This is a genomic window from Pelagibacterium lentulum, assembly GCF_003992625.1.
Lineage (GTDB): Bacteria > Pseudomonadota > Alphaproteobacteria > Rhizobiales > Devosiaceae > Pelagibacterium > Pelagibacterium lentulum.
On the sequence record NZ_RZMW01000016.1, the window covers coordinates 1 to 41,281 of the forward strand.

At 58.5% G+C, this 41,281-nt stretch carries 43 protein-coding genes and 1 pseudogene; 16 read left to right on the forward strand and 28 right to left on the reverse strand.

The window, feature by feature from the left end; genetic code table 11:
* Positions 1-81: 81 nt before the first annotated feature.
* A protein-coding gene (locus tag EO133_RS04915) for an IS3 family transposase (protein WP_371870951.1) occupies positions 82-1,181 on the forward strand; the annotation gives its coding sequence in 2 pieces (ribosomal slippage) (positions 82-343 and positions 343-1,181; 1,101 coding nt in all).
* On the opposite strand, the gene EO133_RS20810 is transcribed toward EO133_RS04915, so the two are convergent.
* On the reverse strand, positions 1,094-1,885 hold the full coding sequence (locus EO133_RS20810) for a PfkB family carbohydrate kinase (protein ID WP_428372640.1): 792 nt from the start codon (positions 1,883-1,885) through the stop codon (positions 1,094-1,096). The genes EO133_RS04915 and EO133_RS20810 overlap by 88 nt on opposite strands.
* On the opposite strand from EO133_RS20810, the gene EO133_RS20495 reads away from it, so the two are divergent.
* Positions 1,794-2,021: a hypothetical protein gene (locus tag EO133_RS20495; protein WP_248297986.1), complete on the forward strand. Its 228-nt coding sequence runs from the start codon at positions 1,794-1,796 to the stop codon at positions 2,019-2,021. The two genes, EO133_RS20810 and EO133_RS20495, sit on opposite strands and share 92 nt — an antisense overlap.
* Before the next feature lie 494 nt (positions 2,022-2,515).
* On the opposite strand, the gene EO133_RS04925 is transcribed toward EO133_RS20495, so the two are convergent.
* Positions 2,516-2,818 carry a DUF6481 family protein gene (locus tag EO133_RS04925; RefSeq protein ID WP_127071558.1) on the reverse strand — a complete coding sequence of 101 codons (303 nt, stop codon included), beginning with the start codon at positions 2,816-2,818 and terminating at the stop codon, positions 2,516-2,518.
* A gap of 160 nt (positions 2,819-2,978) precedes the next feature.
* Between EO133_RS04925 and EO133_RS04930 the strand changes: the two genes are divergently transcribed.
* Complete coding sequence (locus tag EO133_RS04930; RefSeq protein WP_127071559.1) at positions 2,979-3,548, forward strand: hypothetical protein; 570 nt, start codon at positions 2,979-2,981, stop codon at positions 3,546-3,548.
* Positions 3,549-3,793: 245 nt separating this feature from the next.
* On the opposite strand, the gene EO133_RS04935 is transcribed toward EO133_RS04930, so the two are convergent.
* The 5 genes from EO133_RS04935 to EO133_RS04955 form a co-directional block, all read right to left on the reverse strand.
* On the reverse strand, positions 3,794-4,129 hold the full coding sequence (locus EO133_RS04935; protein ID WP_127071560.1) for an EF-hand domain-containing protein: 336 nt from the start codon (positions 4,127-4,129) through the stop codon (positions 3,794-3,796).
* Between the two features lie 517 nt (positions 4,130-4,646).
* Positions 4,647-5,438: a hypothetical protein gene (locus EO133_RS04940; protein WP_127071561.1), complete on the reverse strand. Its 792-nt coding sequence runs from the start codon at positions 5,436-5,438 to the stop codon at positions 4,647-4,649.
* Positions 5,435-8,068: an OmpA family protein gene (locus EO133_RS04945; RefSeq protein WP_206513460.1), complete on the reverse strand. Its 2,634-nt coding sequence runs from the start codon at positions 8,066-8,068 to the stop codon at positions 5,435-5,437. Before EO133_RS04945 ends, EO133_RS04940 begins: the two co-directional genes overlap by 4 nt.
* Before the next feature lie 145 nt (positions 8,069-8,213).
* On the reverse strand, positions 8,214-9,173 hold the full coding sequence (locus tag EO133_RS04950) for an AraC family transcriptional regulator (RefSeq protein WP_127071563.1): 960 nt from the start codon (positions 9,171-9,173) through the stop codon (positions 8,214-8,216).
* 236 nt (positions 9,174-9,409) lie between these two features.
* Positions 9,410-9,727, reverse strand: a complete 318-nt coding sequence (locus EO133_RS04955; RefSeq protein WP_127071564.1) for a hypothetical protein — start codon at positions 9,725-9,727, stop codon at positions 9,410-9,412.
* Between the two features lie 239 nt (positions 9,728-9,966).
* Here EO133_RS04955 and EO133_RS04960 point away from each other — a divergent pair, with 239 nt between their 5' ends.
* Positions 9,967-10,269, forward strand: a complete 303-nt coding sequence (locus tag EO133_RS04960) for a hypothetical protein (RefSeq protein ID WP_127071565.1) — start codon at positions 9,967-9,969, stop codon at positions 10,267-10,269.
* Position 10,270: 1 nt separating this feature from the next.
* Positions 10,271-10,948 (forward strand): helix-turn-helix transcriptional regulator, encoded by a 678-nt coding sequence (locus EO133_RS04965; protein WP_127071566.1) that lies wholly within the window; start codon positions 10,271-10,273, stop codon positions 10,946-10,948.
* A gap of 55 nt (positions 10,949-11,003) precedes the next feature.
* Here EO133_RS04965 and EO133_RS04970 read toward each other — a convergent pair whose 3' ends face one another.
* From EO133_RS04970 to EO133_RS04995, 6 genes are all read right to left on the reverse strand, one after another.
* On the reverse strand, positions 11,004-13,214 hold the full coding sequence (locus EO133_RS04970) for a TRAP transporter permease (protein ID WP_127071567.1): 2,211 nt from the start codon (positions 13,212-13,214) through the stop codon (positions 11,004-11,006).
* Positions 13,215-13,338: 124 nt separating this feature from the next.
* Entirely contained in the window at positions 13,339-14,313 is a 975-nt protein-coding gene (locus EO133_RS04975) for a TAXI family TRAP transporter solute-binding subunit (protein ID WP_127071568.1), read from the reverse strand.
* A 211-nt stretch (positions 14,314-14,524) separates the two neighbouring features.
* Positions 14,525-15,892, reverse strand: coding sequence for a sigma-54-dependent transcriptional regulator (locus tag EO133_RS04980; RefSeq protein WP_127071569.1), 1,368 nt, complete (start codon positions 15,890-15,892; stop codon positions 14,525-14,527).
* A complete protein-coding gene (locus EO133_RS04985) occupies positions 15,889-17,778 on the reverse strand; it encodes a sensor histidine kinase (RefSeq protein WP_127071570.1) in 1,890 nt (629 codons plus the stop codon). Before EO133_RS04985 ends, EO133_RS04980 begins: the two co-directional genes overlap by 4 nt.
* 56 nt (positions 17,779-17,834) lie before the next feature.
* Positions 17,835-18,359: a gluconokinase gene (locus EO133_RS04990; RefSeq protein WP_206513461.1), complete on the reverse strand. Its 525-nt coding sequence runs from the start codon at positions 18,357-18,359 to the stop codon at positions 17,835-17,837.
* Entirely contained in the window at positions 18,334-19,104 is a 771-nt protein-coding gene (locus EO133_RS04995; protein WP_127071571.1) for an SDR family oxidoreductase, read from the reverse strand. Before EO133_RS04995 ends, EO133_RS04990 begins: the two co-directional genes overlap by 26 nt.
* Before the next feature lie 192 nt (positions 19,105-19,296).
* Between EO133_RS04995 and gndA the strand changes: the two genes are divergently transcribed.
* Positions 19,297-20,709 carry an NADP-dependent phosphogluconate dehydrogenase gene (gene gndA, locus EO133_RS05000; protein WP_127071572.1) on the forward strand — a complete coding sequence of 471 codons (1,413 nt, stop codon included), beginning with the start codon at positions 19,297-19,299 and terminating at the stop codon, positions 20,707-20,709.
* Here the strand turns inward: gndA and EO133_RS05005 are convergent, their stop codons facing one another.
* The 4 genes from EO133_RS05005 to EO133_RS05020 all read right to left on the reverse strand — a co-directional run bounded on the left by EO133_RS05005 (position 20,710) and on the right by EO133_RS05020 (position 24,292).
* On the reverse strand, positions 20,710-21,279 hold the full coding sequence (locus tag EO133_RS05005) for an NnrU family protein (protein ID WP_127071573.1): 570 nt from the start codon (positions 21,277-21,279) through the stop codon (positions 20,710-20,712). It abuts the gene before it with no gap.
* A 57-nt stretch (positions 21,280-21,336) separates the two neighbouring features.
* On the reverse strand, positions 21,337-22,734 hold the full coding sequence (locus EO133_RS05010) for a TCR/Tet family MFS transporter (protein WP_127071574.1): 1,398 nt from the start codon (positions 22,732-22,734) through the stop codon (positions 21,337-21,339).
* Between the two features lie 108 nt (positions 22,735-22,842).
* Complete coding sequence (locus tag EO133_RS05015) at positions 22,843-24,030, reverse strand: FAD-dependent monooxygenase (protein WP_127071575.1); 1,188 nt, start codon at positions 24,028-24,030, stop codon at positions 22,843-22,845.
* A gap of 16 nt (positions 24,031-24,046) precedes the next feature.
* Positions 24,047-24,292 (reverse strand): zinc-finger domain-containing protein, encoded by a 246-nt coding sequence (locus EO133_RS05020; RefSeq protein WP_127071576.1) that lies wholly within the window; start codon positions 24,290-24,292, stop codon positions 24,047-24,049.
* 148 nt (positions 24,293-24,440) lie between these two features.
* Between EO133_RS05020 and EO133_RS05025 the strand changes: the two genes are divergently transcribed.
* On the forward strand, positions 24,441-25,199 hold the full coding sequence (locus EO133_RS05025) for an alpha/beta fold hydrolase (RefSeq protein ID WP_127071577.1): 759 nt from the start codon (positions 24,441-24,443) through the stop codon (positions 25,197-25,199).
* Here the strand turns inward: EO133_RS05025 and EO133_RS05030 are convergent.
* Genes EO133_RS05030 through EO133_RS05040 form a run of 3 tightly spaced genes read right to left on the reverse strand, consistent with a single transcriptional unit; the run spans position 25,187 to position 28,947 of the window.
* Positions 25,187-26,878 carry an ABC transporter permease gene (locus tag EO133_RS05030; protein WP_244640871.1) on the reverse strand — a complete coding sequence of 564 codons (1,692 nt, stop codon included), beginning with the start codon at positions 26,876-26,878 and terminating at the stop codon, positions 25,187-25,189. The genes EO133_RS05025 and EO133_RS05030 overlap by 13 nt on opposite strands.
* A gap of 3 nt (positions 26,879-26,881) precedes the next feature.
* Positions 26,882-27,838 carry an ABC transporter substrate-binding protein gene (locus tag EO133_RS05035; protein WP_127071578.1) on the reverse strand — a complete coding sequence of 319 codons (957 nt, stop codon included), beginning with the start codon at positions 27,836-27,838 and terminating at the stop codon, positions 26,882-26,884.
* 23 nt (positions 27,839-27,861) lie between these two features.
* Complete coding sequence (locus tag EO133_RS05040; RefSeq protein WP_127071579.1) at positions 27,862-28,947, reverse strand: ABC transporter ATP-binding protein; 1,086 nt, start codon at positions 28,945-28,947, stop codon at positions 27,862-27,864.
* A gap of 198 nt (positions 28,948-29,145) precedes the next feature.
* Here EO133_RS05040 and cysE point away from each other — a divergent pair, with 198 nt between their 5' ends.
* Complete coding sequence (gene cysE, locus EO133_RS05045) at positions 29,146-29,973, forward strand: serine O-acetyltransferase (protein ID WP_371870944.1); 828 nt, start codon at positions 29,146-29,148, stop codon at positions 29,971-29,973.
* 148 nt (positions 29,974-30,121) lie between these two features.
* Entirely contained in the window at positions 30,122-30,340 is a 219-nt protein-coding gene (locus EO133_RS05050) for a DUF3126 family protein (RefSeq protein ID WP_127071581.1), read from the forward strand.
* A gap of 16 nt (positions 30,341-30,356) precedes the next feature.
* On the opposite strand, the gene EO133_RS05055 is transcribed toward EO133_RS05050, so the two are convergent.
* Positions 30,357-31,031 carry a hypothetical protein gene (locus EO133_RS05055; protein WP_127071582.1) on the reverse strand — a complete coding sequence of 225 codons (675 nt, stop codon included), beginning with the start codon at positions 31,029-31,031 and terminating at the stop codon, positions 30,357-30,359.
* Positions 31,032-31,227: 196 nt separating this feature from the next.
* Between EO133_RS05055 and EO133_RS05060 the strand changes: the two genes are divergently transcribed.
* Entirely contained in the window at positions 31,228-31,554 is a 327-nt protein-coding gene (locus EO133_RS05060; protein WP_127071583.1) for a DUF6949 family protein, read from the forward strand.
* Positions 31,555-31,832: 278 nt separating this feature from the next.
* On the opposite strand, the gene EO133_RS05065 is transcribed toward EO133_RS05060, so the two are convergent.
* The gene (locus EO133_RS05065; protein WP_127071584.1) at positions 31,833-32,465 is read right to left on the reverse strand and encodes a transglutaminase-like cysteine peptidase; all 633 of its coding nucleotides are present in this window, start codon (positions 32,463-32,465) and stop codon (positions 31,833-31,835) included.
* Between the two features lie 92 nt (positions 32,466-32,557).
* On the opposite strand from EO133_RS05065, the gene EO133_RS05070 reads away from it, so the two are divergent.
* Positions 32,558-33,109 carry a hypothetical protein gene (locus EO133_RS05070; protein ID WP_127071585.1) on the forward strand — a complete coding sequence of 184 codons (552 nt, stop codon included), beginning with the start codon at positions 32,558-32,560 and terminating at the stop codon, positions 33,107-33,109.
* Between the two features lie 6 nt (positions 33,110-33,115).
* On the opposite strand, the pseudogene EO133_RS05075 reads toward EO133_RS05070, so the two are convergent.
* From EO133_RS05075 to EO133_RS20500, 4 genes and pseudogenes are all read right to left on the reverse strand, one after another.
* A pseudogene (locus tag EO133_RS05075) lies at positions 33,116-33,574 on the reverse strand (cell wall hydrolase); the annotation flags it as partial.
* A 260-nt stretch (positions 33,575-33,834) separates the two neighbouring features.
* Positions 33,835-34,467: a PilZ domain-containing protein gene (locus EO133_RS05080; protein ID WP_127071587.1), complete on the reverse strand. Its 633-nt coding sequence runs from the start codon at positions 34,465-34,467 to the stop codon at positions 33,835-33,837.
* Positions 34,468-34,584: 117 nt separating this feature from the next.
* Positions 34,585-35,238 carry a PAS domain-containing protein gene (locus EO133_RS05085; protein ID WP_127071588.1) on the reverse strand — a complete coding sequence of 218 codons (654 nt, stop codon included), beginning with the start codon at positions 35,236-35,238 and terminating at the stop codon, positions 34,585-34,587.
* Positions 35,239-35,251: 13 nt separating this feature from the next.
* Entirely contained in the window at positions 35,252-35,665 is a 414-nt protein-coding gene (locus EO133_RS20500) for a hypothetical protein (protein WP_244640872.1), read from the reverse strand.
* A 21-nt stretch (positions 35,666-35,686) separates the two neighbouring features.
* On the opposite strand from EO133_RS20500, the gene EO133_RS20505 reads away from it, so the two are divergent.
* Positions 35,687-36,169 carry a rhomboid family intramembrane serine protease gene (locus tag EO133_RS20505; RefSeq protein ID WP_244640873.1) on the forward strand — a complete coding sequence of 161 codons (483 nt, stop codon included), beginning with the start codon at positions 35,687-35,689 and terminating at the stop codon, positions 36,167-36,169.
* Here EO133_RS20505 and hisI read toward each other — a convergent pair.
* Entirely contained in the window at positions 36,166-36,627 is a 462-nt protein-coding gene (hisI, locus tag EO133_RS05095) for a phosphoribosyl-AMP cyclohydrolase (RefSeq protein ID WP_127071590.1), read from the reverse strand. The genes EO133_RS20505 and hisI overlap by 4 nt on opposite strands.
* A gap of 47 nt (positions 36,628-36,674) precedes the next feature.
* A complete protein-coding gene (gene folE, locus EO133_RS05100; RefSeq protein ID WP_127071591.1) occupies positions 36,675-37,304 on the reverse strand; it encodes a GTP cyclohydrolase I FolE in 630 nt (209 codons plus the stop codon).
* Positions 37,305-37,497: 193 nt separating this feature from the next.
* On the opposite strand from folE, the gene EO133_RS05105 reads away from it, so the two are divergent.
* The 4 genes from EO133_RS05105 (at position 37,498) to thrS (ending at position 40,736) form a co-directional block, all read left to right on the forward strand.
* Positions 37,498-37,926: an iron-sulfur cluster assembly scaffold protein gene (locus EO133_RS05105; RefSeq protein ID WP_127071592.1), complete on the forward strand. Its 429-nt coding sequence runs from the start codon at positions 37,498-37,500 to the stop codon at positions 37,924-37,926.
* On the forward strand, positions 37,923-38,258 hold the full coding sequence (gene yidD / locus EO133_RS05110; RefSeq protein WP_127071593.1) for a membrane protein insertion efficiency factor YidD: 336 nt from the start codon (positions 37,923-37,925) through the stop codon (positions 38,256-38,258). The genes EO133_RS05105 and yidD overlap by 4 nt, the downstream gene beginning before the upstream one ends.
* Complete coding sequence (locus tag EO133_RS05115; RefSeq protein ID WP_206513462.1) at positions 38,236-38,649, forward strand: GFA family protein; 414 nt, start codon at positions 38,236-38,238, stop codon at positions 38,647-38,649. The genes yidD and EO133_RS05115 overlap by 23 nt, the downstream gene beginning before the upstream one ends.
* Before the next feature lie 116 nt (positions 38,650-38,765).
* Positions 38,766-40,736, forward strand: coding sequence for a threonine--tRNA ligase (gene thrS / locus EO133_RS05120; RefSeq protein WP_188681923.1), 1,971 nt, complete (start codon positions 38,766-38,768; stop codon positions 40,734-40,736).
* Positions 40,737-41,281 lie beyond the last annotated feature (545 nt).

Here is a 41,281-nt window from a genome sequence, read left to right on the forward strand (position 1 = left end):
TGACCTGCTGCCGTGAATTTGGACCATTCTGAACTGGAATTTTCCAATTATGATCCCGTGGTCGGGAGATGGAGAATGCTCATGAAGAAGTCCAAGTTTACCGAGGCCCAAATCGCCTTCGTGCTCAAGCAGGCCGAGGATGGCACGGCGGTCGGGGAAGTCTGTCGCAAGGCAGGCATTTCGGAAGCCACGTTTTACAACTGGCGCAAGCGGTATGCGGGGCTGATGCCATCGGAGATGAAACGGCTGCGTCAGCTCGAGGAAGAGAACGGCAAGCTCAAGCGGATCGTCGCCGATCTGAGCCTGGACAAGGCCATGCTTCAGGATGTGCTGTCAAAAAAGCTCTGACGCCTGCTCGCAAGCGCTCGCTTGTCGATGAGATCAGAGCGACCTGGAAGGTCTCGATCCGAAAGACCTGTGATGCCTTGAGAGTCGACAGGTCGCTCTACCACTACAAGTCCAGGCGCGGCGAGCAGGCTGATCTGCAGCTACGGATCAAGGAGATTTGCGAGACCCGTGTCCGCTATGGCTATCGTCGGGTTCACATCCTGTTGCGCCGGGAGGGCTGGGATGTGAACCCGAAGAGAATCTACAGGCTTTACAAAGAGATGGGGCTTCAGCTGCGCAACAAGACGCCCAAGCGGCGGGTTAGGGCAAAGCTGCGTGATGACCGGATGGCTGCCACGAGCACCAATCAAGTGTGGGCCATGGACTTTGTGCATGACCAGTTGGCCACCGGCCGCAAGATCCGTATCCTGACTATCGTGGACACCTTCTCACGCTACGCACCAGCCGTGGACCCTCGGTTCAGCTACAGGGGCGAGGATGTGGTTATGACACTCGAAAAGGTCTGCAGGGAAATAGGATATCCGAGGACGATCCGGGTCGACCAAGGCTCGGAGTTCATCTCCCGCGACCTTGATCTCTGGGCGTATCAGAAGGACGTCGTGCTCGACTTCTCCCGCCCTGGAAAGCCAACCGACAACGCCTTTATCGAGTCGTTCAATGGCAAGTTCCGAGCCGAATGCCTGAACGCTCACTGGTTCATGAGCCTTGACGACGCCCGCTCGAAAATGGAGGATTGGCGTAGAGACTACAACGAAGTCCGCCCGCACAGCGCAATCGGGAACAAACCCCCGATATCGCTTATGAACGCATCAGGGGCAGCCGGCCCACCCTGATCGTTTATCCCCGGAAATTCCCAATCCGGGTGGTCCAAAGTCGGGGAGCACGTCAAGGCGTTCGCGTCCCTAACAAGCGATGGTCTGCAATTGGGGTCAAGGGAAACGACGGCCTGGGCACAATAGGCTTTGGCAAGCAGCGAACATTGTTCAAAGCCAATAGGATCGATTAACGCAATCGAACCGATGTGGACCGCTGTCGGAATGATACCGTCGAAGCGCTCCTTGCACATCCGCCATCGCCGCATCGCACTTTGCTCGTCAAAAAACGCGTATTCAGAACGTCCGTCGGTTAGTTTGGCAAAGGCAAGCGTGGAGCCAAAGTCGAGGCGATCTGCATAATCTGTCTGGACGTTTGAGGCGTGCAAGTGAGCGATTATTGCATCGCCGAACATATCGGACGAGATACCGCCGACAAAAGCGACTTCATTGCCCAGGCGGCCAAGCGCTATGGCGAAATTGAGAACAGATCCACCGGGAAACGACTCGAAGACAGAGCGCCCTCTTTCTTGGCGGGCAACCAGATCGATCAGGGCGTCCCCACACGCTAGAATCACCGTTCGTTCCTCCTTCGCCTCCAGCACAACAGATGCTACATATGGTAAATTAAAAATGCAAATGTTCGACATGAGTGCGTGGATCGCGCAGCTCATCAATGAGCAAGCGCCAGTACAGTTGCAGCTTTGCTGCCAAAGACTGGGCATCGAAGTGGATTGCTTGATGTCGCCTGAGCGCAGCATCCGCCGCCTGAACCGGATCGTCGATTGGCACAGCAACCCATTGGGCATCTCGGCCAAGGTGATAGCGGAACGGCACGTCGCAGAGCCGAGGCCGACCTGATGGCTGCCGTTGATGGGCTAGCCATATTCTTTAAGCTCGATCCATCTGACAAAACACGTACCCATTTCTGGGATGATAGCAGCCGGGCTGTTAGCCTTCGAGAGCGCGGCGCCTATTTAAGCGGATCGACGATCGTCAGGCCGAAATAAAGTAAGGCGCGACCGGAAGATCACGCGATGCGGGTAGAAGTGCCTTATACTGCCGAAGAGCTCGCTCTTCGGGAGGAGATGAGGCGGGCGCACACGACATAGGTCGGTCTTATCACCAAGAAGGCGATGGCTGAAAAGAAGGCACGGCGACCCACCCATCGCTCCGTACCGAGAACCAAGTGATGCCCGCATTGGCCCCCTTGTGCAGGGGACTAAATTACTCTGTGTTCTCGTTATATCGGTGCTTTGCGCTATTATCAAAGGCTCGGCTTCGCGGGGCCTTCTTGGTTTGATCGACATCTTCCAGACGACGCGCCACGCTCGACTACCGCACACGCATCAACCCTACTTCTTCCGGGCTTTGCGCGCAGCATAACGACGGTCTCGTTCGGCTTTCTTTTCTTCATCGGTTGAAGCCTGCAGTCGCTCGTTGGCTGCTTGGATCTGTGCGGCTTCGTCCTTAGCGGCTTTCTCAGCCTGAATGCGTTCAGCTTTCTGAGTTGCCCTCGCTGCGCGCTCCGCGCGCTCTGCCACCCTCTGGGGGTCATCAAACTTCGGGCGAGCCTTGAATTTTTCCAGCATCGCTTGTTTTGCTTCAAGCGAGGATTTCTGGCGTTCGGCAAAGTCACTGCCTTTGAGCGATTTCATCGATAGTTTCCTTGGATTGAATTGCGCTGGTGCGCTCTACGCAGCATATCGTTGTCTGCCAGCCGATGCCGTTTTGGATGTGCGGGGCGGGGCAACGCATTCTCTAGACCGCCATAGACGGTCTGGGCAAGAGGGTAACCAACTGCCGCAAGGAATCGTGGTGAGCTGGTTCCCGCCCGATTTCGCCGACGTTGTAACACCAGGACATCAGAGTCCGGCTCTGACCAGCCATAACCCCTGGCTCTGGGCCTATAATTCGGACGTGCATCCTGACGGCTGCCCGGTCGATAACATGTGGGCGCTTACCGAACCGGAATGGGCGGGTAAGGTTGCTTTCCCCGATCCGCAGTTGCGTAACGAAACCATGTTCTGGTTCAATCAAATGGAAACCAACAGCGACGAGCAGATGGCGCAGGCCCATGAGGCGTATTTCGGCGCGCCGCTTGAAACCGAAGAAGCCAGTGCCACAGCCGAGTGGGTTAAGCGCTTTGCCGGCAATAACCCGACCATCGCACGTGGGGATTCCGATGTTGTCCCGATTGTTGGCGCTTCGACCGAAGAGGATTCACGGATCGGCTTTCTTTCGACGGCGATCTTCCCTCATGCCGAGCGCGATGGCTACAACATGGCGGTATGCGACGGGATGCAGCCTTTCGTTGGGCAACTGGCGCCGCGTGTTGCTGTCATTGCCGCAGGCACGCAGCACCGATCTTTCGGAAAAATGCGGTAGCTTTAGCCCGACGCGGGCATCCAGACGGTTGTTTTTGATCAAGAACGGATCTGGTTTTAGAGCATTGTAACAAATGTTCCCTGTTATATCAGTAGGTTGGCAATGAGTACCTTTGACTTACACATACACAACCGGGTATCCTCGTGCGGGTTCGAGTCCCGCCGCCCGCACCAGTTGATAAAAGAATGGCTACCGCGCCAGGGAGGATGAGCGCGGTAGCCGTTTTGCTTGGGAGATGAAGCCGGTCACATCAATGGATCAGCCGGCTCATCGAGCAGCGGATCGACCGGCGCCTCCGTCATCGGATCAGCGGGTGCAGGTTCTGCCGGTGCCGGGGCGGGCTCGGTTGGCGGCTGGAACAGAATGTTGAATTCCTGTTCGGACAGGCCGCCGCTGCCATCCTGATCCAGCAGGTCGAAATCTTCCTGTGTGATTTCAGGCAAGACGACCTGAAGCTCCTCAAAGCTGATCTGGCCGTCCATATTGGTGTCGAGCGCGTTGAAATCGACTGCTTGAGCCATCGCGCTGCCAGCAAAGCCAAGACCCACGAGAGTCGCGACGGAAAGTATTGTCTTTTTCACGGGAGTAACTCCATTTCTGTTCACTCAGTGGACGCTGGCAATAGGCCAGCATCGTTCCAGGCTTGGCTCATCGCAAAGCCGTGAACAGAGCGTGAGGGGCGGCTGTGGCGAAGGCAGGCCCCTCAAAAGGTATTGGAGGGGAGATTTATTGACGATTCTGTGTTCTTGAACCCAAATGTGGTGGGTTCCACCACAATGGTATTTTTTTGACTGCGGGTGAGTTGGAGGCTAAAGCGAGCTATGCGGCGAGCGTCTGGCTTGCCGGTTTCTCTCCGGGCGATTCAAGTTGCATGGTGCCGGAAGGAATATACCGCGCCATCTCATGGAGGGTCAGCCGAACCCCAAGCACTGTGGCGGGCCAGCTTTGGCGTAATCCACACGCCGCTTAGCCGGTCGTTACTTGTATCCCCCCAACGAAACCGTCGGTGTTCAGCTATCACGAGATAGGCCGAGCCTGCATTGAAGGTTGCGGACTTCTACATTCAGCATGTCGACGCAGTTACCGGGTGCCAGCCCGTCAAGGGCCCACGCGCCGGATTTCGTATCGGATCCTTACGCGGCAATCGAGCATGCCATAGCCGGCAAGAACCGCCGCGGTGCCATCGGGCGCCTCGACACGGCTGCGCAGCGCAAGTAGGCCGGTCGCCCGGTCCTGCGTGGCAAGGTTCATCGACAGCGCCAGCGAAACATCCACGCACGTGCCATCTTCGCAACTGCGATCGCGGATATTGTCCGATAGCCAGCGATTGGGACCGAGTTGACGCCATTGATAGACCGACATGGCTCCGATCTCGGGTTGCGGCAGCTTTTCGGCAAGTCGTCCGGGATGGAACCGTCCTTGCCAGGCGACCGGGGTACTGAGCGTTTCGATCCGGTTCGCCGCCAGCATTTGCGTCATCATCGCGGGACATCCTGCGGCTGTCTCGCCGAGCGTTCGCCACTGCCATGTGCCATCGAGAGGCACAATCTCCTCGACGGGGCGCGGGGCCGGTTCACACTCGCCCCGGCCGCCATAGGCGGCATTGATACCGGCGCGCGGCTCACCGGAGCGATAGACTTGGCCGGTCCCCCGATCGATCACGACCGTCTGCGCCCGGACATCGCCAGCCCATCCATCGGGAATACTCACCGTGCCGTCGCCATCGGTAAAACCCTCGACCCAGGCAATGTCTTCCGGAGCCTGGCCATCGTAGCATTCGCAGCCCTGGCCGGGGGCGCAAACGGCAGTGATCTGGCCCGTGAGGTTCTGCGCGGATGCCGATGCCACCGTGAGAAAGGTTAGGCCGGAAAGAAGGAGCAAACGGATCATGGACGGGTCTCCAGATGGGGCAGGAACAGGATCAGGGCTTCATCCGCGCTGAGATCTCCAAGTGGAACGCCGCCCAGCACCTGCATCTGGGCCGATGAGGGAGCACCCGATTGCGCACCTGATCGTCCAGCGTTGGCACCCACGCCCATGATTTGCCCTAATGCCTCGATCATCGCGCGATCTTCGGGCGCGGCATTGCCCAGCAATTCACCCATCACCTGGCGGCTCATCTGCATCGCTGCCTCCATGCCATCGGGCTCGCCATGCATCCAGGGTTCGCCCTGCCAATCTTCGCCCGGCCCGGCGACGCGGCTCAAGATGGCTTCGCCGGATCCTGCGCCAGGCTGTCCGCTAAGATGCAGAACGCCCTTATAGGCATCGCCGCCATAGGATTCGGCGCCGTAAACCAGTGTCCGGCCATCGCCCGAATCGAGGACGAGATTGACCCGATCGCCGGCGAGGTTCGCTGCCGCGTTCCCGGATGCCGAGGCCATTGGAGCAAAATCGGGCGAAAGATGGAAATTGCCGTCGGCGCGTGGATCATCTGCATCCTGGATCAACTCGACCACGGCGATGCTGCGGTCATTGTCCGGCGTTCCCGGCGCAAAAACGCGCATCACCCAGACACCCTGAAGCATGCCGGGCTCGGCCAGATCGCCATCCTCGCCCATGCCCTCGGTCTCGACCGCGGCGGCGAGTGTGCCGAGCGACCCGACCAGCGCGAAACTGGCCAGTTGGTCGGTCTCGGCATCTGCCTCGAATACGCAGACGGTATCGGTTCCGGCAGGCAGGCAGAGCGTATCGATTGCCTGACGCGGATTGACGCTGGCGACGATAACGCTATCGCTCAGGCGTACGAGATTGAAACTTGGCCGCTCCGCCACGACCCCGCCCGCAGTGCGATAGTGCAAGGCGGCGATCGTGCCGTAACCCGGCATCAGGTTGAAGACCAGATCGCTTGTAGTGTCCCGGATCGTGCATGGTTCAAAGCCGCTCCCCTCGCACCGATGTACGATGTCAGAGGTCTCAACGCTTGCCGCGGCCGGTGCGCGAACGACCAGCGGCTCCGTTGCCAGAACGACCCGTCCGCGTACGGGATCTTCCGCGACATATCGCAGAACATATTCCCCCGTTTCCGCTGGCGCGGTCAAATCCACCGCATCGCCCGTGGCCCAGGCCCAGCCCCAGCCGCCCGACATGTCGGCGTCGTTGCCGGGTGTGATCATGTCGATCCAGTCGCCCGACAGCAGCGGCCCGGTGAAGGCGACGGAAAAGAGCTCGCCCGGCGCAACCACCATGGAAAAGGACAGGCTGGCTCGTGCGCTCGCCATTGACTGCGGTTGCGCTCCTTGCGACACGAGCATGCCCGCGCTTACACCAAAAGGCATCTCGACAATGCTGTGCCGGCCTGCTGTCGGGTGATCGATCACATAGCGCAGCACATAGTCGCCCGGTTCCGGGACCCAGATCTGCCCGCTGCGCCCGTCGGTCATGTCAGACACGTACAGGTGGGATTGCGATTTTCGCCAGTCGAAAGCGTAATCGTCAAGTTCGGTAATCTCTAAAAAGGTCGGATAGGCATCGCCGCGCACGGCACCGTCGATAGCGATATCCATCCACGCCTCCGGCGCGTGGCTTTCGGGCGCGGTGATGCGGACTGCGGCGCGCAGCGCCGCGATCTCGGCCATATCGGCCAGAATCTGCTCGGCAACCGCCGCACTCTCGGGCGTCAGCAGGCGCGCGTCGGTTTTGAGGCCGGACGCCGCAAAAATCCGGCCCTCGTAATAGGTATTGTCCCGCCGTAGGTTCACTTCCGTGCCGTAGCCGATCAGGACACACCTTGCGGTCTCGACGAAATCGGAGCCTGCGGGCTCGAAGCTGAAACCGGCGCATTGCCCCTCGGCCAGGCACAGCGCCTGGCACGTCTGCGGCTGTGTTCCTGGCGGCATAGTGATGCGATCGCCAACCCAGCCCTCGCTCCCACCCTGAGCCGTTGCCATCAGATAGGAGAAGGGCAGAAACTCCTGTCCGCCGCTGCCTGTCCAATCGGCAATGGCCGGCGGTTGCGGGGCGCCCTCGGCCGTGACCATCGTGCCGGGGGTCAGCGTATCGGGGCAAGGATCGACACCCTCCGGTCCGCCAAAGCCCAGCATATCGGGCGTGACCTGTCCCACAAGCTCGACCCGGCGGTTCTGCGCGCGTCCCGCATCGGTCCCATTATCGGCTAGGGGGCGGTCAAAGCTGTAGCCTTGTGCAGTAAGCTGGCTGGCTGTAACCCCTGCGGAAACCAGCCAGTCGCGCACAGCCAGCGCACGCGCTTCCGACAGACTCTGATTATAGGCATGGCTGCCGACGTTATCGGTATGACCCTCGATCCCCCAGGATCCGCCAAGTGTTAGGATGGCATCGCGCGCTGCGATCAGCGCGGGGAGACTATCGGGGCGCAGAGACGCGCGGTTGAAATCGAAATTGACCCCCGACAGCGCAACGCGCCCCTCTTCGGCAAGAGTTTGCACTAGCGCCTGACAGGACCGCGCGTCGCCCTGCGCCGCAGCCGGAACAATAAACCCACCGAGGCCCATAAGGGTGGCGAGCAAAGCCCCACCGATTTTCGTCGTAATGTTTGTCATGTAACCCCTCATCTCGGAACATGTACTTCATGCTCCAGATCGCCAGCAGTGCGAGCAGCGCGGCCAAGCGCATAAAATTAGGCCGAGATCCTCTCGCTCGTCTTGGGGCAGACGGCACTGTGATGCGGGGAGAACGGTGGTCCGTTCAGCCTGTGAAGGCGCGGGCGCGAACGTCCGAAGGCGTCGCGCCGAAAGCGCTCTTGAAGCGCGCGTTGAACCAGGACAGATCGCCAAAGCCTGCCTGCATGGCAATTTGCGAGATCGTCATTGTCCGGTATGTCGGATCGGCAAGCTGGCGATAGGCCATGAGCAAACGGCGACTGGCCACATAGTCGCGAAACGACATACCGTCACTCTCGAACAGGGATCGCAGGTAGCGCGGGCTGACGCCTTGGCGAGCCGCAACCAGATCCGGTGTGAGGTCTGGCGAAGTCAACAGACGTTCGATGTCGGCCTTGACGGCTTTTAATCGCGCCGCGCGAACGCCGCGGCCCGCCGCCAGTTCGGCCGCCTCTCGTGTGGCGCCGAGCGCCATAAGCGCCAGGTCTTGCACATGGGCCGCGCATTGCATGGCGTCCTCGGGCGCAAGGTGCGGCAATTCCTCGTGCAGGCTGCGCGCATAATTGAGAAACAGCCGCCATTGCGGCGTCAACGCTGTGACATCGCGCAGTGCGGTGTTCAGCCCGGCTGTCGCCGAGGCGAGGAAGGATCGCGGAATAGAGACATAGAATACATTCGCCTGCTCGGAGCGGAACTCGGCCACACCTGGAACCTCATTGGGATCGACATAGACCTGACCTGGCGCGCATTCGACATCGTGCCCGCCGTCCTGCCTGATCGAAAACCCGCCCGAAACGGGAATATGTAGCAAAATGTTGTCGCCCGTTTCCGCCGCCAACTGGTTCGTGCGGTCTGTGGTGCAGGCGGAATGCACGGTATCCGCCATGATGATGCCCGGCAGCAGGCCGATCACTGTTTCCGAGCGGTAGTTCTGAGCATCAGCCGGGGTGATGTGGAGCTTGCAGATATTGGCGGCTATGGCTTGAAATTCCTCGACGCGCCGCGCGGCCTCCAAGTCCTGCGATCGAATCGAGAATACCGTCATGTGCCCCCCGGCTGCGGCAATATATATGCTGCGAATGAATACTTCGCTTCAGAAGAGTATTATGTGCAACGAATACAACTTTTTGTCGAGCAAAGCGTGGCGCCGTCAAGCAGGCTGACGCCTTCGGCCCCCGATTTGTTGTTGAGAGAAGGAGCGGAGTTGCGTCTTTTCGTCGTCTACTTGGGTTTGAACTGCGCAACTGACTGACCAGACCTGCGGTCAGGCACCAAAGAAACCTATGCGGCGCGTGTCCGGCCTGCCGGTTTCTCTCCTGGTTCTTCAAGAAGGGAGAGTGAGCACATTGGTTGCGCCAGCATCTCGCGAAGCAGATTAAGCCCGCGAGTCCAATGGGCGAGGGCAATCGGATCGGAAGGTTGAACATTGCCGCGACGCGCGTGGGAGATCAGCGTTGAAGCCTCGGCAATCGGCAATGCCATGACATTGCAATAGAGCGCGGCGGCATCGGGGTGGGGTGCATGCGCGGTCTCGACATGTTCATCCTGAAATGCCCAGACGAGCATTATGGCCAGCTCATTGCGGGACAATTTGTGCATTGTTTCGGCTCAGCCTTCCGGTTCCGCGACAAATCGAGCCAAAAAACCAGACACAGGTTCTGTGTTCTCCAGCCGTTGCTGCTTATTTTGACCAGCAGAGGTGAAAGTGGCGTGATCGCGATAGATGGCATTTTAGGCAATTCACGAAATTTCGCTTGTAGGAAACACAACTGACAGAATGGTGTCAGTTGTAGTAAGCTATTGCAGCCTTGTTTATCACCAACAAGGAGAGTTGAATCATGCAATCCAAGGTCATTGAGCTGGTGTCGTTTAGCCTCAAGCCCAGTGCAGACCCCGGCGCCTTTCTCAGCGACAATGCGGCTGTTGAAGCCTTTTGTCGTGGGCAGGAGGGCTTTGTTTCCAGGCGCTTGTCGCGAGACGACAATGGCGGTTGGGTCGACTGTGTGGAATGGGAGAGTATGGAGGCAGCGCAGGCTGCCGCCAAGGCCATTGGAAAGGCCGAAGGCGTCGGGCCGTGGCTCGCCGCCATCGATATGGACGGCCTTGCCATGCGGCACCTGACCGTTCAGGCGGCGCTGTAACATGCGTCGTGCCGACCGCCTTTTTGAGTTGCTGCAATTGCTCAGGGGCGGTCGGCTGCGCACGGGCGAGGCGCTTGCTCGTGCGCTCGAGGTTTCCGTGCGGACCGTTTATCGCGACATTGCGGATCTGCAAGCGCAGGGCGTGCCCATCGATGGCGAACGGGGCGTGGGATATTTGCTCCGCGACGAATATTTTCTGCCGCCGCTGTCGTTGACACAGCAGGAGGTCGAAGCTCTCAATCTCGGCGTTCGGATGGTGCGCGCAAATGCCGATGAGGCTCTTGCGCAAGCGGCTGACGAACTGCTGATCAAAATCGAGGCTGTTCTGCGCCGCGCAACAGTTCAGCCGTTGCGGGGTATCGGTATCTTTGCCACGGCCGACAGCCGCAAGGGCCGTGCTGCACTTGCGCAATTGCGCTTGGCCGTTGCGGACAAATGCCGGATCGCGCTCGCCTATTGCGATGCAAAAGGCGAGCGGACCGAACGGGTCGTGCGCCCCTTGGGTGTGGAATTTTGGGGGCATGTTTGGACGCTCACAAGCTGGTGCGAAATGCGCGCCGATTTCAGGGTGTTTCGATGCGACCGGATCGAGCGTATCGAGGTGGGGTCGCCATTTCAGGATGAACCGGGCAAAACCCTTTCAGACTTCATTGCGAAGCTGCAAAGCAAGGATCGCTAGGCCATGCCGAGAAAAAGGGCCACACAATCGTGCGGCCCTTTCGTGTTCGATCTGGCTAATCGGCGCCTTTGGCCAGCGTTCGCGGTGACAGGCCGCGTTTCTGGTAGGCAAAGACTGCGCCGCCAACGCCCAGGCCTATGAGGTCGGAGAGCCAGCCCCCCTGGATCATTGCGAGTGCGGAAATCAGCAGCACGCCGCGCAGAATGTTGTTCAGTTGGCCGAAGAAGTAGCCCTGAACGGCAGAGGACAAGAGGTAAATGCCGATAAGGGCCGTGATGAAGACATGCAGGATTTCATGCCATTCGCCCTGCATCAGCAATGCATGCGAATAAAAGAACATGAAGGGCACGATAAACGCCGCAAGTCCCAGCTTGAATGCCTCGACCGAGGTGCGCATGGGATCTGACCCGGCCAGTGCCGCCCCGGCATAGGCGGCCAGCGCCACCGGCGGGGTAATGGCCGACATCACCGCGTAATAGAACACGAAGAAGTGCGCAACCAGAACCGGAATCCCCAACTGCACCAGACCGGGCGCTACCACAGCGGCAGCTACCGCATAGGCTGCGGTGGTGGGCATTCCCATCCCGAGGATGATCGAGATACACATGGCAAAGAACAGCGCCAGGATCTGGTTCTGCTCGGCAATGCCCAGAAGCAGGGTGGAGAACCGCGCACCCACGCCGGTCAGGGCAATAACCCCGACAATGATCCCTGCCGCCGCACACACAGCCACGAGCTGGATGCTCATTTTGGCGGCCAGTTCGAGTGCTTTGAGAATGGTTTTAGGGCCCATCTTGTAGGGCGTCAGCCATGAGACGACCGCGGCGGAAGCCATCGCCCAGGTGCCTGCACGGATCACCGAATAGCCGGCGAACAGGAAATAGAGCAGGATGATGATGGGCAGGAACAGATAGATCTGTTTGGCCAGCACGGCGAACTTGGGCAGTTCTTCGGACTTGAGGCCCTGCATCCCCAATTTCTTGGCCTGAAGATCGACCATGAAATAGACCGACACGAAATAAAGAACCGCCGGAATGATCGCGGCAATCACGATTTCGGTATAGGGAACGCCGGTGACTTCCGCCATGATAAACGCACCGGCGCCCATGATCGGAGGCAGGATTTGCCCACCCGAGGAGGCAGTGGCCTCAATCGCACCGGCACTGCGGGCGGGATAGCCGACTTTTTTCATCAGTGGGATAGTCAGGGAGCCGGTGGAGACCACATTGCCTGCCGAGGTGCCGTTTATCATGCCCATCAGCCCGGATGCGAACACGGCGACCTTGGCCGGGCCACCCCGTGCGCGTCCCGCAGCAGCGAAGGCAAAATTGACGAAATAGTCGCCGACCCGGCTTGCCTGTAGGAAGGCCGCGAAGGTGATGAACAGGATGATGTAGGTCGAGGAGACCGCAATTGGCGCCCCCAGAATGCCCTGATCGGTGAAGATGTAGGTGAAGAAGCGCTCGAGCGAATAGCCCCGGTGGTTGAGAAAGCCCGGCAGGAACGGCCCCAGGAACGAATAGGCGACGAATACCCCGGCGATGATGACCAGTGCCAGACCAGCCACGCGACGGGTCAGTTCAAGGATCAGCAGAACACCGACAAGCGACGCATAAAAGTCGGCTTGAGTGGCCAGCGCTGTGCCCATGCGCATCCGCATTGGCGGAACCACACCCGGCATGAGGCTGAACAGGATGTATGCAATCATCGCGACAGCCGCGAAACCGAGCAGCCAATCGGCGAAGTAAACCCGGTCGGCCCGGCGGTCGCCGAAGAGCCAGCACGCGATCACCGCGGCTGCCGAGCCGACGATCAGGGCAGGGCCAAAGGTCTCGAAAACAAAAGAAGGCGGAGCGAAAGTCCCCGTTGTCCAGTGGGTAATCCACGCAAAGGCGACCATAGCCAGCCCCCAGCCGACACCAAGCAGGGCAACGGCCAGAAGCAATAGTTCTACCGGTCTTGATTTGGCGGACTGCTGTTGGCCCGTTTCCTCGCCTTCGGGGGGCAGGTTGAGGGCGGAATAGATCAAGAAGCCGATAAACAATCCGCCTGCGATGTGGATCAGTCTGTAGGTCCATGTTTCCAGCGGATACAGGTTCATGATCCCGATATGAAAGGCCGTGTAGGCGATGCACAGCGCCGCGACGGTCCAGTTGAGCTTGCCGCCGAAGCTCCGTTGGTTGGTGGCCAACGGTTCGTCCGTCGTACTCTGAGCAATCATTGGACCGGCATCATTGGCCGGTTTGGTGGTCTGATCTTGCGACATTGAGAACTTCCTCCGCGATCAGGCGCCACTTGGCGTCTGTCCTGGTTCCGTTGGCTGGAACTTAAAAATGCGCTTGCGCGGGAGCGCAGACGGGCGCGTGGCCCGTCTGCAAAGGATGATAGGATCAGCCGCGCAGTTCTTCTGGTATGTTGATGCCGATTTCATCGAAGTAACGCACTGCGCCCGGATGGTAGGGCAGGAACGTATTCTTGTCGGCATTGGCCGGAATGGTTTCTGCCGCAGCGCCGTGGATTTGTACCATGCGTTCGGTGTTGCCCATCACCAGCTTGGTGATTTCGTAAGCGAGGCTTTCAGGCATATCGGCATGGGCAATAGCAAAGTTCCACAGTGCAACGGTCGCCTGCACTTCGATAACGTCCTGATAAGTGCCGGCCGGGACGTCGAATGCGGCCAGTTCGGGACGGGCTTGCAGGATCGCGCCGCGTTCTTCTTCGGAGAAGGCGAAGATGTTGACGTCGTTTTCCGCTGCGATCTGGGCGAAGGCTGCAATAGGCAGGCCAGCCGAGAAGGCAAAGACATCGATCAGGCCGTCCTTGACCTGGCTAACAGCGTCATTGGCGCCAGAATAGCTTACATCGGGGGATACGCCGAGGGTTTCAAAGAAGCGCGGCCAGTATGTCGCCGAAGTGCCGCCTGCAGGGCCAACCGATACGCGCTTGCCATCAAGATCGGCAACTGACTCGATCCCGGAGGATGCCAGCGCTACGGCCTGGAAGGGGGTCTGATACATAGGGAACAGCGCGCGAAGATTTGCGTGCTCAAGACCCGGAGCCAGTTCGGATTCCCCGATCCATGCGTCGTAGGCAGGGCCCATCGTTACCAGTCCGATCTGGTGATCGCCGGTTTCCACAAGCGTTGCGTTCTGAACGGGGCCGCCGGTGACTTCGCCCGAGGCGTTGACGCCGAGTTCCTCGGTGATCAAGCCGCCAAGGCCCGTGCCGTAGATGAAGTAGGTGCCGCCCTGGCTTGCCGTGCCGATGGTCAGGCTCGAAGGCCAGCCGTCACGATCCTGAGCGAAAGCGGGTGCTGCGACAAGCGCAGACGCAGCCGCGAGAGCGGCGAGAGTGGTAAAACGCATTGCGTTCCTCCCTGGAGTTTCCTTTTGGGTTCTTCACCCACCCGGCGCAGCAATCTTCCTCCGCAGCGCCGGATGTGGCGCGCACTCAAGGCCTCCAAGAGGGCCAGCGCAATCGGGATGTAGCGAGAAAGGGAGGTTTTTTAACGATGGCCGGTGTGTGATGGGTGGATTCGGTAACATTGGCGCTTGTGTGCGGGTGGACTTCCACACATCATTCCGCCGAATTGTCAGCCGCTGCCCCGAACTTCAGTCGGTCGATGCCGTATTTCTGCATCTTTTCGTAAAGCGACTTGCGCGACAGGCCCAGCGATTCATAGACGGGCTTGAGGCTGCCGCCGTGGGCCATCAGCGCATTTTCAATCGTGTTGCGCTCGAAATCCGCCACGCGGTCGGCCAGCCGCTTTGCTTCGCCGGAGGCAGCCTGATAGCCGCTCTCATGTCCGGGCAGGCCCAGATCGAGTGCGTAGCGATCCGCTGCATTGCGCAACTCACGCACATTACCCGGCCACTCGCGTTCAGCGATAGCGGCAATCACATGGGGAGGCACGGCAACCGGCTCACGGCGATAGCGTGAGGCCGCTTCGGTGAGCAATTGCATGAAGAGGATTGGAATATCCTCTCTGCGTGCGGACAGTGGCGGTATTTCGAGCGTAATGACATTGAGGCGATAGAGCAGGTCTGCCCGAAACGCGCCGACCGCAACTTCCGATTCCAGTTTGGTCTTGCTCGTTGCCATGAAACGCACATCAAGCTGAAGCGGATCGTTGCTTCCAAGCCGGGTGATCGTGCGTTCCTGAATGACGCGGAGCAGTTTGCCCTGCACGTCGAGCGGCATTGAGCCGATTTCATCAAGAAGAATTGTGCCGCCTTGTGCCAGCTCGAATTTGCCAAAACGCGCTCGCATTGCGCCGGGAAAGGCGCCAACTTCATGGCCGAACAATTCGCTTTCGATAAGATTGGCGGGCAGGGCCGCGCAATTGATAGCAATGAAAGGCTTGCTGGCGCGTGGGCTCAGATCGTGCAGCGCGCGGGCAGTGACTTCCTTGCCGGAGCCCGTGGCCCCGATGATGAGCACATCGGCGTCGGTGGGACCAATAGTCCGCACCTTGCGGCGCAGATCGATCATGGCGTTCGACCGGCCGAGCAGGCGTTGTTCCATGTCATCGCTCTGGCCCGCCGCAGCGCGCAGCACCCGGTTTTCAAGTACCAGTTTGCGGTAATCGAGGGCACGCGTGGCGATCTCTGCAAGCTGGGAGGCTGCGTAAGGTTTTTCGATGAAATCATAAGCGCCTTCGCGCATGGCGCGCACCGCGAGTTGTACGTCGCCATGGCCGGTCACAAGGATTACGGGAATGTCGCGGTCCAGTTCATGGATGCGGTTCATCAGGCTCAGTCCATCGATCCCCGGCATCCGGATATCGGTTATGACGATGCCCTTGAAACCAAAGCCGGCAAGCTCAAGCACACGCTCGGGATTGGCAAAGTCCTGCACCTCAAAACCGGCAAGGTCCAAGGCTTGCGCGGTGGAATTGCGCAAATCTTCCTCATCGTCGACAAGCAGGATTTTTCCAGCGCTCATTGGGCAGGCTCAGCAAGGCTTTCAAAGGTTTGTGGGATCGCTGCCGCTCTGAGCGTCATTGTGAAGATCGCGCCGCCTTCGGCATGATTTTCGACGTGCAGGTCGCCGCCAAAGTCCTTGACGATATTGTAGGAAATGGAAAGCCCTAACCCCAGCCCTTTGCCGACGCCCTTGGTGGTGAAGAACGGATCGAATATGCGCTCGGCGAGAGTCGCGGGCACTCCGGGGCCATGATCGCGCACCGCAATCGTTACGGTGTCGCCATCGCTGCTGGCGGTAAGCGTCACGCGGCGATCCGCCTGTTCGGCAACGGTGTCGACCGCATTGGTCAAAATATTGACCAGCACCTGTTGAAGCCGCACAGGGCCGCAATGGATGAAGATTGGCTTAGGTCCAAGATCAATCTCCAGTGCCACGCGGGATGATCTTATATGCCAGTCGACAATTTCGAGCGTGTCGTTCACCACGTCTTCGAGGTTGACGATTGCCAGCTTCTGGTTCGGCTTACGGGCGAAATTGCGCAAATGGCGAGAGATCGAGGCCATGCGATCGATCAGTGCGGTAATGCGCGAGACATTGTTGCTGGCTTCCGGCACCCGCCCGCGTTCGATGAGCACAAGGGCGTTGTCCGCGTAATTGCGCGCGGCGGCCAAGGGCTGATTGAACTCATGGGAGAGTGCTGCCGACATCTGTCCGAGTGCTGCCAGCTTGCCAGCCTGAACCAGATCGTTCTGGGTCTGGCGCAACGCGGCTTCTGTGGCACGGCGTTCGGCAACCTCGGCCTCGAGTTGCTTGTTCACCGTTGCCAGTTCGGCAGTACGCTCTTTGACGCGGCGCTCCAGTTGATCGCGCGCCTCATGCTGCATCTGCATACGCTCGCGCAAGCGTGCCTGGCGCTGCAGATAAATCGCTGCTGCCATTGTTGCGAGCCCCACGACGAGCAGTAATACAACGATCGTCGTGACAGCCTGCGCACGCGCGGAGGCGGTGTCGAGCAGCACCTTCACCGTCCAGTCTGCTTCCGGCATCGGTTCGGTGAGCATGAGATATTCGCGTGTTTCGCCAGTCTGCATTTCCACTTCCATCAATTCGTGATGGTCTTGGAAATGCGTGCGCGTTACCGGCAGGTCGCGCAATTCCGCATCGGCGTAGCGGCGGGTTTCCGCCGTGCGGGCCAAACGCTCTTCGGTCAGCGGCAAAATGCCTGAGAACAGCCAATCGGGCTGGCCGGTCATGAAGATTATGCCTTCGGGATCGGTCACGATGATTTCGTAATCGCCGCCGCGCCATGTATCCTCGATCGCGTCCACATCGACCTTGAGCACCACGACGGCCTCGACAACGCCGTCGATCCAGACGGGAGCGCCGAAATAATAGCCGCGCTTGAGTGATGTGGTGCCCAGCGCAAAGAAGCGCCCTTCGCCGCCCGCCAAGGCGTTGGAAAAATAGGGGCGGTAGCTGAAGTTGCCGCCGACAAAGGACGTGTCGGTATCGAAATTGGATGCCACAATCGTGTTGCCATCGGGCATCATTACGTAAAGGTCAGAGGACTCAAGGAGTTCATTGACTTCCTTGAGATAGTGATTCATCTCGTCCACAAGGTCAGGATCGTCGGGGTTGGCAACCAGCAGCTTGATGTCGTCATAGTCGGCAAGAAGCTGAGGCAGGCGTTCGAAGCGCGCCATTTGCCCCCGCAGTGCTGCAACTGCCAGGCGCAGCGTATTCTGGCCGCGCGCTTCGGCCTCATTGAAATAGATGCGCGTGAAATAGGTGCCGCCAAGTGTGCCGATGGCCACCATGACAGCGCAGGCGATGGCAGCCAGCCACAACCATTGCGGGTTGAAGCGGGATCTTTCGCCAATCGTGTGGGCTGCATTCAGGCTCATGGCGATAACTTAGTCTGATCGAAGCGAAAGTGGAATTGGCAAATCGGATGGGTTTGTCACTCTATGCTTGCGCTGATTTCTCCAACGAGTTCATCAATCGATTTTGCCACATCGAATGTCAGGCCCAATTCATCGGCTTCAAACATTTCCAGGGTTGCGAACTGACTGTCGAGCAGGGCAGCGGGCATGAAGTGACCGGGGCGGTTTGCCTGGCGTTCGGCGATCACGGCCTTGTCGCCATGGAGCAACACGAACAGGACCGGTTCGTCCGCTTTTTCGGTAATGAAGTCCCGATAGGCCCGCTTGAGGGCCGAGCAGGCGCAAAAGACCCGGCCATTGTCATTGGCAGTCTCGCGCATCTTTTCTGCGACGATCTTGAGCCATGGCCAGCGGTCTTCGTCCTCGAGCGGCGCGCCGCCACGCATCTTGTCCACATTGGACGGGGGGTGCAGATGATCGGCATCTATGAAGGCGGCGCCCGTCTTTTCGGCCAAAGCCTCACCGATTGTGGACTTGCCCGAACCCGATACGCCCATAACGATGATGAGGCGAACTTCAGAGAGTGGCTGAGATTGCGCCATCGACATAGAGAATGTGTCCGTTCACAAAGCTGGAAGCGTCGGAAGCAAGAAAAACGGCAGCGCCGACGAGTTCGGATACATCGCCCCACCGGGCCATGGGCGTGCGCTTTTCCAGCCATTGTGTGAACTCGGGATTGGAAACCAGCGCTTCATTGAGTTCGGTTTTGAAATAGCCGGGGGCCAACCCGTTGATATGGAGCCCATGTTTCGCCCAGTCGGTTGCCATGCCCTTTGTGAGATTGGCCACTGCGCCTTTTGAAGCTGTATAGGGCGCAATTGTCGGCCGGGCGAGAGCCGAGTTGATCGAACAAATATTGATGATCTTGCCACGCCCCCGCGCAATCATGTGCTTTGCAGCGGCTTGTCCGACATAGAACACGGAATTGACATTGGTGCGCATCAATTCATCGAATTTGGCAGGCGGATAGTCTTCGAGCGGTGTCCGAAACTGCATTCCCGCATTGTTGACGAGAATATCGATAGCACCGATGTCCTGCTCGAATCGGTCGATGGCGCGTTTGGCGTCCACGGGATCGGCGGCGTCGAAGGGCAATTGATGAACAGTTGCGCCGGTATCGCGCAGTTGCATCGCGGCTTCACTCAGCCGCATCTGGTTGCGGCCGTTGAGGATGATTTCAGCACCGGCACCCGCCAGGCCTTGGGCCAGCGCAAAGCCGATTCCCCGACTCGATCCGGTGATCAGCGCCTTGCGTCCTTTCAGGGAAAATAGCTCAAGCGTATTCACGACATTCTCCTCCCCAACGCCCGATTGTCTGCTGCAATCGATTTCAAGGGTAAACCCATAAACTGATTGGGCGGGTTACAAAAGCCCTGGCATCCGCTAAACATTGCCCTTACCTAAGCCATTTAACGGTCCTTCATACGCGGTCTCGCGGTGCCGACAAAAGCAAACACTGTATTTTCGGGAGAATTTATCATGTCACAGGCGGATATCGGGCTTATCGGGCTCGGCGTCATGGGCGAAAACCTTGCGCTCAACATTGCGGACAACGGTTACAAGGTCGCCGTCTATAATCGCACTGCGGATAAGGTCGATTCCTTCCTTTCCGGCGCCGGAGACCTGTCTGACAATGTCATGGGCAGTGCCGATCTCGCCAAATTCGTCTCCATGCTCAAGCGTCCTCGCTCGGTTATCATCATGGTAAAGGCAGGCGGGCCGGTCGATTCCGTTATCGAGCAACTCAAGCCGCTGCTCGAAAAGGGCGACGTCATCATTGATGCGGGCAACGCCAATTATCACGACACCGTGCGCCGATTCGCCGAACTTGACGGCACGGGTATCGGCTTTCTCGGTATCGGTGTTTCAGGCGGCGAAGAGGGTGCCCGTCATGGCCCCTCCATCATGGTTGGCGGTTCGGAAGACGAATGGCACAACGCCGAAGACGTTCTCAATGCCATCGCGGCCAAGTTCGACGGGGAATCGTGCTGCGCCTATCTGGGGACCGGTGGCGCCGGGCATTTCGTCAAGACGATCCATAATGGCATCGAATATGCCGACATGCAGATGATCGCCGAAATTTACGGTGTGATGCGCGATGGACTGGGTATGTCGCCCGCCGAATGTGCGGATGTCTTCCGCGAATGGAACAAGGGCCCGCTCGATTCCTATCTCATCGAGATCAGCTCCCACGTACTCGACGCAGTGGATGAGGAAAGCGGCAAGCCGCTCTTAGACATTATCGTGGATCAGGCCGGGCAGAAGGGCACAGGCCGCTGGTCGGCCATCGAGGCGCTCAATCTCGGCGTATCGGCCACCACTATCGAAGGGGCGGTTGCTGCTCGCTCGATTTCAGCCATGAAAGACGAGCGCATCGCGGGCGAAAAACTTTATGGCGCAGCGCCAAAGGGCAAGGCAAAGCTCGATCTCAAGACGCTGGAAAAAGCGCTTCTTGCTGGCAAGATCGCTGCCTATGCGCAGGGCTTTGCCGTTATGGCCAAGGCTTCGGAAGAAAATGGCTGGAACCTGCCGCTCGATCAGATCGCAAAGATCTGGCGCGCGGGCTGCATCATCCGTTCGCGTTTCCTCGATACAATCTCGCAGTCCTTTGCATCGGGCACCGCCGCAAATCTTTTGACCCAGCCAGCTTTTGTCGAGATGATGAAAGACAGCAATGGCGCGCTGCGTGAGGTCGTAGCGGGCTGCGCGATGGCGGAACTGCCCACGCCTTGCCTATCGTCGGCCTTGGCCTATTTCGACGGCTATCGGCAGGCCAATGGTACGACCAATCTCACCCAGGGGCAGCGCGACTTTTTCGGCGCGCATGGCTTCAAGCGTTATGACAAGGAAGGCGATTTTCACCATTCCTGGCCGAGCTTGATCGAGAAATAATCAGATCGGGGAAACGCCGAACAGGATCTGGTGCAGCCAGAACACAATGGCTGCATAGATCGCCAGCCCGCCAATCACGGCAACAATATCATTGACCGGCGTACGCGGCAACGTGCGCTGGTTTTTTTCCGGTCGGCGGACAAGAGAAATCAGATCGGCTATGGCCCAGACAAGAAAGCCGCCGAAAAGGGCAACATCGGCCAGTGTGCCATTGGCCAGAAGGTGGGCGATTGCCCACAAGATCGTGGCAATCAACATGGGATGCTTGACCCGAGCCTTGATATGCCCCGGCAGATAGGAGGCTAGCAGCAGCGGAAATACCGGGATCATCACAGCCAATGCCAGATGCCGCATACCGGTTGGCGGTGCGTAAAGCATCACCGGGTCCTGTCGCGCAATCCCGTAGCCAAAAATGATGAGCACAAACCCGACACCGGCAATGGCGGTATAGGGCCAAAGCCAAGCGCCTTCGCCCTTTTGCGCAATAATGGCCTCGCGCTGATTTGGCGCAACGATGTTGACAGAGTGCATACCGAGAAAAAGAACAAGGCCGAGGAGCAGAATCAACATGGATATTCTCGCGTGAGGTTAGCGCGCGCGACTATAATCTGATTTTGTGCGCCATGCCTATTGGCCTGACGGCGGCTTATCGTTGTTGCCATTCTGATTGTTGTTATCGTTCTCGCCATTGCCGCTATTGCGTTCGTAATCGCCATCGGGATTGTCCGGGTCGGGCGGATTGACAGCCTGGCCGACAGGCGGGGTCATGGCCGGGGGCTTTCGATCCTCGCGATAGGGCTTTTGCTCTTGTCTGTAGCGCCAGCCCGCATAAAGGAACGTCATCGCACTGAGCCCAATCAGTATCCCTGCGGCAAAGAATGGAACCCCAGGGAAAAAGACAGGTGCTTCGGGTGTTGTGAAATAGGCAAAAAGCTGGGTTGCTGCGACCGGCGCGATAATTGCGGTCAGCGAGTTTGTGGCGTTGACTGCGCCTTGCAGTTCACCCTGCTGATTCTTTTTGACGTTATTGGCCAGCAGGCCGTTGATTGCCGGTACGGCGATGCCGCTGAACGATCCGATTACCAGAAAGACCCAGAGCATGGTTACGCTTTCGACCAGCGAAACCCCGATAAAGGCAACCATTGCCAGCCCCATGCCCAAAAGCACCGTTCGGCCAACGCCGAGATATTTGATCGACGGGCCAATCAAAACGGCCTGACTGAATGCGAACAGCACACCGAAAATGCCAAGCGAACGTCCAACCTGGGAAGGCGACCAGTCGAACTGCTTGATGGTGAAGAAGTTCCACACGTTCGGATAGGTCTGGCCGGCCAATGCAAAAAGGAACAGCGCCCCCAACAAAATAATGACAATAGGGGTCTGGCGGAATGCCATGATGGCGCCAAGGGGGTTGGCGCGCTTGAGATTGAAGCGGCGGCGCCGGAATTTCGAGAGGCTTTCGGGTAGAACGAAGAAACCGAAGACCACGTTGGCGGCGGCGACGAATGCAGCCACATAAAAGGGTGCGCGGGGCCCGAACTCACCCAATTCGCCACCGATGAAAGGACCCACGATAAAGCCCAGGCCGAAGGCTGCGCCGATCAGGCCGAAGCGCTGGGATCGCTTCTCCTTGGGCGTAATGTCGGCGACATAGGCGGTGGCGGTTCCGATCGCCGCGCCGCAAATACCCGAAAGCACGCGCCCGACAAAAAGCCAGGCCAGCGTGGGTGCCCATGCCATCAAGAGGTAGTCCGCCGAAAGACCAACCAGCGACAGCAAGAGGATCGGCCGCCGGCCCCAGCGGTCCGATAGATTTCCCAGAATCGGAGAGAAGAAGAACTGCATCGAGGCATAGACGAAAATCAGATACCCCCCGATCACCGCAGCATTGGTGACGGTCTCGCCTGTCAACTCGAGAATCAGGTTGGGCAGAACCGGAATGATGATCCCCAAACCCACGATGTCCAGAAAGACAGTTATGAGTATGAAAACCAGGGTCAGCCGTGACTGGGGTTTAACGCGCATCAAACTCTTTTTGTCTTGGCGTGGGCGGATCGGGGCGTTTGTTCAGGAGCAAGAGGCGCCGGCCTCTTTAGGTTCCAGTTTTTGATGCAAACGGCTATGGCAATCATCTCACATTGCCGTATTCCGGGTATCGAATCCATAGAGCCAGTCCAACCGTTTAAAATGCCCATCTCCGCCTTGTGCAAGGATAACGGCATTGCGTGCCAGTGCAAAAGGCCAGCGCATGTGGAAAACCCGCCCGTTCCGGGCCGAGAGCTTCTGCACCTTTTCAACGCGCTCGCGCCGTAAGGTTTCGTATCGGGAAAAGGCGTGCGCGGCATTGGGGGAAGCGGCAAGGAGCGGCGCAAGCGTTGCAGCATCCTCAATTGCCATTGCGGCGCCTTGCGCCTGGAAGGGCAGCATGGCATGGGCCGCATCCCCGATCAGCCCGATTGCGCCCTGGTGCCAGGCATCGATTTCAACGCTCGAAAGCACCCACGGTGTCCACGCATTGCCACCGGCTGCCAGAATTTGAGCCAGAGGACCGGATCGGGCGCGGATCGGCGGCGCGCCCTTTTCTGGCAGGGTCGCAATTCGCTTTTCGCGCTCGTTTGAGAACAGGACCACATTGATGCAGTCGCGATGTGGCAGGGGATAGACGACGCCGTGATATGAACTGCCGAGCAGGAGGCTGGTTTTATCCCGAGCCAGGGAATCCGGGAAAGCATCGGGCGCAATCAATGTCCGCCACGCGATCTTGCCGGAAAAATTGGCCTTACCCAGTTTCAGAATTTCGGTGCGTGTCACCGACTGGACGCCATCAGCGCCGACAAAGGCAAAGGCCTTTGCGCGGCGTTGCTTGCCGTCAGGTTCGGTAAAGCGCACTTCCAGTCCATCGGTGCCGGGCTCAACCGCAAAGGATGCGACCGAGAAAACGATCTCGATATTGGCAAAGCGCTTTGCCGCGCCGTAAAGCAGATCGACCAGATCGGCCCGGTGCATGACAGCATAGGGCAGCCCGTAGCGTTTCCGCGCTGCTTGTCCCAGCGTGAGCGTTTGCAGCGGTTTTTCCGCATTGCCGGAATAAATATCGATGCCTTCGGGCTCGAAACTGCTTGCCGCCAGCGCCTCGTCAAGTCCAAGCCGATTGAGTTCGCGGCGGGCGTTGGGGCTGATCTGGAGGCCCGCGCCAAATTCGCCAACGGCGCTATTGCGTTCGATCACCACCACATGCAGCCCGAACTTGGCTAGCCCGAGCGCAAGTGTAAGACCGGCAACGCCAGCGCCAGCGATATAAATTGTGCGGTGTGCGCTCATTCAAGCGCGAGCCCGATCAGGCGTCTTCGAGATGGAATATCGCTGAAACAGGCTCGGACGTGCCTGCGGGCAGGTCGGCGTTGTAAACATAGAGCGTCGAGCAATAGGGGCACACGACCTCGTTGTCGGCGCCCATGTCGAGAAACACATGCGGATGATCGAATGGCGGCTTGGCGCCCACGCACATGAATTCCTTCGAGCCGATTTCGATACGGGCCAGGCCCTCGGTGTTGTGGAAATGCGGGGTGGTGTGCTGTGCCATGACGGATAATTCCATTGTGCCAAATTCGGCCGGACCATACCGAGTCGATGCGACAAAGGCCAGAGGGCATGTTGGCGCATTTGAACCGGGCTGTTAAGACGTGGCATCCGGTCTGTCCCGCCCAATTGTTGAGTCGAAAGAATCGCTTATGCCGACATTTGAATCCGAAGGTTTTGAAATCGCCTATGAGGTTTTTGGCGAAGGTCCGCCGATCGTTGCGGTGCATGGGTTCGGTTCCAACATCAACGTGAACTGGGTCGCGACCGGTTGGGTCGAGACCTTGACCAAGGCCGGTTATCAGGTGGTTGCGCTCGATAATCGCGGCCATGGCAATTCCGAAAAGATCTATGACCCTGCCGTTTACGGTGCCCCCGATATGGCGCGCGATGTGGCCAATCTCATCGACCATCTGGGTTTTGAGACGGTGGCTCTCATCGGCTATTCGATGGGCGCGCGGATTTCGGCCTTTGTGTGCCTGCAAAACCCGGAAAAGGTCGCCTGCGCGATTTTCGGCGGATTGGGCGGTAATATGGTGCGCCCGATGATCGACAGCGAGGAGATCATCGCTGCGCTCAACGCACCGGCACTCTCTGAGGTGACGCACAAGACCGGCAGACAGTTCCGCATCTTTGCCGACCACACTGGCAGCGACCGCAAGGCGCTGGCCGCCTGTATGGCCGGTTCGCGGACGCGGATTGCCGAGGACGATGTTCGTGCGATTTCCGTGCCGGTTCTGGTTGCGGTGGGCAGTGAGGACGAGGTTGGCGGGGATCCGCAGACGCTTGCCGATATGCTGGAGCAGGGTGAGGCGCTGGTGATCGAGCGCCGCGATCACATGCGCGCAACCGGCGATCCTCAGTTCAAGAACGGCGCACTGGCGTTTCTGTCGCGGGTTTATCCCGGCTGATTGTCGGCGCGCTGCATCCAGAGCGTCACGAGGATGGGAATGGTCATGGTGATCGCAATTGCGATCGTGCTCATGGCCATGCCGAGGCCCACCGAACCTTGCTCGAACTGACGCCAGATAAAGAGCGCGACCGTGCGTGTACCGATTGGCGCGAGAAGAATGGTTGCGACCAGTTCGCGCGCGGCGACGGCGAAAACCAGCAGCATGGCAGCAATAACTGATGGGCTGATAAGCGGCACGATTATGCGCACGAAAGCAACGAACGCATTTGCGCCCGAAACCCGCGCCGCATCCTCAAGGCTGGTGCCGATCTGGCGCAGTGCGGCGTTTGCATAGCGCACGGGGTAGGGCAGCAACAGGCAGCAATAGGCCAGCACCAGCACCCAGATCGTGTTGTAGGGCGTAAATGGCAGCCACGGTTGGGTCCATGCGAGGATCAGGCCCACCGCAACGACGATGCCGGGAATGGTATTGGGCGCCAGCGTCAGGAAATCGAGCATCCGGCTGGCAAGCGATTTGTGGCGCACGACCACGTAAGCCGTCAGCGTGCCGATAATGCCGGTCAGCGCAGCGGCTGTCAGGCCCAGCCCCAAGCTCGTCTGGAGCGCCTGCATCGCGCCGCCGCGATTGGCGAGGATGGCTTCAAAATGGATGGTCGAGAAATTGTCCCAGGCCAGCCCGCCCGAAATCGTACGGGTCGATGCTGTGAGGAAAACCGCCGCCACCGGAACGATTGCACCCAGAAATGCGATCAGGGCGAAAAACCCAACGACCGGCACGGTCCAATTGCCGAGTGGCGTCAAGTCGCCGGTCTTTGGCTTTCCCGATAGGGTACGGAAATCCCGGCGCGTAACAACCCAGGCCTGTAACGCAAAGGCGCACATCGCAAGCCCCACAAGGATGGTGGAGAGGAGCGCAGCGCCGGGCAGGTCGATGGGGTAATCGGAAAGTTTCTGCTCGATGCCCGTGACCAGCACCAGAAATCCTGAGCGGGCGGCAAGGGCAGCAGGCGTTCCGAATTCCTCAATCGCCATGGCAAAGACCAGCAGTAGGCTTGCTGCAATGGCAGGTGTCGCCAGAGGTAAGGTGATGCGGAAAAAGGCGATTGTCGGATTGGCGCCCGCGACTCGTGCTGCTTCCACGTAACGCCCGCCAATGGTTGCCATTGTCCGCGACACGGCAAAATAGACGACCGGAAAGACGTTCAGTGTCATCACGAACACGACGCCCCAGAACGAGAACAGGAACTGCCCGAGATTGATGCCGGTCATCTGATCGAGATAGCCGCGCGGTTGCAGCGTCATGATCCAGCCCAGCGCCGCGATATAGGGCGGGATGGCAAAGGGGATGAGAAACATCACATCCCACAGCCCGGCGAGTGGTACGCGGAACAGGCCGCGCAGGACGCCAAGAGGCACAGCGACCAGCGCCGCAGTGAAGACAACGGCGCTGCCCAGCATGATTGTGTTGAGCGTCCAGCGTCCGATGCGCGGATCGGAAAACGTATCGGCGAGGCGGGAAAACGGTTCAGCCAGTGACCCGGCGCCGAGATTTGGAAAGATGGCCTGCAACAGGATGAAGGTGAGCGGAAAGACAACGATCACCACCAGCACAGGCACGACGAAGGCGGCAATCGCGCCGCCTTCACCGAGTTGCAATTTTTGAACTGCTGCGCGCAAGGCTTACTCGATGCCGAAGATTTCAGCGAAACGGGCCAGCGTTGCCGCGCGGTCGGTTTCCGGATCGACATCGAGAATATCGAGATCGGAGATCAGCGGACGGTCAGCAGCAATGTCGGTGCGCGAAGGCATCAGGTTGGTGGCTGCAACCATTGCCTGGCCTTCTTCGGACAGAACGTAATCGATAAAGGCCTTTGCCTCATCCTGGTTCTGGCTGGTCTCAAGGATCATCATCGGGCGCGGTGCGATTACGGTGCCGGAGGCCGGGAAAATGACCTCAATGGACTCTCCAGCCTGCTGGCTGTTGAATGAGATGTAGTCGACAGCGCCAAACACAACAGCCTTCGCGCCCTGCAATACAGGGTTGAGCGCGGCGGCATTGGCACCGGGCACGATCATTTCGTTTTCGGCAAGCCCTTCAAACAACTCCCAGCCGATGGCCTCATTGGCCACAAGTGCTGCGACGAGTTCATAGGCTGAGCCGGACTGTGCCGGGTCAGGCATGGTGACGAGGTCGCGGTAGTCTTCGCCGGTCAGGTCGGTCCAATCGGTGGGTTCGGGCGTGCCTGAATTGGGGTTCCATGCAATGGCCAGAGCGGAAATCCCCTGTACGACCCAGTTTTCACCTTTAAGGAAATCGGGCACGTTTTCGGCGTTGGGGCTGGTGTAGTCGAGCAGGAGGCCCTGCGCACCAAAATCATAGGCTGTATCCATCGAGGCTGAAATCACGATGTCGGCCTGCGGGTTTGCGGCCTCAGCTTCAAGCCGCGCCATCATCTGGCCGGTGGTGGCCTGGAAAATGCCGACCTCGATGCCGGTTTCAGCGGTGAAGCCGGCAGCCAGTTCTTCAATCAGGTCGGCTGGACCAGCGGTATAAACCGTAACGGACTGAGCGTTGGCGGCAGCTGTCAGCGCCAGACTGGCGGCAGACGCAAGAAGCAGGGCGGTAAACTTGTGCATGATCAATCCTTTCGGGATCGGGTTCAGTGGTGAGTATTGGTCGAGGGAAACCAGCGTGCGCGCTCCCAGGCGATTGTCAGATCGACTGGCGCGCCCTTGTCGATCCGCGTCTGGCTGAAGAAATCGAGTATGGGGCCGTGGTCGAGTTGGAGCTGCACGGCATAGCCATCGCCCTTGAAGGCGGAATGGAGCGCTGTCGTCCGCAAGGCGCTATCTCCGTTCCGGGCGGGGTGGATCGCGTTGCGCGGCACAAACAGGTGGCCAGTGCGGCTGCCATTGAGAAAATCTGCAGGCGGTTTGAGGCGCTGGGTCTGCCCCAGAACCATTTCGCCACTGTCAACTTCGCCCTCCAGCACCAGCCCGAGCTTCAAGAACTCGGCGACAGCTATCGATGCGGGCCGGGCAACAAGGGCCTCCGGGGCGTCGATCTGTAACACACCGCCTCCGCGCAGAACCGCCACGCGGTCCGCAAGTGCAAAAGCTTCCGAATGGTCGTGGGTCACATAGACCGCCGTCATGCCCAGGCGACGCAGCAGGGTGGCTATGTCGACCACCAGATGCTCACGTAAATGCCGGTCGAGATTGGACAGAGGTTCATCGAACAGGATGACCGACGGCTGCGCCACAATCGCACGCGCCAAGGCCACGCGCTGCTGCTGGCCGCCAGAGAGCGTTCCCGGCTGGCGGTCTGCGAAGGCGTCGAGATTGACCATTGAAAGAGCTTCGCGCACCTTCGGCTCGCGTTTTGCCTTCGATATGCCGCGCATTTCGAGGGGAAAGCCGACATTGCGTGCCACGCTCATATGCGGCCACAGCGCATAGTCCTGAAAAACCATGCCAAGGCCGCGCGCTTCGGGGGGAAGAAACGCGCCGGTCCTCGCGTCGGCTACACAGCGCTCGCCGATATGTATCGAGCCACCGGTGGGTCGGGCCAGGCCAGCGATCAATCGCAAAAGTGTGGTCTTGCCGCTGCCGGAATCGCCCAAAAGGGCCACGGTTTCGCCCGCGGCAATATCGAGATCTACCGCGTTCAGGACACGAACATCGCCGAATTTCTGGCTGATACCAGCGACATTGACCGGCGTTGACGTGGCTGTCGGTGCGGGCATGCGGCATTCCCCCGATTGCTTGTGCAGCGGGGCTTACGACGGCGACATTGCACTTGGGTGACGGTTTGGCGACACTTCAGTGACAGTGGAAAAGCATCCCCGTTTATCCGGGTTTTATGAACCAATTTGCCGTGAAAGCCTTTGTCTATGGCAAGCGATGCATTATGTAGAGGGTCCGAAAGACCGCCAGCAGGATCGATTTTGATGACGACGCGCGCGAAAAAGGCCAGCCATATTACAGCCGTGGACCCCATCTGGAATGCCCTTGTGGCGCAGGCGGAAAACATCTGTGCGGCTGAGCCCTTCCTCACGCAATTGGCAATTTCAGGCGTTCTCAATCACGATAGTTTTGAATCGGCGCTTGCGCATCGGCTTGCCGCAAAGCTCGATCACCCCGATGTGCCCGCCGATCTCGTGCGGCAGGCATTTGAGGACGTTCTTGGCGACCATGCTGAAATCGCAGAAGGCGCCCGCGCAGATCTGGCTGCTACGCTGGAACGCGACCCGGCGTGTGATCGTGCCATCGAACCGTTTCTTTTTTTCAAGGGTTATCAGGCACTACAGACGCATCGGTTCGCCCATGCTCTCTGGCAGGTCGGGCGCAAGGACTTCGCCTATTACCTGCAAAGCCGTGCCAGCCAGGTTTTCCAGGTTGATATTCATCCTGCCGCCGAAATCGGCAAGGGTCTGATGCTCGATCATGCAACCGGCTTTGTCGTTGGCGAGACAGCGCGGATCGGCGATCACGTCTCGATCCTGCACAATGTCACGCTTGGCGGCACCGGTAAGTCGGACGAAGATCGACATCCCAAGATTGGTAACGGCGTACTGATCGGGGCAGGGGCAAAGATACTGGGCAATATCAAGGTTGGCGACTGCTCGCGCATTGCCGCTGGTTCGGTGGTGCTCAAGGAAGTGCCGCCTCGCACCACCGTTGCGGGCGTGCCTGCGAAGGTCGTCGGTGAAGCCGGTTGCAATCAGCCCGCTACCGTCATGGACCAGATTGTTATGGTGTCCAAGGATTGATCGTTGGGGCGGAGGCGCATGGGGAAAATCGCCATGCGCCATTGCAACACAGCGACTAATCGGTAAAGTCCCGGCTCACCAAGAGTCATAGTAATGATAATGTGAAACGGGCGCATGGTTGCGGTCGGCGCCCAAGTGGAGACGTTTTGTGAAGCACGAAGAAATCATCAAGCTGCAAAAATACCTGCAGATGAAATTTGGTAACCGCAATATCGATGTGCGTCCGCGCCCCAAGCAGGACGATTCCGTTGAGCTTTATCTTGGCGATGAATTTATCGGCCTGATCTATGTGGATGAAGATGAGGGCGAGCGCTCCTATATGGTGCAGATTTCGATCCTCGATATTGATCTCGACGAAGTGAGCTAATCGGATTTCGTCGGCGCTATTTGCGCAAACTGTCCAGCCATGTCTCGATAGTGGCGTCGAACTGACGCCAGTTTTCCAATACATCCGGTGCGAATGAAAATACTGCCGCGTTACGGTCGCTTAGCAGCACCGTGCGCAGGCAAGTGCGGGCACTTGGTCGATCGGCAACCGGCGCCATGCATTTGGCAACGAATGGCGTGGCGCTTAGCGGATCGTACCACACCGTTTCCCCTCCAATTCCTGCATCTCCTTCGAGCGGCTTGCCCACAAGACCGGGCGCGCCCTGCACCTGAGCAGCCGAGAACTGACGCATATAAACATTGTCCAGCAGATGCGCGCTGGATCGTACGCGCCCGCGCGGCATGATGGTGAGTTCAATTTCACTCAGGCTGTTACCGGGCCCGATGGGCAGTGCAAGCGTCATGTCCATGCGGTCGGCAAAGCCGTCGCGCCGCTGTGCCGGATCGGTCAGCAATGCAGCGGGCACGATATAGTGCTGCGCGCCAATCGTTACGATATGGGTGGCTGTCAGCGATTCATCGGTCTGTTCCTGGGCCAGCCGCTCAAACCATGCCGACACTCCGTAGGCGAGCCCCAGCCCCGCGAGCGCGGTAAGCACTGCGATAAGTGCGAGTGTATAGAAAATCCCGCCAATTTCGCCTGTTTGTGGCTGGCTCGCGTCCCGTGACATAGCGTGGTGCCAATCTGCCTGTTTAAATTAACCATATGTGCGTGGCGCACATGACATCTCGATTGGCAATGCATATGCTTAACAAATTATTAATAAGCGACTATGACTTGAGCCAATTGGAGCGTTTTCGGCGTCTGCGCGTTTTGCGCGGATGGCTTGAAGGTGAGACCGGGGCATTTGCTCGCGAGGGGCGCGTATGTCTGAACTTGTGCTGGCGTTATTCATAATTGGTGTCGGCCTGAGCGTTGCCGGTATGGGCACGCATCTTTATCAGGGTATTTCCAGGCAGGTGGCGGCCTTGCGCTGGGATGGCCGGTCGGCTCTCGAAAGCATCTGGAACCTGTTCGTGAGCTTCGTTTGCGGGCCCTACATCATGTTGCGCATGGGGTTGGAACACGAAAAGGGCAAGGCGCCATCCACCGTTTCGGTTCTGCTGGCTTCGGTCATTTCGTTTGGCTGGAGCTTTGTTACCGGCCTTATGATCCTGGGCACCTATGTTGCCGTTGCCCGCGCCGGCATCTAAGCATCATTGAAAAAAGAGGCCAGCCTCTGTGGAGGCTGGCCAAGTGACACTCCTGTCGGGGAGTGAGGACTGTCGCGCTTTGCGCGCCAATCGCTCCGGTGGAGCGATTGGAAGGACGAACGCCCGGAGAGCTATGCTCGAAGGGCCAAAAGACTGTCGCGCTTTGCGCAAAATCTTTCGTTGTCGCGGTCCCGAACCAATCAAGTGGTATCCACTTGCTCTGGGTCCGCTCCTTTCGCTCCTGTGGAGCGATTGGATGTACGCAGTCTCGGGCCGGATCAGTAGCCAGCAGTTGCGGTGACACTGCCGCCCTGGTTGTCGATGATGTCGACCCACTGGCCGGCATGGGCCTGGGACTGACGCTTGAGAAAGGTATAGGGTGTATCGTTCCAGACCTTGATCAGCGCATCCTGGTTATCGAGGATCAGGTCGCCGCGATCCGTGCGGACCATCAGAACCGCATGGCCTTCGCCGTTTGCCTGACGAACAACGGTCATCAGCAAGGTCGACGGATGCCAGCCGCGCTCGATGAGGGCCGCGCGCTTTGCCAGAGCGATATCTTCGCAATCGCCGTAACCATTGACCGGGTAGGTCCAGAATTCAGGTACGCCATAGAGGTCCATGTCGCTGACCGGCGTGATCGAGATGTTGTAGTGGTTGTTGACCAGCTGCAACTCGTCCCAAAGGGTATCGGTCAGCTTCACATGATCGATAGCACCGAGTGTGGGGCTGCATTCAGCCGGACGACGGGTGCAAAATTCAGCATGACCGACAGGAATAGAGGTTTGCCCGGAAACCGAGGCAAAGGCCGGATGGCCATAATAGCTCTCGGTAGCAGCTGCGCCGGATGCGAGCCCTGTTGACGCAACGATGGCCAAAAGGCCAGAAATAAGAATGTTTTTCGTTTTCATTATCGTGATCTCCCCGACGAAGACCACGATAGACGGGGCAAATTTCCCCGATGCGAAAACTAAGAGACAGATTTGAATCGAGTTTTATCTGCTTGATTCACAACCTGTTAGGCATAAACCTTACCTCGGAGATTCATGTTGTGGATGGCACGGCGCTCACCGGACGATTGATCGCCTCGGGAATAGCAAAGCCCGAGGACATTGAGGGCTGTGCGCCCGACGAGATCGCAATGCTGGAAAACCGTTTCGGGCCGCTTCCGCACTCATACAAGATCATACTTGCCACAATCGGCCATCGCGCCGGGCATCTTGTCGATGATCATGCCCATTGGATTTACGCCGATCAACTGCCCCGCATCAACAAGCAGGCGTTGAATGTGCTGGACGAATACGCCGAAGGGGAGTTCGATCCGGATATTCCTGAGAGCGCCATGTTCATCGGCGCGCATTACGGAGCCAATCCGGTTTTTATTCTTGCCGATGGCGGGAAAGACAGCCCTGTCTGGCAACTCGACTACAGCACCGGCCGTGTAAGCCAGGTCCACACCTCGGTCTGGGACTGGATTGAAACCTATATCGTAGCTGCCGAAAAAGCGCTGGCCGATGGCGTGAAAGTTCGCAATGCGCGGGTTTGGATCCCTTAGAAGCTATCGCCGTGCGTAGAACGCGTTGCCGCCAGCAACCAGCACGTAGTGCATGTTGCGATAGGGGAAGGTGAGCCCGGCGGTGTGGAAGTATTTGGCGTCCTGTACGCCGGGGTGGCGTTTGCCGCGCAGCACTTCATGGGCTACGCGCGATGCCAGTTCGACCGGGCGCCGCTCATTCATGGGGCGTTGAAGAACACCGGAAGCAAACTGATTTTTCTGGCCCACGACCGAGCAGACATCGTTGGGAAAAGCCTTGTCGTAAACCCGGTTCATCACCACCGTGCCAACGGCCAACATGCCTTCTTCGCTGGAGCGGTTGGATTCAAAATACATTACCCGAACCAGACATTCATGCGCGGACCGGCCCCCGAACCAGTTGCCTAGGGAAATACATCCCGAAAGCAGGGAAATGATGACGACGCCAGCAATGGGAGCCAGCCCTTTACGCATGATACTCAGCATACTTGCCCATCCAGGATACGCGGATTGGTGCGTTCTATCGGCCATCAATGGCGCAACCGCGACAGGCCGAAACACATCATGAAAATTACGACATCAAGGTTAAGGCTTGGTTCATCATGCGGGAATTGAAATGCAAATTGGCATGAAGCGCGTTTCGTTGCGGTCACAAGCACCGGTGCTGGGCGACCTGATGCCAGTTGATCGGAAAGGTCTTTTGTTGTGCCTAGGACCGACGGTGCAGGTGGTGTCTGCCTAGCCGGTCAATTCATCCGCAGGTTCTGCTGGACGACCGAGAGCATTTCCTGAACCGAGGCGAACTCGACCGCTATGCCATCGGAGAAATGCCGAACGACGCGGGCGCGCATACGGCCCAGCGTAACCGGAGTGCCGAGTGCGGGGCGCACTTCCATTTCGATGGCGGCGCCGGAAAGTGAAATATCGGTGATCTTGCAATTGTAGCGCCGCCCATCTTCCAGAACGATCGAAGAGTGCCGGATATCGGGCACCGTTCGCTCGTGACGGCGGTCTTCAGGCAGATTGAGCAGGTCCTTGTTGGTGAGCCATGTCAGTTGGCCAGCCAGTTTGTCGCGTTTCCTAGGCGACGCTTCGAGGTCCATCAGAAAGCCGCCAGGGATCAATTCCAGGATCGTGCCCTCGACCCGTCCCAGATGATCGAGATAGATGATGATCTTTTCGCCTTGCTTTCCGGCAATCGGCGCAATGACCTGCGCATCGCCGGGCGACATTTCTATGATCTGACACGGAAACTCGCGCCGGTCGGCCAGCATGTAGCGGCCGAGAATGGACACTTTTACGCTCTGGAAGCGTGCCGGTTCATCGTGCGACTGGTCGCGCGATTCTGGCGCTTCGAGAATATCGTTGGGTGTCAGCATCGGCTGCGTCCGCCTGCGTCACAGTGATCATTTTGCGCAGACAATAGGCGGATTTGCGTTAATGCTTGGTAATTCGAGCGTTCAATTTTGAGGTAATTGTGTTTTTGTCGATGGCGGTCAGTTTTTCCCGCCATCGATTACGGCCAGATGGGCGTAGCGGCGGGCGGAAAGACCTGCCACCGTTACAGGCATTGGTGCATGAGCACCGCTGTTCATTGCCGCCGCCATGTCATCGAGCACATCCGTGGCGATGTCTTGGCGTGGCGCGTCGGAAAGATCGTCAGGCCAGATCAGCCGCAAACCGGTAATGCGCTGTGTTGTGATGGCGTGGATGCCCAGCCAGTAAGGGTTATCGAGTGCCGTGACGCTGCCGAGAATGCGGGAGTTGGTGACACCATTATGGCGCAGCGGGAAGAGGGCGCTTTCAAAGGCCAGGCGTTCGCCTTGTTCGGTGCGGCCTTCGAAAGTCACGAGCGCAACAGCATGATCTTCGGTGACTGCACGGATCAAGGTGTCCAGCGCGTCGTGATCCTTGGTGCTCCAAAGAGTGGAGAAAGGGCGCGATTTCAATTCGCGGCAATAGCTGGCGCAAAGATGTGAGCCGGCAAGGCGGAAAGTGAAGTCCACACCGTCGTCGGATTCGAGAATGAATGTGTTGGCCAATGCATCGCGAATGCGGGTTGGATCGATGTCGCGACGGTCAGGCGTAGAGCGTGCGCCGCGAATTTCGTTCCAATAAGAGTAGAGCGTTCTTGTGCTGCGCTGTCGCATGTGGCCTAAGTCCCTAAACTGCGCCCCCAACCGGTGTGTCTGGAGCGCTGAAATCAACTAACGCTAGAGTGACAAAAACGGTTCGGAAAATCGCCCTTAAACAATCATTAAGGTTAATTTCCACGCTGCAAATGTGGAAATCTCCCGAGCCGTTTGAAAAGACGTGAAAATAGAGGATGTTACGACGATGAGTGAGCAGGGCCCCGGTGAGCAGAAAAACCAGCGGCAGCCCATTTTTCTTATTCCCTCGGTCATTGCTGTTCTGGTTGGTCTGCTTTGGGCGATTCATCTTGGCGCCAGTTTCGTTTTTGATTCCGATGGCCTGGCTAACTTTCGGATTTGGTTCGGTTTTATCCCATTGCGCTTTGTGGCGCCCGAGGCGTTGCCGGGCGGGTTTTCTCCGCTGTTGTGGAGCGGTTTCACCCATGCCTTTCTGCATGTGGATTTTATGCACCTGATTCTCAATTCGGCATGGCTTGCCGTATTCGGAACTCCGGTTGCGCGCCGCTATGGAGCAGGACCGGCCGTTATCGTTTTTTTCTTCGGTGCATTGGCTGGCGCACTCGTTTTGACCGCTCATCAGATGGCCAGTGTTAACCAATTTCTTGTGCTGATCGGGGCTTCGGGTGGCGTTTCTGCGCTGACCGGAGCGGCCATGCGATTCGTCTTTCAGCCGGTTATCGTGCGTCAAGATCCCGAGACGGGCGAACGGATTGTGCTGGGGCGCCGGACGGCGACCTTTGCCGAATTGTTTGCCAATAAATCGAGCCGAGCCTTTATTCTCGTCTGGCTCGGGCTCAACCTTGCGATTCCCTTTGCCCCGCTGGTTACGGGCATGGAAATCCCCATCGCCTGGGAAGCCCATATTGGTGGGTTCATCTTTGGGTTGATCGCGCCGTCTCTGTTCGACCGGCGCGCGCGCCGAATCTAGCTCTTATAGACATCCTTGGGGTCGAAAAGCTGGGGCTGACCGGCATCCTGGAGAACCGGCTTTCCATCGACCAGCGAGATCTGACGGTAAAAGCAGCTTTTGCGGCCAGTGTGGCAGGCTGCGCCGTGCCCGGATTGAACGACGGTAAGCACGATCGCATCTTGGTCGCAATCCGTCCGCATCTGCCGGACGTGTTGAAGCTCGCCCGAGCTTTCGCCCTTTTTCCAGATTTTGCCACGTGAGCGCGAGAAATAATGCGCGAACCCGGTTTCGAGCGTCAGCGCTATTGCCTGCGCGTCCATGAACGCGACCATCAGCACGTTATTGGTGCCTTCTTCGATGGTGATTGCGGTCACAAGCCCATTGGCGTCGAATTTGGGCGCGAAGGTCGTACCATGCTCAAGCGCATCTTTCGAAAGTGTGCTCGGGTCGGCAAATAGGGAAGCGATTTTAGTCATGGCGCGGTCTTTATCTGTTTTCTTTTTTCCGCGCCAGCGGCAAGCGCTTACTTGCCGGCGCGGATCATTGCGAAGAAGCGGTCCTGTTCCTGCCGGTCTTCGGCAAAAACCCCGGTAAACCGGTGCGTGATGGTGGATGAGCCATGCTTACGTACGCCGCGCATGGACATGCACATATGTTCCGCTTCCAGCATCACGGCGGCACCGCGTGGGTTGATCGCCTCGTTGATGGCCTCGATGATCTGGGCGGTCAGGTTTTCCTGGGTTTGCAGCCGCTTGGCGAAAACATCGGTTACGCGGGCGAGCTTTGAGAGGCCAACCACACCGTCATGGGGCAGATAGGCGATATGCGCCTTGCCCACGAACGGCACCATGTGATGTTCGCAATGGGAATGGAACGGGATGTCGCGCACCAGTACAATGTCGTCGTAGCCGCCGACTTCGCTGAAGGTGGTTGCGAGGATTTCGGTAGCATTCTCGCCGTATCCGCCAAAGAACTCGGTATAGGCATCGACCACCCGGCGCGGCGTATCGAGCAGGCCCTCGCGGTTCGGGTTGTCGCCAGCCCATGCAATAAGCGTGCGTACCGCGGCTTCTGCTTCCTCGCGGCTCGGCTTTGCAACGGGAGTGGGCGCCTCAACCGGTGAGACGAGTTTGGGCTTTGCTGTCATGTCCATTGCGAGAACATTCCTCTGGTAGCGGCGTAGCTGATCGAAAGCTATACGCTGCAGGGTCGAACCTGGACCAATAACATTTTGCAGGTCCGAGCTTGGCTCCTTATATAGGCGAGCAGGGCCATTCGACAAGAAAACAGATTGGCCTGATTTATCGAACGATAACAAATTGTCCTTCGGACGACCGGTGTCAGGCATGTCTTTTTCAGATCTCTATAGCCAGCGCATTCTGGAAATTGCCGGAAACGCGAGGCAGATGCCGCGCCTCGACGCACCTGATGCCAGTGCCAAGAAAGTTTCGCGCGTTTGCGGATCGGTCGTCGAAATCGATCTGAACGTGACCGAAGGTCGCGTCACGGCCTACGGCGCTGACGTAAATGCCTGCGCGCTTGGCCAAACCAGCGCCGCCATCGTCGCAAACACAATCGTCGGCTCAACGCCGGACGAATTGCGGCAGGTGCGCGACCGCATGGTCGCCATGCTCAAAAATGGCGGCCCGCCACCAAATGGCCGCTGGGACGATCTGAAATATCTGGAGCCGGTCCGCGATTATCCTGCCCGGCACGCTTCCACCTTGCTGGTGTTTGAGGCGGTCGCCGAAGCACTGGACCGGGCAGGGGCATGATTGCAAAATTCTGGGCACTGGTCGATCTGCCGTTCAAATGGACTGCCTATGTGCTCATCCAGATTTATCGCTATTCGCTCTCGGCCTTCACCGGGCGGCAATGCCGGCATTTGCCCACCTGTTCGGAATTTACCCGCGATGCGATAATGGCGCACGGGTTCTGGCCCGGCGGCTGGATGGGCGCCGCGCGGATCTGGCGCTGCCGGCCCAGGGGTACACATGGCTATGATCCGGTGCCGCAGCGATTGCCGGAGGGCGCGCGCTGGTATTTGCCTTGGCGCTACGGGCGCTGGAGAGGGGACAAGAAACATGAGCACGAACCACATGCTTAAAGGGTCATGCCTTTGCGGGGCCGTAACCTATGCGGTCGAAGACGCGTTTCGCTACGCGCTCAACTGCCATTGCACCGATTGCCGCCGCGCGACCGGCTCGGCGTTCAAGCCGCTTGCCGGGATCGAGGCGGAGAAGCTGTCGCTCACATCCGGCAGCGGCAATGTCCTGCGCTATGGTGGCGAGGGGCCGGAAGAGTCCCATGACGTTCACTGCGCGACATGCGGTTCGTTGCTCTATTCCATTGTCCAGAAGGGAACGCGCGCCAACGTCTCGCTTGGCACCTTGCTCGATGCTCCGTCCATCCGTCCCAGTATGCACATTTTCGTTGGCTCCAAGGCGCCCTGGTACGAGATAACCGACGACTTGCCGCAGCACGAGCGCTTTCCTTAAAGCTGCAACGCGATCAATCCGATAACAAAGGGCTGGATTGACAGCCATTTCGTGCTAATCAAACGCGCCTTGCGCGCAATGGGTGCGCATGATCGAAAATTCATGGAGATATGACGATGATTAAGGTGACGTTCCCCGACGGTGCAGTGCGTGATTACGCCAAAGGCACCACCGGGACCACCATCGTCGAGGGTATCTCCAAGTCGCTGGCCAAAAAGACCGTTGCCATGCGCTGGGATGGCGAGCTTGCCGATCTTTCAGATGCGCTCGAAGCCGATGGCCGCATCGAATTTGTTTTGCGCGACGATCCGGCAGCGCTTGAGCTGATCCGGCACGATGCCGCGCACGTTCTGGCCGAGGCCGTGCAGGAACTCTGGCCGGGCACGCAGGTGACAATCGGTCCGGTGATCGAGAACGGCTTTTACTACGATTTTTATCGCGAAAATCCGTTCACCGAAGACGAGTTGCGCGAGATCGAAAAGAAAATGGCCGAGATTATCGATCGCGGCGCCGAATTTTCCAAGGAAGTCTGGGATCGTGACGAGGCCAAAAAGGTTTTTGCCGCCAAGGGTGAGAGCTTCAAGGTCGAGCTGATCGACGCGATTCCCGCCGATCAGAAGCTCAAGATCTATAAGCAAGGCCAGTGGTTCGATCTTTGCCGCGGGCCGCATATGCGCTCAACCAAGGATGTGGGCAAGGCCTTCAAGCTGACCAAGGTGGCCGGCGCCTATTGGCGTGGCGATTCCAATCGCGAAGTGCTGAGCCGCATTTACGGTACGGCCTGGGCCACCAAGGAACAGCTCGACGATTATATCCACATGATCGAAGAGGCCGAAAAGCGCGACCATCGCAAGATCGGCCGGGAAATGGACCTGTATCATTTCCAGGAAGAAGCGCAGGGCTCAGTATTCTGGCACCCCAAGGGCTATGTCCTTTACAACCAGATGGAGGCCTATATCCGCCGCCGTCTGAATGCGGCCGGCTACAAGGAGATCAAGACGCCGCAGCTTTTGGACAACAAGCTGTGGGAGAAGTCCGGTCACTGGGGCAAGTTCCGCGAAAACATGTTTGTGGTGCCTGATGAAACGCCGTCGACTGAAGGCGATCATCCTGAAATTTCGCCTGATGCCAATCTTCTGGCGCTAAAGCCGATGAACTGCCCGGCGCATGTCCAGGTTTTTAATCAGGGCATCAAGTCTTACCGTGACTTGCCGCTGCGGCTTGCGGAATTTGGCTGCTGCCATCGCAATGAAGCGCATGGCGCGCTGCATGGGTTGATGCGCGTTCGGCAGATGACGCAGGACGATGCCCATATTTTCTGTCGCGAGGACCAGATTCAGGCGGAGACCGAGGCGTTCTGCGCGCTACTCGATTCCGTTTACGAGGATATGGGCTTTACCGAGGTCAAAATCCTGCTCGCGACGCGGCCCGAAACCCGCGCTGGAGATGATGCGGTTTGGGATCTGGCGGAAAAGAGCCTTGGCGATGCGCTCCGGGCAACCGGACGGACCTTTGAAATCGCGGAAGGTGAGGGGGCCTTTTATGGTCCCAAACTCGAGTTCCATTTGAAGGATGCGATTGGCCGGTCCTGGCAGTGTGGCACCTTGCAGCTCGATTTCGTGATGCCGGAGCGGCTGGAGGCTTCCTATGTTGCTGAAGATGGCAGCAAGAAGCGTCCGGTCATGCTGCATCGCGCGATCCTCGGTTCGCTCGAACGCTTTATCGGCATGATGATCGAAAGCTATGCGGGTCGTATGCCGCTGTGGCTGGCACCTGTGCAGGTGGTGGTTGCCACCATCGTATCGGATGCCGACGATTATGCGCGCCAGGTGGTTGCCGATCTGCAGGCACGCGGTATTCGTGCCGAAATCGATACGCGCAACGAGTCGATCAACTATAAGGTGCGCGAGCACTCGGTTGGCCGCGTGCCGTTCATCTTTGTTGCGGGCCGCCGCGAGGCGGAAGAAAAGACCGTCTCAATCCGTCAGCTTGGATCACAAGGCCAGTCGGTCAAGCCGGTCGGCGAAGCGATCGAGGCGCTGGCCGCTGACGTGACACCGCCAGACCTCAAGCGCATAGGCGCTTGATTGATTAAGGCCGCCCTTCGGGGCGGCTTTTTTGCGCCATGCCGGTATCCAGCGCTTCTCATACCCGTTGCGCATACCTTGTCCCGGCATTTATTGGCGGAATCCAGAGAGCAGCAGGCGCTTCGCTTGCAGTTGAGCACAGCGCCACCCTTCTCCCCTTGAGGGAGAAGGTGGATTGGACCGTCAGGTCCAAGACGGATGAGGGGTCCCTTTGCAGACCCACATTTGACCCCTCAGCCGGCGCGTTCTGCTCCATCCCCTCCACTATCGTCCCCGCGCTTGACCCGGGGATCTCTCTTTGCAGCGCGTGCTTGGGGGGCACAGACCCGCGGGTCAAGCCCGCGGGCGAAGCCGGGTAGGTCGGTGCTGGGTACCTTGAGCGCGCGATGATTTCGCCATTACCCGACACCGACGAGGCAAAGCAGAGGAACCCGCGCCCCACGTTCTGCTCCATCCCCTCCGTCTTCGTCCCCGGGCTGGACCCGGGAATCTCTCTTTGCAGCGCGTGCTTTGGGGGGCACAGACCCGCGGGTCAAGCCCGCGGG

Excerpts from the sequence above, each read along its gene's own strand:
- EO133_RS20495 (WP_248297986.1), top strand. The coding sequence starts at position 1,794 with ATGCAAATGTTCGACATGAGTGCGTGGATCGCGCAGCTCATCAATGAG.
- EO133_RS20810 (WP_428372640.1), bottom strand. The coding sequence starts at position 1,885 with ATGCCCAGTCTTTGGCAGCAAAGCTGCAACTGTACTGGCGCTTGCTCA.
- EO133_RS04925 (WP_127071558.1), bottom strand. The coding sequence starts at position 2,818 with ATGAAATCGCTCAAAGGCAGTGACTTTGCCGAACGCCAGAAATCCTCG.
- EO133_RS04940 (WP_127071561.1), bottom strand. The coding sequence starts at position 5,438 with ATGATCCGTTTGCTCCTTCTTTCCGGCCTAACCTTTCTCACGGTGGCA.
- EO133_RS04945 (WP_206513460.1), bottom strand. The coding sequence starts at position 8,068 with ATGACAAACATTACGACGAAAATCGGTGGGGCTTTGCTCGCCACCCTT.
- EO133_RS04950 (WP_127071563.1), bottom strand. The coding sequence starts at position 9,173 with ATGACGGTATTCTCGATTCGATCGCAGGACTTGGAGGCCGCGCGGCGC.
- EO133_RS04955 (WP_127071564.1), bottom strand. The coding sequence starts at position 9,727 with ATGCACAAATTGTCCCGCAATGAGCTGGCCATAATGCTCGTCTGGGCA.
- EO133_RS04960 (WP_127071565.1), top strand. The coding sequence starts at position 9,967 with ATGCAATCCAAGGTCATTGAGCTGGTGTCGTTTAGCCTCAAGCCCAGT.
- EO133_RS04965 (WP_127071566.1), top strand. The coding sequence starts at position 10,271 with ATGCGTCGTGCCGACCGCCTTTTTGAGTTGCTGCAATTGCTCAGGGGC.
- EO133_RS04970 (WP_127071567.1), bottom strand. The coding sequence starts at position 13,214 with ATGTCGCAAGATCAGACCACCAAACCGGCCAATGATGCCGGTCCAATG.
- EO133_RS04975 (WP_127071568.1), bottom strand. The coding sequence starts at position 14,313 with ATGCGTTTTACCACTCTCGCCGCTCTCGCGGCTGCGTCTGCGCTTGTC.
- EO133_RS04980 (WP_127071569.1), bottom strand. The coding sequence starts at position 15,892 with ATGAGCGCTGGAAAAATCCTGCTTGTCGACGATGAGGAAGATTTGCGC.
- EO133_RS04985 (WP_127071570.1), bottom strand. The coding sequence starts at position 17,778 with ATGAGCCTGAATGCAGCCCACACGATTGGCGAAAGATCCCGCTTCAAC.
- EO133_RS04990 (WP_206513461.1), bottom strand. The coding sequence starts at position 18,359 with ATGGCGCAATCTCAGCCACTCTCTGAAGTTCGCCTCATCATCGTTATG.
- gndA (WP_127071572.1), top strand. The coding sequence starts at position 19,297 with ATGTCACAGGCGGATATCGGGCTTATCGGGCTCGGCGTCATGGGCGAA.
- EO133_RS05005 (WP_127071573.1), bottom strand. The coding sequence starts at position 21,279 with ATGTTGATTCTGCTCCTCGGCCTTGTTCTTTTTCTCGGTATGCACTCT.
- EO133_RS05010 (WP_127071574.1), bottom strand. The coding sequence starts at position 22,734 with ATGCGCGTTAAACCCCAGTCACGGCTGACCCTGGTTTTCATACTCATA.
- EO133_RS05015 (WP_127071575.1), bottom strand. The coding sequence starts at position 24,030 with ATGAGCGCACACCGCACAATTTATATCGCTGGCGCTGGCGTTGCCGGT.
- EO133_RS05020 (WP_127071576.1), bottom strand. The coding sequence starts at position 24,292 with ATGGCACAGCACACCACCCCGCATTTCCACAACACCGAGGGCCTGGCC.
- EO133_RS05025 (WP_127071577.1), top strand. The coding sequence starts at position 24,441 with ATGCCGACATTTGAATCCGAAGGTTTTGAAATCGCCTATGAGGTTTTT.
- EO133_RS05035 (WP_127071578.1), bottom strand. The coding sequence starts at position 27,838 with ATGCACAAGTTTACCGCCCTGCTTCTTGCGTCTGCCGCCAGTCTGGCG.
- EO133_RS05040 (WP_127071579.1), bottom strand. The coding sequence starts at position 28,947 with ATGCCCGCACCGACAGCCACGTCAACGCCGGTCAATGTCGCTGGTATC.
- EO133_RS05055 (WP_127071582.1), bottom strand. The coding sequence starts at position 31,031 with ATGTCACGGGACGCGAGCCAGCCACAAACAGGCGAAATTGGCGGGATT.
- EO133_RS05060 (WP_127071583.1), top strand. The coding sequence starts at position 31,228 with ATGTCTGAACTTGTGCTGGCGTTATTCATAATTGGTGTCGGCCTGAGC.
- EO133_RS05065 (WP_127071584.1), bottom strand. The coding sequence starts at position 32,465 with ATGAAAACGAAAAACATTCTTATTTCTGGCCTTTTGGCCATCGTTGCG.
- EO133_RS05080 (WP_127071587.1), bottom strand. The coding sequence starts at position 34,467 with ATGCTGACACCCAACGATATTCTCGAAGCGCCAGAATCGCGCGACCAG.
- EO133_RS05085 (WP_127071588.1), bottom strand. The coding sequence starts at position 35,238 with ATGCGACAGCGCAGCACAAGAACGCTCTACTCTTATTGGAACGAAATT.
- EO133_RS20500 (WP_244640872.1), bottom strand. The coding sequence starts at position 35,665 with ATGGGTGAAACCGCTCCACAACAGCGGAGAAAACCCGCCCGGCAACGC.
- EO133_RS20505 (WP_244640873.1), top strand. The coding sequence starts at position 35,687 with ATGCACCTGATTCTCAATTCGGCATGGCTTGCCGTATTCGGAACTCCG.
- hisI (WP_127071590.1), bottom strand. The coding sequence starts at position 36,627 with ATGACTAAAATCGCTTCCCTATTTGCCGACCCGAGCACACTTTCGAAA.
- folE (WP_127071591.1), bottom strand. The coding sequence starts at position 37,304 with ATGGACATGACAGCAAAGCCCAAACTCGTCTCACCGGTTGAGGCGCCC.
- EO133_RS05105 (WP_127071592.1), top strand. The coding sequence starts at position 37,498 with ATGTCTTTTTCAGATCTCTATAGCCAGCGCATTCTGGAAATTGCCGGA.
- yidD (WP_127071593.1), top strand. The coding sequence starts at position 37,923 with ATGATTGCAAAATTCTGGGCACTGGTCGATCTGCCGTTCAAATGGACT.
- EO133_RS05115 (WP_206513462.1), top strand. The coding sequence starts at position 38,236 with ATGAGCACGAACCACATGCTTAAAGGGTCATGCCTTTGCGGGGCCGTA.
- thrS (WP_188681923.1), top strand. The coding sequence starts at position 38,766 with ATGATTAAGGTGACGTTCCCCGACGGTGCAGTGCGTGATTACGCCAAA.